The organism is Sporanaerobacter sp. (assembly GCF_047830725.1).
Taxonomy (GTDB): domain Bacteria; phylum Bacillota; class Clostridia; order Tissierellales; family Sporanaerobacteraceae; genus Sporanaerobacter.
Genome location: NZ_CP181252.1, coordinates 115343 through 173013, shown reverse-complemented (window position 1 = coordinate 173013; position 57671 = coordinate 115343). Strand labels below are relative to the sequence as shown.

The 57671-nt window shown below is 30.2% G+C and carries 53 protein-coding genes (1 of these 53 cut by a window edge); 44 read left to right on the top strand and 9 right to left on the bottom strand.

What is annotated here, in order from left to right:
* Nucleotides 1–343, top strand: the 3' portion of a protein-coding gene (locus tag ACFWUA_RS00885) for a DUF6648 family protein (protein WP_072743950.1). 209 nt of this gene lie to the left of the window's left edge; the window shows 343 of its 552 coding nt (coding positions 210–552); the start codon falls outside the window, past its left edge; its stop codon occupies nucleotides 341–343.
* A gap of 31 nt (nucleotides 344–374) precedes the next feature.
* Here ACFWUA_RS00885 and ACFWUA_RS00880 read toward each other — a convergent pair whose 3' ends face one another.
* Nucleotides 375–854, bottom strand: coding sequence for a hypothetical protein (locus tag ACFWUA_RS00880; protein WP_416198296.1), 480 nt, complete (start codon nucleotides 852–854; stop codon nucleotides 375–377).
* Between the two features lie 111 nt (nucleotides 855–965).
* Here ACFWUA_RS00880 and ACFWUA_RS00875 point away from each other — a divergent pair, with 111 nt between their 5' ends.
* The 21 genes from ACFWUA_RS00875 to ACFWUA_RS00775 all read left to right on the top strand — a co-directional run bounded on the left by ACFWUA_RS00875 (nucleotide 966) and on the right by ACFWUA_RS00775 (nucleotide 28733).
* The gene (locus ACFWUA_RS00875) at nucleotides 966–1928 is read left to right on the top strand and encodes an RluA family pseudouridine synthase (protein ID WP_416198295.1); all 963 of its coding nucleotides are present in this window, start codon (nucleotides 966–968) and stop codon (nucleotides 1926–1928) included.
* Nucleotides 1929–2003: 75 nt separating this feature from the next.
* On the top strand, nucleotides 2004–2432 hold the full coding sequence (locus tag ACFWUA_RS00870) for a CBS domain-containing protein (RefSeq protein WP_416198294.1): 429 nt from the start codon (nucleotides 2004–2006) through the stop codon (nucleotides 2430–2432).
* A gap of 105 nt (nucleotides 2433–2537) precedes the next feature.
* Complete coding sequence (locus ACFWUA_RS00865) at nucleotides 2538–4199, top strand: nucleoside kinase (protein WP_416198293.1); 1662 nt, start codon at nucleotides 2538–2540, stop codon at nucleotides 4197–4199.
* A gap of 34 nt (nucleotides 4200–4233) precedes the next feature.
* On the top strand, nucleotides 4234–5151 hold the full coding sequence (gene glsA / locus ACFWUA_RS00860) for a glutaminase A (RefSeq protein ID WP_416198292.1): 918 nt from the start codon (nucleotides 4234–4236) through the stop codon (nucleotides 5149–5151).
* 80 nt (nucleotides 5152–5231) lie between these two features.
* Nucleotides 5232–6320: a dipeptide epimerase gene (locus ACFWUA_RS00855; RefSeq protein ID WP_416198291.1), complete on the top strand. Its 1089-nt coding sequence runs from the start codon at nucleotides 5232–5234 to the stop codon at nucleotides 6318–6320.
* Nucleotides 6321–6331: 11 nt separating this feature from the next.
* Entirely contained in the window at nucleotides 6332–8185 is a 1854-nt protein-coding gene (locus ACFWUA_RS00850) for a sigma-54 interaction domain-containing protein (protein ID WP_416198290.1), read from the top strand.
* A gap of 295 nt (nucleotides 8186–8480) precedes the next feature.
* On the top strand, nucleotides 8481–10334 hold the full coding sequence (locus ACFWUA_RS00845; protein WP_416198289.1) for a peptide ABC transporter substrate-binding protein: 1854 nt from the start codon (nucleotides 8481–8483) through the stop codon (nucleotides 10332–10334).
* A gap of 112 nt (nucleotides 10335–10446) precedes the next feature.
* Entirely contained in the window at nucleotides 10447–11391 is a 945-nt protein-coding gene (locus ACFWUA_RS00840) for an ABC transporter permease (protein ID WP_416198288.1), read from the top strand.
* Complete coding sequence (locus tag ACFWUA_RS00835; RefSeq protein WP_416198287.1) at nucleotides 11391–12359, top strand: ABC transporter permease; 969 nt, start codon at nucleotides 11391–11393, stop codon at nucleotides 12357–12359. The genes ACFWUA_RS00840 and ACFWUA_RS00835 overlap by 1 nt, the downstream gene beginning before the upstream one ends.
* Before the next feature lie 12 nt (nucleotides 12360–12371).
* The gene (locus tag ACFWUA_RS00830) at nucleotides 12372–13421 is read left to right on the top strand and encodes an ABC transporter ATP-binding protein (protein WP_416198286.1); all 1050 of its coding nucleotides are present in this window, start codon (nucleotides 12372–12374) and stop codon (nucleotides 13419–13421) included.
* The gene (locus ACFWUA_RS00825) at nucleotides 13414–14358 is read left to right on the top strand and encodes an ATP-binding cassette domain-containing protein (RefSeq protein ID WP_416198285.1); all 945 of its coding nucleotides are present in this window, start codon (nucleotides 13414–13416) and stop codon (nucleotides 14356–14358) included. Before ACFWUA_RS00830 ends, ACFWUA_RS00825 begins: the two co-directional genes overlap by 8 nt.
* A gap of 12 nt (nucleotides 14359–14370) precedes the next feature.
* Nucleotides 14371–15183, top strand: coding sequence for a C40 family peptidase (locus tag ACFWUA_RS00820; RefSeq protein ID WP_416198284.1), 813 nt, complete (start codon nucleotides 14371–14373; stop codon nucleotides 15181–15183).
* Between the two features lie 136 nt (nucleotides 15184–15319).
* Nucleotides 15320–15739: a DUF523 domain-containing protein gene (locus tag ACFWUA_RS00815; RefSeq protein WP_416199155.1), complete on the top strand. Its 420-nt coding sequence runs from the start codon at nucleotides 15320–15322 to the stop codon at nucleotides 15737–15739.
* A gap of 26 nt (nucleotides 15740–15765) precedes the next feature.
* Nucleotides 15766–16434: a hypothetical protein gene (locus tag ACFWUA_RS00810; protein WP_416198283.1), complete on the top strand. Its 669-nt coding sequence runs from the start codon at nucleotides 15766–15768 to the stop codon at nucleotides 16432–16434.
* Between the two features lie 12 nt (nucleotides 16435–16446).
* A complete protein-coding gene (locus ACFWUA_RS00805; protein WP_416198282.1) occupies nucleotides 16447–17358 on the top strand; it encodes an ROK family protein in 912 nt (303 codons plus the stop codon).
* A 10-nt stretch (nucleotides 17359–17368) separates the two neighbouring features.
* Nucleotides 17369–20506, top strand: coding sequence for a PD-(D/E)XK nuclease family protein (locus tag ACFWUA_RS00800; RefSeq protein ID WP_416198281.1), 3138 nt, complete (start codon nucleotides 17369–17371; stop codon nucleotides 20504–20506).
* Between the two features lie 13 nt (nucleotides 20507–20519).
* Entirely contained in the window at nucleotides 20520–23792 is a 3273-nt protein-coding gene (locus ACFWUA_RS00795) for a UvrD-helicase domain-containing protein (RefSeq protein ID WP_416198280.1), read from the top strand.
* A gap of 29 nt (nucleotides 23793–23821) precedes the next feature.
* Nucleotides 23822–24049, top strand: coding sequence for a hypothetical protein (locus ACFWUA_RS00790; RefSeq protein WP_416198279.1), 228 nt, complete (start codon nucleotides 23822–23824; stop codon nucleotides 24047–24049).
* Between the two features lie 12 nt (nucleotides 24050–24061).
* Complete coding sequence (locus ACFWUA_RS00785) at nucleotides 24062–25996, top strand: hypothetical protein (RefSeq protein WP_416198278.1); 1935 nt, start codon at nucleotides 24062–24064, stop codon at nucleotides 25994–25996.
* Between the two features lie 2 nt (nucleotides 25997–25998).
* Nucleotides 25999–27429: a TldD/PmbA family protein gene (locus ACFWUA_RS00780; protein WP_416198277.1), complete on the top strand. Its 1431-nt coding sequence runs from the start codon at nucleotides 25999–26001 to the stop codon at nucleotides 27427–27429.
* Nucleotides 27429–28733, top strand: coding sequence for a metallopeptidase TldD-related protein (locus ACFWUA_RS00775; protein WP_416198276.1), 1305 nt, complete (start codon nucleotides 27429–27431; stop codon nucleotides 28731–28733). Before ACFWUA_RS00780 ends, ACFWUA_RS00775 begins: the two co-directional genes overlap by 1 nt.
* Nucleotides 28734–28753: 20 nt before the next feature.
* On the opposite strand, the gene ACFWUA_RS00770 is transcribed toward ACFWUA_RS00775, so the two are convergent.
* A complete protein-coding gene (locus ACFWUA_RS00770) occupies nucleotides 28754–29899 on the bottom strand; it encodes an MFS transporter (RefSeq protein ID WP_416198275.1) in 1146 nt (381 codons plus the stop codon).
* 117 nt (nucleotides 29900–30016) lie between these two features.
* On the opposite strand from ACFWUA_RS00770, the gene ACFWUA_RS00765 reads away from it, so the two are divergent.
* From ACFWUA_RS00765 to ACFWUA_RS00740, 6 genes are all read left to right on the top strand, one after another.
* On the top strand, nucleotides 30017–31738 hold the full coding sequence (locus tag ACFWUA_RS00765; protein WP_416198274.1) for an ABC transporter ATP-binding protein: 1722 nt from the start codon (nucleotides 30017–30019) through the stop codon (nucleotides 31736–31738).
* Nucleotides 31739–31808: 70 nt separating this feature from the next.
* Nucleotides 31809–32195 (top strand): hypothetical protein, encoded by a 387-nt coding sequence (locus ACFWUA_RS00760; protein WP_416198273.1) that lies wholly within the window; start codon nucleotides 31809–31811, stop codon nucleotides 32193–32195.
* 166 nt (nucleotides 32196–32361) lie between these two features.
* Nucleotides 32362–34461 (top strand): YcdB/YcdC domain-containing protein, encoded by a 2100-nt coding sequence (locus ACFWUA_RS00755; RefSeq protein WP_416198272.1) that lies wholly within the window; start codon nucleotides 32362–32364, stop codon nucleotides 34459–34461.
* 124 nt (nucleotides 34462–34585) lie between these two features.
* Nucleotides 34586–35299 carry a response regulator transcription factor gene (locus tag ACFWUA_RS00750; RefSeq protein ID WP_416199154.1) on the top strand — a complete coding sequence of 238 codons (714 nt, stop codon included), beginning with the start codon at nucleotides 34586–34588 and terminating at the stop codon, nucleotides 35297–35299.
* 6 nt (nucleotides 35300–35305) lie between these two features.
* The gene (locus ACFWUA_RS00745; protein ID WP_416198271.1) at nucleotides 35306–36703 is read left to right on the top strand and encodes a sensor histidine kinase; all 1398 of its coding nucleotides are present in this window, start codon (nucleotides 35306–35308) and stop codon (nucleotides 36701–36703) included.
* Nucleotides 36700–38199: a hypothetical protein gene (locus ACFWUA_RS00740; RefSeq protein ID WP_416198270.1), complete on the top strand. Its 1500-nt coding sequence runs from the start codon at nucleotides 36700–36702 to the stop codon at nucleotides 38197–38199. The genes ACFWUA_RS00745 and ACFWUA_RS00740 overlap by 4 nt, the downstream gene beginning before the upstream one ends.
* Here ACFWUA_RS00740 and ACFWUA_RS00735 read toward each other — a convergent pair.
* On the bottom strand, nucleotides 38186–39178 hold the full coding sequence (locus ACFWUA_RS00735; protein ID WP_416198269.1) for an alpha/beta hydrolase family protein: 993 nt from the start codon (nucleotides 39176–39178) through the stop codon (nucleotides 38186–38188). The genes ACFWUA_RS00740 and ACFWUA_RS00735 overlap by 14 nt on opposite strands.
* Nucleotides 39179–39202: 24 nt before the next feature.
* The gene (locus ACFWUA_RS00730; RefSeq protein WP_416198268.1) at nucleotides 39203–40222 is read right to left on the bottom strand and encodes an alpha/beta hydrolase; all 1020 of its coding nucleotides are present in this window, start codon (nucleotides 40220–40222) and stop codon (nucleotides 39203–39205) included.
* Nucleotides 40223–40474: 252 nt separating this feature from the next.
* On the opposite strand from ACFWUA_RS00730, the gene ACFWUA_RS00725 reads away from it, so the two are divergent.
* Genes ACFWUA_RS00725 through ACFWUA_RS00715 form a run of 3 tightly spaced genes read left to right on the top strand, consistent with a single transcriptional unit; the run spans nucleotide 40475 to nucleotide 43464 of the window.
* Complete coding sequence (locus ACFWUA_RS00725; protein ID WP_416198267.1) at nucleotides 40475–41338, top strand: TraX family protein; 864 nt, start codon at nucleotides 40475–40477, stop codon at nucleotides 41336–41338.
* A gap of 14 nt (nucleotides 41339–41352) precedes the next feature.
* On the top strand, nucleotides 41353–42033 hold the full coding sequence (locus ACFWUA_RS00720) for a response regulator transcription factor (RefSeq protein WP_416198266.1): 681 nt from the start codon (nucleotides 41353–41355) through the stop codon (nucleotides 42031–42033).
* Between the two features lie 3 nt (nucleotides 42034–42036).
* Nucleotides 42037–43464 (top strand): ATP-binding protein, encoded by a 1428-nt coding sequence (locus ACFWUA_RS00715; RefSeq protein WP_416198265.1) that lies wholly within the window; start codon nucleotides 42037–42039, stop codon nucleotides 43462–43464.
* Nucleotides 43465–43580: 116 nt separating this feature from the next.
* Here the strand turns inward: ACFWUA_RS00715 and ACFWUA_RS00710 are convergent, their stop codons facing one another.
* The 3 genes from ACFWUA_RS00710 to ACFWUA_RS00700 are packed head-to-tail and all read right to left on the bottom strand — an operon-like array spanning nucleotide 43581 to nucleotide 45677.
* Nucleotides 43581–44468 carry a 4Fe-4S binding protein gene (locus tag ACFWUA_RS00710; RefSeq protein ID WP_416198264.1) on the bottom strand — a complete coding sequence of 296 codons (888 nt, stop codon included), beginning with the start codon at nucleotides 44466–44468 and terminating at the stop codon, nucleotides 43581–43583.
* Nucleotides 44461–44598, bottom strand: a complete 138-nt coding sequence (locus tag ACFWUA_RS00705; protein ID WP_416198263.1) for a CD1871A family CXXC motif-containing protein — start codon at nucleotides 44596–44598, stop codon at nucleotides 44461–44463. Before ACFWUA_RS00705 ends, ACFWUA_RS00710 begins: the two co-directional genes overlap by 8 nt.
* A gap of 23 nt (nucleotides 44599–44621) precedes the next feature.
* Nucleotides 44622–45677, bottom strand: a complete 1056-nt coding sequence (locus ACFWUA_RS00700; RefSeq protein ID WP_416198262.1) for a TlpA family protein disulfide reductase — start codon at nucleotides 45675–45677, stop codon at nucleotides 44622–44624.
* 197 nt (nucleotides 45678–45874) lie between these two features.
* Here ACFWUA_RS00700 and ACFWUA_RS00695 point away from each other — a divergent pair, with 197 nt between their 5' ends.
* The 10 genes from ACFWUA_RS00695 to ACFWUA_RS00650 all read left to right on the top strand — a co-directional run bounded on the left by ACFWUA_RS00695 (nucleotide 45875) and on the right by ACFWUA_RS00650 (nucleotide 54638).
* Nucleotides 45875–46657, top strand: a complete 783-nt coding sequence (locus ACFWUA_RS00695; protein WP_416198261.1) for an REP-associated tyrosine transposase — start codon at nucleotides 45875–45877, stop codon at nucleotides 46655–46657.
* A 117-nt stretch (nucleotides 46658–46774) separates the two neighbouring features.
* Nucleotides 46775–47713, top strand: a complete 939-nt coding sequence (locus tag ACFWUA_RS00690; RefSeq protein ID WP_416198260.1) for a ribonuclease Z — start codon at nucleotides 46775–46777, stop codon at nucleotides 47711–47713.
* 87 nt (nucleotides 47714–47800) lie between these two features.
* Entirely contained in the window at nucleotides 47801–48397 is a 597-nt protein-coding gene (locus ACFWUA_RS00685; RefSeq protein ID WP_416198259.1) for a peptidylprolyl isomerase, read from the top strand.
* Between the two features lie 17 nt (nucleotides 48398–48414).
* Entirely contained in the window at nucleotides 48415–48819 is a 405-nt protein-coding gene (locus ACFWUA_RS00680) for a C-GCAxxG-C-C family (seleno)protein (protein ID WP_416198258.1), read from the top strand.
* A 269-nt stretch (nucleotides 48820–49088) separates the two neighbouring features.
* A complete protein-coding gene (locus tag ACFWUA_RS00675; RefSeq protein WP_416198257.1) occupies nucleotides 49089–49289 on the top strand; it encodes a cold-shock protein in 201 nt (66 codons plus the stop codon).
* A 208-nt stretch (nucleotides 49290–49497) separates the two neighbouring features.
* Nucleotides 49498–50421, top strand: a complete 924-nt coding sequence (locus ACFWUA_RS00670) for an ABC transporter ATP-binding protein (RefSeq protein WP_416198256.1) — start codon at nucleotides 49498–49500, stop codon at nucleotides 50419–50421.
* A complete protein-coding gene (locus tag ACFWUA_RS00665) occupies nucleotides 50422–51213 on the top strand; it encodes an ABC transporter permease (RefSeq protein WP_416198255.1) in 792 nt (263 codons plus the stop codon). It begins immediately after the preceding gene.
* 159 nt (nucleotides 51214–51372) lie between these two features.
* A complete protein-coding gene (locus tag ACFWUA_RS00660; protein ID WP_416198254.1) occupies nucleotides 51373–52431 on the top strand; it encodes a DUF2804 family protein in 1059 nt (352 codons plus the stop codon).
* A 13-nt stretch (nucleotides 52432–52444) separates the two neighbouring features.
* The gene (locus ACFWUA_RS00655) at nucleotides 52445–53176 is read left to right on the top strand and encodes an HAD family hydrolase (protein WP_352405109.1); all 732 of its coding nucleotides are present in this window, start codon (nucleotides 52445–52447) and stop codon (nucleotides 53174–53176) included.
* Between the two features lie 115 nt (nucleotides 53177–53291).
* Complete coding sequence (locus ACFWUA_RS00650) at nucleotides 53292–54638, top strand: MATE family efflux transporter (RefSeq protein ID WP_416198253.1); 1347 nt, start codon at nucleotides 53292–53294, stop codon at nucleotides 54636–54638.
* On the opposite strand, the gene ACFWUA_RS00645 is transcribed toward ACFWUA_RS00650, so the two are convergent.
* Nucleotides 54618–54863: a GIY-YIG nuclease family protein gene (locus tag ACFWUA_RS00645; protein WP_072743995.1), complete on the bottom strand. Its 246-nt coding sequence runs from the start codon at nucleotides 54861–54863 to the stop codon at nucleotides 54618–54620. The two genes, ACFWUA_RS00650 and ACFWUA_RS00645, sit on opposite strands and share 21 nt — an antisense overlap.
* A 172-nt stretch (nucleotides 54864–55035) precedes the next feature.
* On the opposite strand from ACFWUA_RS00645, the gene ACFWUA_RS00640 reads away from it, so the two are divergent.
* The 3 genes from ACFWUA_RS00640 (at nucleotide 55036) to ACFWUA_RS00630 (ending at nucleotide 57432) form a co-directional block, all read left to right on the top strand.
* Nucleotides 55036–55584 carry an isochorismatase family protein gene (locus ACFWUA_RS00640; RefSeq protein ID WP_416198252.1) on the top strand — a complete coding sequence of 183 codons (549 nt, stop codon included), beginning with the start codon at nucleotides 55036–55038 and terminating at the stop codon, nucleotides 55582–55584.
* Nucleotides 55585–55694: 110 nt separating this feature from the next.
* Entirely contained in the window at nucleotides 55695–56243 is a 549-nt protein-coding gene (locus tag ACFWUA_RS00635; RefSeq protein WP_416198251.1) for a DUF6512 family protein, read from the top strand.
* A 37-nt stretch (nucleotides 56244–56280) separates the two neighbouring features.
* Nucleotides 56281–57432, top strand: coding sequence for a DUF362 domain-containing protein (locus ACFWUA_RS00630; RefSeq protein ID WP_416198250.1), 1152 nt, complete (start codon nucleotides 56281–56283; stop codon nucleotides 57430–57432).
* On the opposite strand, the gene ACFWUA_RS00625 is transcribed toward ACFWUA_RS00630, so the two are convergent.
* Nucleotides 57419–57616, bottom strand: coding sequence for a superoxide dismutase family protein (locus ACFWUA_RS00625; RefSeq protein ID WP_416198249.1), 198 nt, complete (start codon nucleotides 57614–57616; stop codon nucleotides 57419–57421). The genes ACFWUA_RS00630 and ACFWUA_RS00625 overlap by 14 nt on opposite strands.
* Nucleotides 57617–57671 lie beyond the last annotated feature (55 nt).

The window sequence follows — 57671 nt, the reverse complement described above, 5'->3', positions numbered from 1 at the left end:
TAAGTATTATACAATGCTTGCCAAGGACTTGAAGAGGGAAGGCAAGCCTGAAAAATATTATATTTATTATTTAAATCAAGGGAATTATTATTATCATGAAAAAGATAGGGCTACTCTTCAACTTTTAAGATTTTTAAATTTTGAGAATGTAGAAGCTTATTTTATCAAAGTAGAATCAAAATTTCTAAAAAACAAACTCTATGAAATAGTACTTATGAATTATCAATATGCTATTTTTCATTCAAAGAGTAAGTGGTTGTTGGATATATTGAAAAAAGAGGGAGTGTTTGTAGAAGGAACTAAAGTTTCGCTTATTGATGAGTATATCAATGAAAAGTATTAAAAAATAGTAGCTAAGAGCTACTATTTTTTGTCTATTTAGTTAAGGTTTTAATTATATCTTCTATGGAACTGTTTTTTTTGATTTCAAATTCTCCTGATTTGAATTTTGTATCTAGATGCATTTCTTGAGCTTTGGCTAAAAAATCTCCTTTATCAGCTATAAGACCTTTATTTTGCAAAATTTCTGCTATACTTGAACAAGGAGAACCTTGGGGAACGACAATTTTTATTATTTCATTAGAATTTGTATTGTTATCATTTGTTTTTTTGTCATCTGTTTTATTTGCAGTGTTACTGTCTACTGAGGTATTGTTTTTATCTGATGAATTTTTATCTTTTGAAGTTTCTATTTTATTTTTTTGAACAATATGGGAACTTGATGCATCTTCATCAAATAGTGCATTTAATCTCCAGCCGATTATTCCTGCAACTACTACTATGATTGCAATCATGACTATATAGTCAATGGCATCATAAAAAAAGTCCTTTATGCCTTCGCTAAACTTTTTCATTTTTCACACCTCTTTTTTTTACGAGAATAATAGCTAAATAGAGTAGAGTTTTTATTTGGTCTTCGTGTATAATATATTATAACATATAAAAAAGAAAAAGGTGAGAAAAGTTTGAGGGAAATAATAGTAGATACAAATGAGTCAAATCAAAGAATAGACAGGTTTTTAAAAAAATATTTATCTAAAGCAAGTCAAGGAACTATATATAAAATGATTAGAAAAAAAAGGATTAAGCTCAACAATAAAAGAGCAAATCCAGAGGATATAATTGTAGAAGGAGATAGTATACAGTTTTATATTTCAGATGAAGTTTTAGATAAATTTATAGAGGAAAAAAAAGAAATAAATAGTTTTATTGTGCCTAGAATAATTTATGAAGATAAAAATATAATATTTATCAATAAACCAGTAGGCATGCTTTCTCATTCAGCAAATAAGGAATATGGAGACAATGTTGTAGATAGTATGATAAGCTATTTGATTAAAAGCGGAGAGTATAATCCAAGACTTGAGAGAACATTTACTCCATCTATTTGCAATAGATTAGATAGAAATACCAGTGGAATTGTAATTGGAGCTAAAAATTATGAGGCACTGAAGGATATAAATAATGCAATAAAGTCAAGAAGTATAAAGAAATACTACAAATGTATGGTTAAAGGGACATTGAAAGAAGATATTCTTTTAGAGGATTATTTGTTAAAAAATGAAGATAAAAACAAGGTAAAAGTAGTTAAAAGTGATGTGGATGGGGCAAAAAAAATATCTACATATATAAAAGTTCTCAAAAAAAGCAATGAATTTTCATTGCTAGAAATAGATCTTATAACGGGGAGAACTCATCAGATAAGAGCACATTTATCTCATATAGGTCATCCAATTGTAGGTGATGTGAAATATGGAGATGCAAACATAAACAAAAATTTTAGAGAAAAATATAATCTAAATAGTCAATTTTTGCATGCATACAAAATAGCTATGAATGGACTTATATATTTAGATTATTTAAATGGGAAGGAATTTGTAGCTGAACTTCCACCTATTCTTGAAAAGATTGAAAGAGATTGGTTTTAAATTTATAGTACTAAAAAATATAAAACTGCACATCCTAATAGTGGTTTATTATCAAACAAAAAGGATGGTGGTAATTTGAAAGTTAAAGATATAATGACTACTAATGTTCAGTGTGCAAATCAAAGTGCTACATTGGAAGAAGTATCAAATCAGATGAAAAGTTTAAATGTTGGAAGCATACCAATTTGTGATAGTGGCAATAGGCTTTTGGGTATTGTTACTGATAGAGATATAGTGGTGAGGGGATTGTCCCAAGGATTACAGTCTCAAGCTATGGCAAAGGATGTCATGACCGTAAGTCCAGTGACAGTTTCACCAGATACTGATGTAACTGAAGCTACAAGGCTTATGTCAGAGCATCAAATAAGACGTATTCCAGTAGTAGAAAATGGTATTCTTGTAGGAATTGTTGCCATAGGGGATGTGGCGGTGAGAGATAGATTGACTGATGAAGCAGGAAATGCATTATCAAGTATATCTGAACCCAGTAGACCCAATATGTAAAAAAATAAACTATAGAGAAAATTTACTCTATAGTTTATTTTTTTGGAATAATATATAATATATATACTATATAGATTTTGAGATTTAAATTTGGAGGGATTAGAATTGGGAAAAATAAAAGTTTTTGTAGAAAATATTGGAGAGATTTCCATAGATGAAGGTTCAACATTAGAAGATATTTCAAATTTGGTTTATAAAAATGACTACAAGAAATATTTGGGAGCTAAAATTGAAAATGAAGTTTTTCATTTAAAAACTGTGGCTAAAGATGGAGAAAAGATAAAATTTATTGACATAACAGATATTGATGGACATAGAATATATACAAGAACTTTGGGTCTTATATATGTAACTGCCTGTGAAGAGATATTTCCTGGATATAATGCAAACATTGAGCATTCTCTTGGAGAAGGATTTTATACAGAATTAAGCAATAAAAGAACGATTAGTTTTTCGGAAATCGAGAAAATAAAAGAAAGAATGTGGGAAATCGTTAAAGCAGATATTCCTATAGAAAGAAAAAGAATAAAGAGAATAGATGCATTAAAAATTTTTGAAGAAAAGGGGTATGAAGATAAAGTTAGATTATATACTCATGTGGAGAAAGATGAGATTCATGTATATAAAATATTGGAACATATAGATACTTTTTATGGATATGTGGCTCCTTCTACTGGTTATATAAAAAACTTCGACTTAAAATATTATTATCCAGGAGCCATATTGTTGTCTCCAAATCAAAAAAGTCAAGCAGAAATTCCTGAATTTGTTGAGCAAAGAAAATTGGCAAAGGTATTTAAAGAAGCAGAAGATTGGGCTAATATTTTAGATTTAGGTTATTTGGGATCATTAAATGATAAGATAATAAACGGTTCTATAGATGAAGTAGTAAGAGTTTCAGAAGCACTTCATGAAAAGAAGATAGCTAGTTTTGCTGATGATATTTGTAAAGATGAAAGTATAAATTTAATAATGATAGCTGGTCCTTCTTCTTCGGGAAAGACAACTTTTGCTCAAAGATTGGCTGTTCAACTCAAGGTAAATGGGAAAAGACCAATTTCTATTTCCGTAGATGACTACTTTGTTGATAGAGAGGATACCCCTAAAAATGAATATGGAGAATATGATTTTGAAGCATTGGAAGCTATAGATGTCAAGAGGTTAAATAGAGATCTCATAAGATTATTAGAGGGAAGTGAAGTAGAGCTTCCTGTATATAATTTTATAACTGGAAGAAGTGAACCTTCTGGAGTTAAAGTCAAGGTAGATGAAGACCATCCTATCATAGTTGAGGGATTACATGCTTTAAATCCAAAGCTTACATCTTCTATACCGGAAAAAAATAAATATAAAATTTATGTAAGTGCATTGACTCAGTTAAATATAGATGCACACAATAGAATTCCTACAACTGATACTAGAATTTTAAGAAGGATGGTTAGAGATAGTAAATTTAGAGGGAATGATATAGAAAGAACTTTTAAACTTTGGGAATTAGTTAGAGCGGGGGAAGAAAAGAATATATTCCCATATCAAGAACAAGCTGATGCAATGTTCAACTCTTCTCTTGTATATGAATTAACTGTACTTAAAAAATATGTAGTTCCACTATTAAAGGAAGTAGATAAAACTAGTATATACTATTCTGAAGCTAAAAGACTTCTTAAATTTTTAAGTTATTTTAAAGATATAGAAGATGAATCCATGATACCTCCAACTTCTATTTTGCGAGAATTTATTGGGGGAAGTTCTTTTAAAAAACATTAAATTCTAAATATACAAATTAAAGGGGGCTATATTTATGAATAAAATACTTGAAAGAATAATAATAGATAATAAGGAATTAACTAAAAAAGGTAAGGTGGCGGATTATATCCCTGCTTTAAGCAAAGCAAATCCAGAAGATTTGGGGGTTTGTATTATAGATATGAACAACAATATATATACAGCTGGAGACTACGATAAAAAATTTACAATTCAAAGTATATCAAAAACTGTGGCTCTTATGTTGGCTATAATGGACAATGGAGAAGAAAAAGTTTTCAGCAAAGTTGGGATGGAGCCTACAGGGGATGCATTTAATTCAATTTATAAGCTGGAAACAGGAGATATTTCAAAACCTTTAAATCCTATGATCAATGCAGGAGCTATTGCTGTTAGTTCACTTATCAAGGGTGGTAGTTCGGAGGAAAGGTTTGAAAGACTTTTATCTTTATTTAGGAAAATTTCTTCTAATGACAATTTGAAAGTAAATGAAGAAGTCTATTTGTCTGAAAAAAGAACTGGGAATAAAAATAGAGCTATGGGTTACTTGTTGAAAGATATGGGAGTTTTAGAAGGAGATGTAGAGGAGACTTTAGATGTATATTTTAGACAATGTTCTATTGAAGTAGATTGTATCGATATAGCTAATATTGGACTTTTTTTAGCAAATAGTGGCACTATTTTAAAAACTGGGGAAAACATAGTTAGTGAACATGTAGCTAAAATTGTAAAAACCTTCATGGTTACTTGCGGAATGTATAATTCTAGTGGAGAATTTGCTATAAGAGTAGGGATACCGGCTAAAAGTGGAGTAGGAGGAGGAATTATGGGAGCAGTTCCTCGTAGGATGGGGATAGGTGTCTATGGACCAGCACTAGATGAAAGGGGCAATTCTGTAGCTGGATACGGGGTATTGAGGGATTTATCAAGGGAATTGAATTTGAGTATTTTTTAGATAATTTATCACTTTATCACATTGCACAATTTTTTCATGATGGTATAATTTATTTAACATATGAAAAGGAGTGATTTCTTGTGAAAATATGTGATATACAAGTAGGAAAAATAAATATTCCTCTTAGAAAGCCTTTTAAGACTGCACTAAGGGAGGTCTATGAATTAGAAAATGTAGTGGTTAAAATTGTCACAGATACTGGGAATGTTGGTTATGGCGAAGCGGCCATTACTCCTGTAATTACGGGAGATACTTTAGGTTCTATTAAATGTGCTATTATGAAACATATCAAACCTAAATTAATGGGTATGGATATTGAAAATTTAGAAGAGATAATGAATAGAATAGACAATTCATTAGTGCATAATGAAAGTTCTAAAGCTGCTGTGGATATGGCCATATATGATTTGTTTGGACAACTCTACAATGCTCCTGTTTTTAAGCTTTTGGGAGGATTTCGAAATAAAGTGGTTACTGACATAACTGTAAGTGTCAATGAACCAGAAGAAATGGCAAGAGATGCTGTAGAAGCTGTAGAAAAAGGATATGAAACCATTAAAGTAAAAGTAGGGAAGGATTCTAAAAAAGATCTAGAAAGGCTAAAAGCTATAAGAAATGCAATAGGGTATAGTGTGGATATCAGAATAGATGCTAATCAAGGCTGGACACCAAAGGAAGCAGTAAAGGTTTTGAGAATGATGGAGGATGCTGGACTTTATATTGAACTAGTAGAACAACCTGTCAAGGCTTGTGATATTGCTGGACTTAAATATGTTACAGACAATGTAGAAATTCCAGTATTAGCTGATGAAAGTGTGTTTTCTCCACTAGATGCAGCAAATATCATTCAAAATAGAGCTGCTGATTTAGTGAATATAAAGTTGATGAAAACGGGTGGAATTCACAATGCGTTGAAAATATGCAATTTTGCTGAAACCTATGGTGTTCAGTGTATGCTTGGATGTATGATGGAAAGCAAGATAGGGCTTACTGCAGCATGTCATCTAGCTGGAGCTAAAAGTATCATAACTAAATTTGATTTAGATGGTCCAAATTTGTGTGCTGAAGATCCAATAATAGGTGGAGCAAATTATGATGAATATACTATAACCTTGGAAGATAAACCGGGATTTGGATTTGAAGAAATAAGAAATACCATATATTATTAAGGGTGAGTCTTATGTTTAATAGTGAAGGCTATTTAGAAATGTTTACTGACATGATGTCTGAAGGGTTTATAGTTATTGACAACAATGGTACTATACAAATCTATAACAATAAAGCCAAAGAAATATTTGGAATTTTAAACAGCCAACAGATAAGCCATTCTAGAGGCAATATTGAAGCTGGTGATATAGTGATCATTGCCGACAATGCGGTAGGAAAAGATGACGGAAATCTTGATGCTGAAACTTTAGAATATTTAGGAATTTATGATAGAAAAATTAAAGAGGGGAATGTGTTAATTGCTGTAGGTGTTTACAAGGATAAAACTATAAAACCTGTATATATCTGCAAAGAAGATAGTGAAGTAAAAGATGTGTTAAAGATGGAAACCAAATTTCTTGATATAGACATTAAAGTTACAATAGATTTTATAAATAAAATTATGACTATTGAAGCAGATAACAAAAAGTATACCATGAATTATATAAATTATATTGGACATCTTGTTATTTTAGATGGAGATACAAAAAAGATGAAGTTTTATCAGGCCCAAGGCTATACAGCTAGAGGAGAGGGTTTAAGAGATATTTTAGATGGTAAGGAATATATGGCTAAAGGAGAAAATTCCGAATATCTTAATGTAATAGGGAAAAATATTTTTGAAATTCATGGAGGAAGTTCAACAATTAAAGAGTTTTGTGAAGTAGCAAAGGGAAAAAATGTAAGCTATGTAGATGAATTCAAAGAAATAAATGGGTTTCCTACTATGTGTACATTGATACCAGTTGATAAAGACAATGAAAGAATTGGTGCAGCATTGAAAGTAGAAGATATTTCTGAAATAAAAAAGGCCATTAGAGAAAGAGATGAGGCACTTTTAAATCTTGAAAAAGCTGAAAAACAATTAGATGAAGAAAAAAAGTTGAAAGAGCTATTTCCTAATATTGTTGGAGAAAGTAGGGAGATGAATTATGTAAAGAAGTTAGCACTTAGGGCTTCTAATACAAATTCTACAGTTCTCATACTTGGAGAAAGCGGTACGGGTAAAACCCTTCTGGCAAAAGCTATTCATGAGAACAGCAATAGAGACAAACCCTTTATTCATGTGAACTGTGGTGCTATACCAGAAACTCTTTTGGAGAGTGAATTGTTTGGATATACAAGGGGAGCATTTACAGGTGCTAGAGTTGATGGAAAGAAAGGCTTTTTTGAAATGGCAAATGGAGGGACTATATTTCTAGATGAAATTGGAGAAATATCTACCAATTTGCAAGTAAAACTATTGCAAGTTCTCCAAGATAAGACTTTTTATAAAGTAGGAGGTCAGGAAAAAATAAAAGTTGATGTAAGGGTTATAGCGGCTTCAAATAGGAATTTAGAGGAAGAAATGCTTAAAGGTAATTTTAGAGAAGATTTATATTATAGAATAAATGTATTTCCAATTTGGATACCACCTTTAAGAGAGAGAAAAGAAGACATTTATTCCTTGGTAGAAATGTTGTTGCCATCAATATGTCAAAAGATTGGCTGTGAGAACAAGACCATATCAGTTGAAGCTTTAAATATGCTTTTAGAGTACGATTGGCCAGGAAATGTAAGGGAATTAGAGAATATATTAGAAAGGGCTATAAATTTATGTGATGGAGGTACAATTTTTTCCAGACATTTAACTTTAAAAATGAACAAAAGTGAAGAATTAGAAAGGGAAGACATAGCACCTCTTAAAGAGTCTGTTGAAAATTTTGAGAAAAAAACTATTGAAAAAGCTATGAAGTTATATAAAGGAGATAAAAAGAAAGCTATGAGTGGATTGGAGATTAGCAAGACTACTTTTTATGAAAAATTGAAAAAATATGGAATAAAATAGTTCGGATAAACGGAAATGGTTCTAATTGTGGGAAAAGTGATAAAGATGTTGTATAATACTTGTATAAATGTTTTCATCAATATCAATAAAAAATTATTACGAAAATGCGGAAAGAGTGTATAATATGGTATATGAACTAGAGATAATTGAATATGATTTTACTTGGCATGTTTTTTGCTAATTAATATGTTTAAAATATTGCAAAATTGTGAAAATTAGAATTTTTCTATTTATTGAAACGTTTTTGTATGCTGAATTATTTCTAATTAATAAAAAATGGAAGGGGGATGTAATTATGTTTAAAAAGAAAAGGCTAACAGCTTTAATGGCTATTTTACTAGTTCTGTCTTTGACTATGACCGCTTGTTCTTCAGGAAATAAAAAAGGTTCAAAAGATGAAAGCGAAGAATATTCAACAGTATATTCGGGAGAAATTACAACATTGAATTATTTGGTTACTTCAACTACATTAGAATTTGCATTGGCAGCTAATTTAGTAGATACTTTGATAGATTATGATGAGTACGGTGTGGTACAGCCTTGTTTGGCAACGGAATGGAATGTATCAGATGACAATTTAGTTTGGACATTTAAATTACGTGAAGGAGTAAAATGGGTAACTCATGATGGAAAAGAGTATGGAGAAGTTACAGCACAGGATTTCGTAGATGCTATGAAATATATACTAAATCCAAGCAATGAGTCACAAACTGCAAATATAGCTTATAGTGTTCTGAAGAATGCTGAGAAATACTATAATGGTGAAATTACTGATTTTGAAGAAGTTGGAGTAAAAGCTGTAGATAAATATACCCTTGAATATACTCTTGAAAAACCTACGCCATATTTCTTATCAATGCTCACATATGTGTGTTTCTTTCCAGTTAATGGACAGTTTTTGGAAGAAGTAGGAGATAAATTTGGTACAGACAATACAAATTTTTTGTACAATGGTGCATATATAATGGAAACATTTGAGCCTCAAACAAGAAGAGTATTAGTTGCAAATGAAAGCTATTGGGATAAAGAAAATGTTCATATTAAAAGATTGAATTATACTTATAACAAGGAAGCTGCAACTTTGTCGCCAGAATTGTTTTTACGTGGTGATATAGATTATACTGATATTCCTTCATCAGTTCTTGATGAGTGGATGAAGGATCCACAAAAGAAGGATATGATTCGCCCAAATAGAACTTCTTTTTATACCTATTTTTATGCATTTAACTTTAATCCGCATTTTGCACCAGAATATGAACCGGAAAATTGGAAAATAGCAGTTAACAATGTGAATTTCCGTAAATCTATATTCCATGCATTAGATAGAAAAGCTGCTATGCTTACTGAAGAACCTTACAATCCAGAAGATAGATTGACAAATACTATAACTCCTAAGAACTTTGTGAATTTAGATGGAGTAGACTATACTCAACTTGGTGGATTAGATAAATTTTCAGACAATGATTCTTTTAATGAAAAATTAGCCCTTGAATATAAGGAAAAGGCCATGGATGAATTGAAGGGAAAGGCTACATTCCCAGTTAAAATTTTGATGCCTTACAATACAAGTTCTTCTGAATGGGCAAATCGTGCTCAAGTCATAGAGCAACAACTTGAAAATTTATTAGGTACAGACTATATTGATGTAATTATAGAACCACATCCACCTACAGGATTTTTAGATGAAACAAGACGTGCTGGCAATTATGCACTAGAAGAGTGCAACTGGGGGCCAGACTATGCAGACCCAGAAACATATACAGATCCATTTACTCCAGATAGTAATTACAATTGGCCGCATTTGGCAGAAGGGTATAAAGAATCTAATGGCAAGAATATCTATGAAAATATGGTCGATAAGGCAAAAGCAGAAGTACTTGATATTGAGAAACGTTACAATTTATTTGCTGAGGCTGAAGCCTTTTTTATAGATCAAGCTTTTGTCATCCCTTATGCAGTAGGTGGAGGCGGCTATTCAGCTTCTAAATTGAATCCATTTGAATCTCCATATTCTCCATTTGGTGTTGCTGGAGAAAGATTTAAAGGGCAGAGAATCATGTCTAAACCTATGAATACAGATGAATATCATAAGGCATTGGAGAAATGGGAAAAAGAACGTGCCGAAGCACTAAAGAAAGCAGCGCAATAAAATATATATTTAAAAATATATTAAAGTCAGTTGAAGGACTATTTTTAAATAGTCCTTCAATTTTAAGCGAAAATAAGGGAATTATTTATGGCTAAAAGGGGAGGTTTAAAATATGTTAAAGTATTCATTGAAAAGATTATTGCAATCATTACTTACACTAATAATCGTAATAACTTTAGTTTTTCTTCTCATGCGCCTAATGCCTGAAGAAGGATATTTTGGAGATAACTATGAAAAACTTGATGAGTCACAAAGAGAAGCTATATTGACTAGCATGGGACTTAGGGATCCAATGCATGTACAGCTTAAAAACTTTTACAAATCTATAATATCTGGAGATTTAGGAACTTCTATAACCTATAGACCTAAAGTGCCTGTAGCTGATATTATAAAAACTAAAATTCCTTATTCATTGTGTTTTGGATTGGTTGCTATGGCATTGTCACTGGTATTTGGAATTACATTAGGTATAGCTATGGCACGAAGTAAAAGTAAATTTTGGGATAAATTTGGAACTGCATATATTGTCATTATAAATGCTGTTCCAGCAGCGGTATATTATTTATTTATTCAATTGTACTGTTCAAATGTTCTTAAACTTCCAATATTGTTTAGCCCAAGTCAACCTAGTAGTTGGATTTTGCCGGCTATTTCTATGTCTCTTGGTAGTTCAGCATCTTATGCAATGTGGATGAGACGATATATGGTGGATGAGTTGAATAAAGATTATGTGAAACTTGCAAGAGCTAAAGGACTTAAAGATAAAAAAACTATGAGAAAACATGTTTTGAGAAATGCTTTCGTTCCTATGTCTCAATATTTGCCAGCGTCTTTGCTGTATACTATAGCAGGTTCTATATATATAGAATCTTTATATTCAATACCAGGTATGGGAGGATTGCTTGTAGATGCTATTCAGAGACAGGACAATCCTTTGGTTCAGGCACTAGTTCTTATTTATTCATCAATTGGCATAATAGGACTTTTTTTAGGAGATATTCTTATGGCTTCACTGGATCCACGTATAAAACTAGATAGAAAGGGAGGCGCTAGATAATGACTAATGCAAAGATCAATAAATTAGGCGATGAAATAAATGAATCATTGTTTACTTTTGCAGAATATGATGAATCTCAAGCAGAACGTACAGGATATTCAAATTATTCATATTGGCGCTCCACGTTTCAAATGTTTAGAAGAAATAAAGTTGCAATGTTTTTTCTTGTGCTCATGATAGTTCTTGTTGTATTCACTATTATTCAACCATATTTGCCAAATCAAAAATCTCCTACTAAAATATATATTGATGAAAAGACAAATATGCAGCTTATAAATAACCCACCAGATTCAGAGTTTTGGTTTGGAACCAATTCTATTGGTCAGGATTTATGGTCTCGTATATGGAGTGGTACACGTACTTCTCTTTTAATTGGTTTCTTAGTTGGACTGTGTGAAGCTGTAATTGGTATCACTGTAGGGGCATTGTGGGGATATGTAAAAAAACTTGATGCAGTGATTACTGAAATATACAATGTTTTGGACAATATACCAACTACTATCATACAAGTTCTTTTAACTTATATCATGCGTCCTAGTATAGGTACTTTGATTTTTGCCATGTGTATAACTGGATGGTTAAGTATGGCACGTTTTGTACGTAATCAAATAGTCATTATAAGAGATAGAGAGTACAATTTGGCTTCTAGATGTCTTGGGACTCCAACTAGAAGAATTATAACCAAGAATTTACTTCCTTATTTAGTTTCTGTCATTATGCTTAGAATGGCATTAGCTATTCCTGCGGCAATAGGCTCTGAAGTTTTTCTAACTTATATTGGTCTTGGATTGCCTGTAAGTATCCCATCTTTGGGAAATTTAGTTAATGAAGGCAGAGTAGTCATGATGGCTCCATCATTGCGTTATCAGTTGATATTTCCAGCAATAGTTCTTTCTTTGGTCACAATATCTTTTTATGTAATAGGAAATGCTTTTGCAGATGCTGCTGATCCAAGGACTCATATTTAGGGGGTGGAAAGCATGGCGGATAAGAAAAAAATACTGTCAGTTAAGGATTTAGTAGTGAAATTTGAATTAAGAGGAAGAGTTTTAACTGCTATAAGGGAGGCTTCCTTGGATCTATATGAAGGGGAGAGCCTTGCAATAGTTGGAGAATCTGGTTCAGGAAAATCTGTTTTCACCAAAACCTTTATGGGGCTTCTTGATGGAAATGGATGGATTGATTCTGGAAGTATAATATATAATGGTGAAGATTTGGCCCAATATAAAACAGAAAATGATTGGATAAAAATTAGAGGCAGGGAAATTGCCATGGTTTTTCAAGAACCTATGACTTCATTGAATCCACTGATGACTATTGGAAGTCAAATTGAAGAAGCGGTAATACTCCATAGAGGACTTAAGGGAGAGGAAGCTAAAAAACTTGTAATTGATATTTTAAATGATGTGGGGATAGCTGAACCTGAAAAGAGATATCATCAGTATCCTCATGAGTTTTCTGGAGGTATGAGACAAAGAGTTGTCATAGCTATTGCAATAGCATGTAATCCTAGAATACTTATTTGTGATGAACCAACTACGGCATTGGATGTGACTATACAGGCTCAAATTCTTCAACTTTTAAGGAGTTTAAAGGAAAAATACAATTTAACTATAATATATATCACTCATGATTTAGGAGTAGTAGCTAATGTAGCTGATAGAATAGCTGTTATGTATGCAGGTGATATCATTGAGATAGGAACTTGTGAAGAAATTTTTTATGATCCAAGACATCCATATACATGGGCTTTGCTTTCTTCTCTTCCACAGCTTGGAGTTAAAGGAGAAAAACTACATTCTATAAAAGGCACTCCGCCAAATTTATTCAATGAAATACGAGGCGATGCTTTTGCCCCTAGAAATCCAAGGGCACTTAAAATAGATTTTGTAGAAAGACCACCATATTTTTCTGTAAGTCCTACTCACAAGGCGAAAACTTGGTTGTTAGATCCACGTGCACCAAAGGTAGAACCACCTGAATCCATAAAAAAATTGCGTTCACAATGGAGGATGAGTGAAAATGAATGACAAACAAAGGGAAGTTTTATTGGAGACAAAAAATCTGCGTGTGGAATTTGGAAATAGGAAAAAGAAAAAATTTGTAGCAGTGGATGATGTAAGTTTTCATATTTATAAGGGAGAAACTTTTGGACTTGTTGGCGAGTCTGGTTCAGGGAAAACTACTATTGGTAGGGCTATCATGCGAATAAATGAAGTGGCTGGTGGAGAAATATTTTTTAAAGGGCAAAGGATAAGTGGAAAGATTAGCAAGGATTTAGATAGAGAATTGACAAGAAAAATTCAGATGATATTTCAGGACCCTATGGCTTCTTTGAACGAAAGGGCTAAAGTTGATTATATAGTATCCGAGGGCTTATATAATATAAAGAATTATAGTAGTGAGGAAGAAAGAGAAGAAAAAGTTTGTAAAGCCCTTTTAGATGTAGGACTGCTTCCAGAATTTGCAGATCGTTTTCCTCATGAGTTTTCAGGAGGGCAAAGGCAGAGAATAGGCATTGCAAGAACTTTAGTCATGGAGCCAGAATTTATCATTGCTGATGAGCCAATATCTGCATTAGATGTATCTATTCGTGCTCAAGTTTTGAATTTATTATCTGAACTTCAAAAGAAAAAAGGATTAACTTATTTGTTTATCACTCATGATTTATCTGTTGCAAGATTTATAACTGATAGGATAGCTGTCATTCGAAAGGGGAAAATAGTAGAACTTGCAGATACAGAAAAATTATTTGAGCATCCTTATCATCCATATACTAGAGCATTGTTGTCAGCTATCCCATTGCCTGATCCAATACGTGAAAAAAAGAAAGTATTGGAGGTATATGATCCTAGATGCCATGACTATACAAATGATCCTCCTAAATGGGTAGAAATAGAACCGGAACATTTTGTATTGGCAAATGAGAAGGAAGTGGAAGAATATAGATCTAGAAGTAGAGCATAGGGAGGAAACGATATGGAAAATTATGCTATTATAAAAGCGACTATAGGATATTTAAAACAAGAACCAAAGTTTACAGGGGAGGCGGCAGATGAAGCACTTTTTGGAATGATAGTTAAATTGCTCGAAAGGTCTTCTGATGAATGGTACTATATTGAAACGAACTATAATTATAGAGGATATATTCATGAAAGCCAAATTGAGATTTGTGGTGAGGATACTCTCAAATGGGATAGAGAAGCAAATCATACTATAAATTTTGGTATAGTAGATGTTTTAAAGGAACCTAAATTTCAAAGTTATCCTATATTTCAGCTCACAAGAGCAGCGGTAGTCAAATTGTCTGGAAGAGTAAGTGAAAACTGGGCTGAAATACTTTTCCCAGCTGGGAATAGCGGATGGATAAGAAAAGATTTTATAATGAATAGGATTAGACCGGAAGATAGACTATCTGAAGAAGTTTTGAGAGAAAATGTAGTTAAAACTGCTTTGTCTTATTTGGGAACTCAATATAGATGGGGAGGAAAATCACCATTAGGCATAGATTGTTCTGGATTATGTTCAATTTCTTATTTGATGAATGGTGTCATCATATATAGAGATGCAAAACTTAAGGAAGAATTCAATATGAGAAGTATAAGTAGAGAAGAAATGAAACCTGGAGACTTAATGTATTGGCCTGGACATGTGGCTATGTATATAGGAAATGATAAATATATTCACTCTACAGGAGCATCAAGTGGAGTTGTGATAAATAGTTTGAATCCTAAGGATATAGATTATAGAGAGGATTTAGCGAATATAAGTGAAATAGGAACAGTTTTTTAGATTTGCCCTGGCCTTGCTAGGGTAAAATTTTTTATGTAGAAACTAAAGCATAATAGAAGCTATTGCTATAATGTAATGTATAAAACATTTTCCAGGAACAATATTTAAATAGAGGTGATAATATTGTATATTGTTAGTGCTTGTCTTGCTGGAATATAAATGTAGATATGATGGAAAAGACAACAGAAATGAAAAAATAATTCAACTTGTCAAAGAAGGAAAAGCAATACCAGTGTGCCCAGAAGTATTTGGAGGCCTTCCTATTCCTAGAGTGCCTTGTGAAATAGTGTTAGATGATGAGAAAAATATAAAAGTTATAAATAAAGAGGGAGTAGATTGTACTGAAAATTTCAAAGAAGGAGCTAAAAAGACTTTAGCTATAGCTGAAATATTAGGAGCTGATGTTGCGATACTTAAGTCCAAAAGTCCTTCTTGCGGTTGTGGTAAAATATATGATGGTACTTTTAGTGGGAAATTGGTAGAAGGAGATGGAGTGGCTGCAAAATTATTAACTGAAAATGGGATAAAAGTGTATAATGAAGATAATTATAAATAATAAATATTGTAAAGGAGTTGTATACATTGAGCAATAAAAGATTAGAAAAGATGTGTACAGATGAAATATTGTCTTTGGCAGAATTAAAGGAAGACTTATATTTTAAGAAGATACCAGAAGATAAAATAAAATATTATGTATATGAGTCTATGAAAATTGGGGAAGAAGTTGCAAAAAAAATAATTTGCTTAGAATCCAATAAAGATATAAGGGATATATGTGAAGACAAAAAGATAAAGATAGAATTAAAAACTGATGAGTATGATTTTGAAATAATACAAATGAGAGGTAAATATGATGCAGTTGAAAAAAAGATATTGTTATATGACAAATCAATAAAATGGTTGGAAGATGAATTTAAAAAATTGAAAGTGGACAAGATGTTTGACTATGAGAAAATAACACAAATCCATATTGCTCATGAATTGTTTCATTATTTAGAGATTGAAGAAATGGATTATGTATATGATAAATTGGATAAAGCAATAGTATTCAAAATGGGTCCTATAAAAAAGAGTTATCCTATTGTGAAAACTAGTGATATTGCTGCCCATATTTTTTGTAAGAATGTACTTAATTTATCTTTCAATCCTAAAATAATGGATTATTATTATTTAATAGGTAAAGGTTATATTGATTTTGACTATTTAGAAAATTATTTTAGAGAACTAGATGAAACACTAAAATGTAATTAGGGGGCATTTTGTATGAGAAAAGTCATAGGAATTGATTTAGGAGGAACTAAAATCAATGGTGGAATTGTTGATGAAAGCGGAGAAATCATAAAAAAAATTACTATAGAGACAAATATACAAGATGGAAGAAAAGGAGTACTTGATGGAATAAAATATATTGTAAGAGAACTTAAAAATAAGGAGAATATTGAAGCTATAGGCCTTGGAACTCCAGGTTTTATAGATGTTGAAAAGGGAGAAGTTGTATTTCACGGTGGAAATATTCCAGATTGGGCAGGAGTCAATATAAGGGAAGAATTAGCCAGTGAGTTTAAAGATATTCCTACTGTTATTGAAAATGATGCCAATGTAGCTACTATATGTGAGCAGTGGGTAGGTGCAGGGAGAGGTTTGAATAGTTTTGTAATGATTACCTTAGGAACTGGAGTAGGAGGAGGAATTTGGACTAAGGATGAGGGAATTTGGCATGGGAACAATTATCAAGGGGCTGAATTTGGACATTCTATACTTTATCCAAATGGAAGACATTGCAATTGTGGCCAAAGAGGTTGTGCAGAGCAGTATATTTCAGGAAATGGGATAGAGAATTCTTTTTATGAAAAGGCCAATAAAAGGATGAGAGGAATAGATATATTCAAGAATAGTGAATATGATCCTATTTGCAAAATGGTTGTGGAAGAGTTTGCAGATGATTTAGCTATATTTTTGACTACTTTAAAAAACATCTTTGATCCAGAGGGAATTGTAATAGGCGGAGGAGTAATAAATTCTAAAGAATATTGGTGGGATAAAATGACTAGCTCCTATGAAAAAATATGCAACAATTCAAAAGGAACTAAAATATTTCCTGCAAAGTATTTAAATGATTCTGGAATGATTGGAGCCGGAAAATTAGCTTTTGATTATATAAATATGGATTTCTAGGGGGATTTTTATGCCAAATAGAGTTATCTACTATGGACCATTTAACAATGGCAAAAGAGAAGAATTGCTGGAAATATCTAAGACATACTTAAGTGAAAACAAAGGCCATAAATTTTGCTATATATTGCCAAATGGAAAATTGCTTATAAAATATAGAGAGATATTGTTTAAAGACAATCAAGGTGCTTTTGATGTGAATTTATTTACCTTTGATGATATAATAAGCAATTTATTAAAAGATAAACTATATAAAACTATAGATTCAGAATTGAAAGAAGAAATCATTAAAAATATTTTAAGAAAGCTATGTGAAAATGGAGATATTGCATATTATAAAGATGTATCTTTTATGGATGGATTTGTATCAAGTATATCAAATATCATTGGAGAGATGAAAAGGTCTTTGATATCTCCTGAAAAATATTATGAAAATACTCCTTCTGTGCCTTTTTATAGTGAAATAGGTTTGGTTTATGAGAAATATCAAAAATTTTTAGAGGAAAATGAATTAATTGATGTGGAAGAAGGATTTATAAAGGGAATAGAATTACTTAAGAGCAATGGGGATTTTTTTGAGAGTATTGATTTTGTTGTAATAGATGAGTTTTTTGATTTCAGACCTCAAGAGCTGGAAGTTTTTAAAGAAATGTGTAAATATTCAATGGATATCTATGTAAATATACCATATGAGAGGGATAGAGAATTTTCGACTGTGAAGGATACATTGAATATTTTAAAAGAAATGGATTTTGAAATAGTTCATGTAGATAAGAGTGAAAAGAATACTTTTGAAATACTTGGAGATAGGTTATTTACTGAAAATAGCGAATTGTTATCAAAAAATGAGAATATAAAATTGATAAAAACTCCAAATAAGTATTTGGAGTTGAAAAGAATTTCTCAAGAGATAAAATGTTTAAATAAAAAAGGTATTCCATTAAATCGTATGGCAATTGTACTTACTTCTCCCAATGAGTATTTAGATACATTGTATAGGGTTTTTAGAGAAGAAAAGATACCTAGTTCATCAAATGAGGAAATAAGACTTATTGATATTCCATTGGTCAAAGAATTACTCAGTATAATAGATATAAAAATAAACAATTTTGACAAGAAATCCACTATAAATAGAGTCAAAAATAGCTATTTCAATATTTATTTTGATGAGGATAAGGACAAAGTAGAGTTTATTTTGTATAAATTAAATTATAGCCAAATTGAAGAATTGAAGCTTTTCCTTGAAGAAGAAAAGAAAAAGTTTTCAAAGAGAATAGAAAGTGGAGAAGAAGATTTCATAGAAAAATATGAAGAAGTAGTTCATCTTGAAAATTCCATTGAAAAAATTTATATAGAAGGAAGTTCTATTCCTGAATTTACTTCTCCAGAAAAAATAAGTTTATCTATATTAGATATCATTGAAAGCTATAATTTGAGACAGAAAATACTTGACAATTACAAAAAAACGGAAGATTATGATATTTTTTATAGAGACATTTCTGCACTTGCAAGGATTAAAGAAGTTTTCGTGAATATGAGTAGAGATATTTCTATAATATACAAGAAAATTCATTTGAAAGATTTTTATGAAATATTACTTAAATATTTAGAAAAAGAAACTGTAGTTATAAGTTTTGGGAATAGTGAAGGTGTGAATATACTCACTTCTGCAACAACCCAAGGTACAAGCTATGATGTGGTATTTATGACTGGATTGGTTGAAGGAAAGTATCCAAATTTAAAAGGAACTAACTTTTTCTTTAAAGAAGACAATCTCTCTATATTTAAAAATATGGGATTGGACAGGAATAGTTACTATGAAAAATTAGACAAAGAATGTCTACTGTTTGCCATAGGAGTGACTAGATGTAAAAAGATATTGTATTTGAGTTTTCCAGAGAGTTCAATAGGTGATGAGGTAAATATTCCTTCTATGTTTTTAGATGAAGTTTTAAATATTTTTGAGGGAGAGAGGGAAGAAGAAAAAGTTGATGTGATAAAACTAGATATGAACTATATAGTAAAAGAAGATTTTGACGAGATAACTACCGACAGAGAACTTGTAGCTCATCTATTATATAGATACTATAATGGAGAAGATTTAAAGGATTATTTTAGTATGTTAAATAGCCGAAAAGATGGTTTACTGGAAGAAATAAATGAAAAAATAGAGTGTGAAATTTTGAGAAATTCTAAAGAATACAATGAGTATTCGGGATTTATAAATGATGAGAATATAAAAAAAGATTTGATACAAAGGGAGAAAAATAGAATTTGTTCTATAACTTATTTTGAAAACTATGGGAAGTGCCCTTACAAATTTCTTATGGAATATATATTAGAACTAGAAGGAATGGAAAGATTTATGGAAGACTTTTCACCACTTGATAGAGGCAATATCTATCATAGTGTACTCAAAAGTTATTATGAATTTCATAAAAATGATTTTATGGAAGCTACGAAAGGGCTAGGTGAATTTCAAGTGGAAGATACACTAGGTGAAATAGTTGATAGAATAGAAAATATATTAGATAAAAGTGGAATAGATATTGCAGATAAATTGTGGAGACTTCGAATAGATAATATGGCAGATACAATTTTAAAATTAGTTAGAGTGGATTTAGATAGAATGTCTAATTCAAAATACAAAATGTTGCCTTATGAATTTGAAGTAGAATTTGGATTTAAAGAGGATTTTTCAATAGATATTGATGGTGAAAAAATAAGTTTGTTGGGGAAAATAGACAGAATAGATAAATTGATAGATGAGGATAAATATGTACTCTATGACTATAAGACTTCTTCCTATGGAATAAGAAAAATTTCAGATATGATGAATGGGGTTTCATTTCAATTGCCTGTATATATAATGGCTGAAGGAGATAAAAATATCATTGCTGGAGGATATATAAATATATCCAAGGCAGAAGTAAGTATAGAACTATTGAAAGAGGATGAAAAAGCTGTATTTAAGAAGAAAACTGGGAAATACATTTTAAATGATGAAGAGTGGAATGGCTTGATGGAACATATAAAAGGAGAAATGAAAGAATATATTCAGAAGATATATGATGGGGACTTTTCTATAAATCCTAAAGAATGTGATTTGTATTGCCCTTATGGTGAAATTTGTAGATATAGAGGTAGATAGGGGGAAGAGGAAAATGGAATTAAATAAAAATCAAAAAAAAGCTGTTGAAACTATAAACAAAAATGTGGCAGTAAATGCAGGAGCTGGTTCAGGGAAAACCAGAGTATTGGTTGAAAGGTATTTATATATACTTGAAAATGGAGATTTAGATGAGGGAAGTGAAATTGAATCAATTTTAGCTATTACTTTTACTAAAAAAGCTAGTCAGGAAATGAAAGAGAGAATAAGGAAAAATATAAAAGAAAAGTTTTTTCTAGATCCAAAATGGAGGAGAATGTATAGAGATTTAGAGAAGGGAAATATATCTACTATACACAGCTTTTGTTCAAAGATACTTAAGGAAAATCCCATAGAAGCCAATATAGATCCACAATTTAAGGTATTAGAAGATCATGAATCAGATGAAATATTATACGAAGTAGTCAAAGAAATCATATTGAAAGGAATAAATTCTTGCGAAAAAGTCTATGAACTTATGAAAAATTTCAATGTGTACAATTTGGACAATCCTATCTATACTATGATGAATTTGTATAAAAAAATAAGAAGTACTGGAATGAGTTTTGAAAAGGTAAGAGAAATCACATTGAACAATATACAAGGGGTTGAGTTCAATGAAAAAGATATTTTTTACATATTAGATGAATTTAAATATCTGATGTCAAAGAGTAGAAAGAACTCAAAGTTGTATAAATTAAAAGAGGACCCAATATGGATAGATTTTAGTCAAAGAGATAGTTATGATGAAAGTGTTTTAGATGTACTTTTATATTTAAAAGACAATATAGGAACTATGAGTTCAGAAGAAGATAGAATTTCTACACTGATAGAGACTATTGATAAGGTTTTGAAAGTAGCTGAAAAAGATAAAATAGAATTGTATGAAACTCTTATAGAATTGCTTGTTCAAATAGATTTGGAGTTTTCTAAAGCTAAGAGCAGTTTAGGATATTTAGATTATGAAGATCTTCAGATAAAAGTGCTTCATCTATTGGATATAGATGAAGTAAGAAAAGAATATCAAAGAAAGTATAAATATATAATGATAGATGAATTTCAAGATACGAATGAATTGCAAAGGCAAATAGTGTATAAATTGGCAAGTGAGAATTCAAAATTAGATAGACAAAATTTATTTATTGTAGGAGATCCCAAACAATCTATTTATGCTTTTAGGGGAGCAGATGTAGAGGTTTTCAATGATGTTATTGAGGATATAGTAGAAGTATCTAAAATAGAAGCCATAAGTCTTAAAGACAATTATAGAAGTATGAATACAGTTCTTGAATTTGTAAACTGTATATTTGAAAAAGTAATGAAGGAAAGGTATGAACCATTAGATGCAAAGATTAAATCTCCCAATGATGTAGATGTAGAAATACTTGAAAATGAGAATTTAGAAGTTCCTGATGGAGAAAGTACTGGTGAATTCAACAAATACTATGAAAGTAGATTGATAGCTAAGCGAATAAAATCTTTAGTAGATAGTGGAGATTATAAATATGGAGATTTTGCTTTGCTTTTTAGATCTAGTACAGAAGATTATATTTATGAGGAAGCCTTAAGGGAATATGGCATTCCATATTACAATTTTGGAGGGAAGGGATTTTTTAGCCAAGAAGAGATAGTGGATTTACTTAATGGACTAAAGGGGATAAGTAATATCTATGACAATATTTCATTGGTAGGAGTACTTAGAAGCCCCATGTTTGGCCTTTCAGATAAGTCAATTTATTGGCTTTTGAGAGAAAAAGAAGAGTCTATGCTATATGCTTTGAATTCCAATATTCCATATATTGAAGATAGAGAAATTAAGAAGATTCAAAGAACCAAAAAAATATTGGATTTAATGATTATAAAAAGAGATTTATTAAATGTTTATGATTTGTTGAATGAATTGTTGGAGAAAACTTATTACAATGAAGTACTCATGCTAATGTATGGAGGAAAACAAAGAGTAGCCAATGTCTATAAATTTCTAGAGATGGCTAGAACTTATACTGAAGAGAACAATGGAACTATTTCTGATTTTATAAATTATATTGAAGAATTGAAACTAAAGGAAATAGATGAATCTCAGGCTAAAATAGAATTAGAAGATGGAGATAGTGTGAAGTTGATGACTATACATAAATCAAAAGGGCTAGAATTCAAAGTTGTCATAGTTCCCCAGATGGCTAAAAGTTTCAATACGGATAAATCTCAAATATTGTTTGATAAAAATATAGGATTAGGTATAAAGTACAATGGGATTTCACCATTGTATGATGAAATAAAAGCCATAGTAAAAGAAAAAGAGGAAGAAGAAAACAAGAGAATATTATATGTGGCAATGACTAGGGCAGAAGAAAGATTGATTTTGGGAAATCAGGGGAAGAAAAGTGGATTTAAAAAATTCATAAGTGATTTCTTAGATTTTGCCAAATATGAATTGATTGAGGATTTAGATGTAAAGAAAGAGGAAGTAGAAGAGATAAGGACATTGGAAGGATTTACAAGAGAGTCTAAACCCTTCAAAGAAAATATATTTCCTATATTGGGAGAAATAAAAGGTTTCAATCAAAGGCAATTTAATATTTATTCTATATCGCAATTTTTAACATTTAAAGAATGTAAAAGAAAGTTTTTCATGACTTATTATAGGAGACTTCCCATAGATGAATACGAAGATTTTCAGTCTACTAGTACCAAAGCTATAAATCCGGCAGTTCGTGGTGAAATAGTGCATAAATTTTGTGAATTATATAGAACTGGAGTAAATAGTGAGAAACTTTTAAAAAACATAGTACAATCTTTTGGGATAATGCCTACAGAAGAATTAGCTCAAGAATTATCACCATATATCCACAATTATATTGAAAATTATAGTGAAAATTATGATAAAATTTATAGTGAGAAAAAATTTTATTACAATTTGCATAGTGGTATTGTATATGGAATTGTCGATAGAATATATATAAGTGGGAACAATATTGAAATAATGGATTTTAAAACAAATAAAGTCAAAGATAAAAATTTGTTGATAAAAAAATATTCTCCTCAAATTCAATTATATACGAAAGTATGTGAGAATTTATATGGCTTAAAGGTAAATAGGGCTTCACTTTTTCTTTTAGAGACTGGCGAAATAGTAGATATAGATATATCTGATGAAGTTTTAAATGAAAATCTTAAAGATATAGAAAATTTTATGAAGTTTGTTTGTCTTAACAGTGATATTAAACAATATGAAAGAGGGAAAATATGCAATTCATATTGCAATTTTAATGTGATTTGCAATGAATGATTGTTAAAAACAAAAAGAAGAAATTTAATATGGAAAATGAGGTGCTTAATTTGCTTATCTTTGGTATATTATTTATCTTGATAGGTATATATGTTATAATTAGTGATAAATACAGAATTGTTTACAACAACAACTACAGAGAAATAGTTAAAAAACAAGATTTTCAAAAAGATAGACTTTATAAATATAAAATAGCAATAGGAATATTGTCTATTGTTTTAGGTTCCTTTAGCATTCTTAACTATATTATATATTAAAAGGGTGTTTCTATGAAAAAAAATACTTGTCTAATGATTCTTTTAGTTACATTGATGGTTTTCATAAACAGTTTTGCCTATGGGAGTTTAGAGAAGAAAACTATAATAATAGTATTAGATGAGCTTGATTTCCAATTGGCCGAAGAAATAGGAAAAGATTCCTTTTCGATGGGACTTATGAATACAAAGGTGAGAGGAATTAATAATACTGAAAGTTATTTTATGACAATTGCTACGGGTAGAAAGGTAAAAATAAAAGAGGGAGAATTTGAAGGACTTATAAAACGGAATGATGGAAGTATACAGGTAAAAGGCTATGACAATATAATAAGAGATTTAAATAGAAAGTATCCTGAATTTACAAATAAAATCGATTTTTTTGGTGAGAAACTCAAAAGTGAAGGAATAGCTTTTATAGGAGAAGATTCTTCGTCATTGATAGCTTGTGATAAAAATGGGCTCATAGAAAACGGAGAAACGAAAGTTGTTTATGATGAAAGATGGCTAAAAGAAAAGACAAATGAGTATTTGAGAGATTCAAATATTTTGGTTTTATCTTATGAGTTGGAAGAAAATGAAGATAGATTAGAAGTGCTAAAAGGCTATTTAAAAAATTTGGACAAATATAATATTCTTATTTTTCCTAGAAAAGTTCCGACTAATATGAAAAAGGTAGTTAACAATTCACTAGTTCCAATTATGTACAATAAAATTGAAGCAAAGAGTGGAATTTTGACTAGTGATTCTACGAAAAGAAAAGGTATCATAACGAATTTAGATATATTGCCAGAAGTTCTTAATTCTTATGGAATAAAAAGCAATGTTGTAATTGGAAAGAAATTCAAAGTATTACCTAGCAAAAATACTATTGAAGAAATAAAAGTTATTTATAATGAAGTAATAAATATGACGTGGATAACATATATTTTCCACGGTATTGTTTATTTCATACAAATTTATTTTACTTATTTTTTTGTACGAAATAGAAGGGATAAATACTGGGATATAGCTTTTTATTACAATTTCATAATAATAACAATATTTATTTCTATTTTGATGGGATTTTTAGATATTCATAGAAATGTTTTTGCATATCTAATTATTTGTATAATGTTAAGCTATAGTATTTCATATATTGTAACTAATAGGAAGTTAAATGGAGCTGGAATTTTTTCTACTCTAACCTATATATTTTTGACATTGGGAATGTTATTTTATCCAGAATTTATTTATAATTCTTATATTGGATATGACAATTTAATTGCAGGTAGTAGATATTATGGGTTCAACAACGGTGCTATGGGAGTACTTTTAGCTACTTCCATTATCAGCTATTTTACAATTAAAAAATATTTGCCAAATGATACAATGGAGAAAATTTTAGCAATATTATATTTTGTGTTAAATGTGATAGTATTGTCAGCTAGATATGGAGCAAATACAGGAGGGTTTTTTACTTCTATTGTGTTATTTTTGATGGTGATATATGTAGTTTTTCTTGACAAGAATTTTACATTTAAGAATTTAATTTTTCTCATATGTTTAGGCGTATTGATTTTATTTGTCAATTTGTATATGGATTTAAATAGTTTAGATAAAAGCCATGCTGGAAGTTTAATTTATAGGGCAAAAATATTGGGCAAGAAAGAGGTATATGATATTGTAAAAGTTAAGGTTAAAGAACTTTTAATTTATACAATATCTCCACCATGGTGCATAGTGCTTTTTAGTCAAATTCTTTTTATTAAAAGTTTTTGGGATAAATTTAAGACCAAATTGCCTTATATATTGGAAGAAAGGCCAGAAATTCATAGAGAGTATATGGTCTTACTAATAACTAGTATTGTTGCGTTTATTGTAAATGACACAGGGGTTATTGCATTTATATATATGATACAATATCTTTTAGTGTTGTTTGTAAATATTTCTATTACCAGGGAGGTGTAAATATGGCAAAAACGGAGATGTCTAATTATCTATCAAAAAATAAAGACAAGCTAGTGCAAATTGTAAACGTTCTCTCTAAAGACTATAAGTATGTGTCTATATTAGGGGCAGATGTAGTGGGAAAAAGATACTCAGTACAAAAAAGTGGAATAAGTATAAGTGATAGTGATTGGACAGAAAGAGGATTTGTACTTAGAGTATATAATGGTATATGCTACTCGGAGTTTTCTTTCAATGAATTGCCAGAAGATGTAGAGGTATTGAAAAGTAAGATAAATAGCATTGCAATAGAAGATATAAAAAAATTAAGAGAATCTTCTGTTGGTATAACTAAATTTCCAATCATAAAAGAAGATGTAATAGAAAAAAGTTTTATTGGTGAAGTAGAGATACTACCTGAAAACATTACATCAAAGGAAAAAGTGGAGAGACTACTCAATATACAAAAAAAAGCTTTTAAATACTCTCAAGTATTGATAGATTTTAGGACATTTTATGAAGAAGTTCATGTATCTAAAATTTTCATATCTTTAAACAAAAAATTAGAGCAATCATATATTTGGAGTCAAGGATATCTTGTACCTATAGTGAGAAAAGGTGAAAATGTAAAGGTGAATTTCAATAGTTTTTCAGGATTGAAGGGTGTTGAATTATTAGATGAAATGGATGCTGGATACAAAAAAGCTATTGATGAAGTTATCTCTCTATTAGATGCTGAAAGAATAGTTCCAGGAGAATATGATGTTATATGTACTCCAGAAATTGCAGGACTTATTGCTCATGAGGCTTTTGGTCATGGAGTAGAGATGGATATGTTTGTAAAGAATAGAGCTAAAGCAGTAGAATATATAGGTAAAGAAGTAGCTTCAGATTTGGTTGTTATGCATGATGGAGCAGCTAGTGCTGTAGATGTTTCTTCTTATCTATTTGATGATGAAGGAGTTCTTGGGACTGATACTAAAATTATAGATAAGGGTGTTTTAAAGACTGGAATATGTGATACTATTTCAGCTTTGAGATTAGATATAGAGCCAACTGGAAATGGAAAAAGAGAATCTTTTGAGAGAAAGGCTTATACTAGAATGACAAATACTTTCTTTGAAGAAGGAAATTCAAAACTTGAAGATATGATAGCTTCTATTGAATATGGATATTTACTAGATGGCTCAATGAGTGGTATGGAAGATCCAAAGAATTGGGGTATTCAATGTATGCTCCTGATGGGAAAGGAAATAAAAAATGGAAAGCTTACTGGAAAGATAGTGTCTCCTGTTGTCATGACTGGCTATGTTCCAGATTTGCTTAAATCTATAAGCATGGTTTCAGATAGGGTGGTACTTTTTGGTTCTGGTGCTTGTGGAAAGGGATATAAAGAGTGGGTCAAGGTTTCTGATGGTGGTCCATATATCAAAGCAAAAGCGAGGTTAGGATAATGATAGAGAATATAAAAAACATTTTATCAAATATTAAAGAATTAGATGAGTGGAAGATTGTTGAAAACAAAACATCTTCTAGAGAACTGTTTTTTATAAGGCAAGAACTTGATATGAACAGGGGAAAAGAAGTGGCAAAATATACAGTTACTGTATACAAAGATTTTGAAGAAGATGGGAAGAAATACAGAGGTTCTTCCACTGTTCAAATTCATCCAACTATGACTAAAGAAGAAATAAAAAACAGTATAGAAGGAGCTGTTTTTGCTGCAAGTTTTGTTAAGAATGAATACTATCCTATAAATGAAGGAGAGTATTTAGAAGAAGTAAAAATGGAAAGCAATTTTGACAATGATACTGTGTCTAATTATTTGCCCAAAATATCTAAATGTCTCTTTGAAGAAGATGTATATGAAAATGGTTATATAAATTCATCTGAATTGTTCTTAAATAAAGTGTATATTAGAATTGTTAATTCTAAAGGATTAGATGTTTCTTATAGTGGCTATTCTGGTATGCTTGATCTCGTTACAAACTGGAAAGAAGAAAGTGAAGAAATAGAGATTTCTAGGAATATTGAATTTACAGAATATGATGATGAAATGATAAAGAATGAAATAAGAGATATGCTTAAATTGAGCAAGGAAAAAGCAATTGCTAAGCCTACTCCAGATTTGAAAACTTCTACTATTATTTTAAGTGGAGAGCCTGTAAAGGAGTTTTTAAAATATTATTATATAAATGCTAATGGCAAACAGATATATGATGGGATTTCTACCTATAAGGTGGGTGAGTGCGTACAAGGGCAAGAGGTCATAGGAGATAAAGTAAATCTTTTATTGGATCCAAAGCTAGAAAATTCTACTTATAGTGCTCCTTATGATGAGGATGGAGTATTCCTTGAGAAAACTCAAATCATTGAGGATGGAGTACTTAAAAGATATTGGGGAGATATGAGGCATTCTTATTATCTAGGTATTGAACCAACTGGAAATATTAGAAATTTCATAGTTAAAAGTGGAAGCAAAAGTATAGAAGAAATGAAAGCATCTCCATATATTGAACTTATAAGTTTTTCGGATTTTCAAATGGATCCAATGACTGGTGATTTTGGAGGAGAAATAAGACTTGGTTGGTATTTTGACGGAGAAAATACGCTACCTATAACTGGCGGTTCTATTTCTGGGAATATAAATGAAGTAGAAAAAGAAATGTATTTTTCTAGAGAATCACAAAAGCTAAACAACTTTTTAGGACCTAAAACTATAAAATTATCCAATGTATCCTTGGCAGGAATTGAATAAAAGTAAAAAAGCCTTGATATTTAATCAAGGCTTTTGCTTACATTAAAAAACAAAAATAGAGCTACAATACTTGATACAGAAGCAATAGAAGCAATCAATTTATATCCTCCAAGATTATACAAAAGTGGTCCAATGAGGGTGAATAGGGTTATCATCATTGCATTGGTGAAAAATAAAAGAGTCATAAAGGTAGTCCTCTTTTCTGGATATATTTCTGTACATATGGCTTGATAGGCAGTCCACCCGCCATCTAATCCAAAAGCAAAGGTGAATATAAGAGCAATTGTTAAATATAAAGATTTTGAATAGGGCATAAGTGATAGAGCTAAAATCATTATAGTATAAAATATTTTTGTAAACTTTTGTTTTCCAATTTTGTCAGCTGCAAAAGTAGACATAGTGATTCCTAAAACAGTGCCACAGGCTGCAGCCGTATAGACATATCCAATTTGAAGCTGGTTTAAACTAAAATCTTTGCTGAGCCAAATACCTAAATAGCTGTAGATAGTAAAAGGAGCAGTTACAGTTAAAAACTGAATGATTAAAAGTTTAAGTCCAACGGGATCTTTCAATATATTTAATACATCATTAGAATCTATTTTTTCATTATTAACTTTCTCAGATTCTGGAAGTTTTATAAGCAAAAACAAACATATTATTCCCACTATTGCAAAAGGAATATATATTCCTTTTAAATTGTCAAAGGACTTAATCATAAAGGTGGCATATAGAGGACTGGTAAGTAGAGCTAGTCCAAAAGCTATTCGAAGTATTCCAGAAGCTTTTCCTCGCTTTTCATAGGGAACAAAATCACTTATATAAGATATGACTGAGGCATTTAAGGAAAAGTATCCAATTCCTATAAAAGTTCTACCTATGGCAAATAAGGATGGGGAATGTGAAATTCCACTGATAAAAGCACCCAATACAAAGAAAATTAATGAGGTAAATATGTATTTCTTTTTTCCATATTTATCGGCCCATGTTCCCAAGAGGGGTATCAAAAGCCCTACTATAGAAAAACCTAAGTTCAATGTGATTACAGAACTGGCTTTTATATTAAAGAAACTTGCTAGATATGGAGCTATGGCACTGATCAAATTGAATTCCATAGAAATTATTATGTGAATTAGAAAACCAGTTAAGAATATTAAAAATAAATCCATAAATTGACCTCCCTTTAACTGTACTAAATACAATTATACAATATTGTCAGTTGAATTTGTATCAAAAAAAGAATATAATATTCGTGAGTCGAAATATATTTTAAGGGGGAATAGATATTGCTTAAAAAATTTACATCTTATTATAAACCACATATGAAGTTGTTTATATTAGATATGGTATGTGCTTTTTTCATATCTGTTTTAGATTTGGTATTCCCTGTAGTGACGAAAAATTTCATAAATGACTATATTCCAAATGGGAATATAGATCTACTATACAAATGGACCATTTATTTGGCTATACTGTTTGTATTGAGATACATAAGTCAATACATTGTAAACTATTATGGTCATGTTGTGGGAGTTAGAATAGAACATGATATGAGAAAAGATGTATTTGCTCATTTACAGACTTTATCTTTTACTTATTTTGACAACAACAAAACTGGACATATAATGTCAAGAATAGTTAATGATTTGAGGGAAATAACAGAACTTGCTCATCATGGTCCTGAAGACTTATTTATATCACTAGTCATGCTAATAGGATCTTTTATTATACTTTTGAGAATTGAGTGGAGACTTACTTTAATTATATTTGCCTTTGTTCCACTGATGATATGGTTTGCTATTTCTAAGAGAAATAAAATGTCTGAGTCTTTTAGACAAGTTAGAAAACGAATAGCCAATGTAAATTCTCAACTTGAAAATAGTATTTCTGGTATTCGTGTTGCTAAATCTTTTACAAATGAAGATTATGAGATAGAAAAGTTTGCTGAGAACAATATGGAATTTAGAGAGGCTAGAGAAGCTTCCTATAAGGTAATGGCTGAGTTTATGTCAGGAATAAACTTTATGTCTAATATGCTAAATTTAATTGTACTAAGCCTTGGAGGAATATTTGTATATAAGAAATATATTGACTATGGAGAATTGGTTGCATATTTGTTGTTTGTAAATTACTTTTTACAGCCTATTAGAAGGCTAACGGAATTTGCTCAACAATATCAAGATGGTATGACAGGTTTTGAAAGATTTATAGAAATAATGAATATTGAACCAGATATTAAAGATAAAGAAGATGCTATAGAGCTTAAAGATGTAAAGGGAGAAATTGAATTTAAAGATGTATCTTTTAGTTATAGCAATGGAAAAAAGACAGTTTTTTCAGGTATAAATTTAGATATAAAACAAGGCAAAACTGTTGCCATAGTTGGCCCATCAGGTGCAGGGAAAACTACTCTATGTCATTTGATACCAAGATTTTATGAAATAGATGAAGGACAAATACTTATTGATGGAGTAGACATTAGGGATATAAAATTAAGATCATTAAGACAAAATATAGGATTGGTACAGCAAGATGTATTTTTGTTTACAGGAACTATAAAAGACAATATATTATATGGAAATCCAGAAGCCAGTGATGAAGAAATAGTTGAAGCAGCTAAAAAGGCCAGTATTCATGATTTCATAATGACTCTTCCAAATGGGTATGACACATATATTGGAGAAAAGGGTGTTATGCTTTCAGGAGGACAAAAACAGAGGATATCTATTGCCAGATTATTTCTTAAAAATCCTCCTATATTAATTCTTGATGAAGCAACTTCTGCTTTAGACAATGAAACTGAAATAGCTATTCAAAAATCTTTAGAAGAACTTTCTCATGGTAGGACTGTTTTAGTTATAGCTCATAGGTTATCTACTATAAAAAATGCTGATGAAATAGTTGTATTGACCAATAAAGGGATAGAAGAAAAAGGAAAACATGAGGAACTTCTTGAAAAGAAAGGAGTATATGCAAATCTTTATAAGTCACAATTTAAAGAATTATAGCATAGACAAGTTCCCAAAAAACCTCTCTACTCATAGGATGATATTGTAATATATTTGGGGAGGTTTTTTTATGGATTATAGCTTTGATATTTCATATCCAGAACTATATTATCGTATATATCCAAAAGTAATGAGTACAATCAGCAAAAATGTAGATAATCTATCAGTTGCCGGAAATGTTTCGGAAGATGAGGTAGACAAGATGGTAGATGAAGTCTATGAACAAATGTTAGCTGAGTGTCCAGAAATAGGTGAAGATCCCATGGAAAGACGACAACGCTATTCTAGGTACAAAGCTATGCAACGACCTTATTATGGCAGGGGAAGAATTGTAAGAGACATAATAAGCATCATACTTATATCAGAACTACTTAGAAGGAGGTATCCCTACAACTACTATGGATATGGTTCAGGGTACGGATATGGTCCAGGGTATGGATATGAACCTTGGGACTAATATGAAATAAGCCTTAGGGCTTATTTTTTTGCTTTCAATGTAACTAATTTGTAACTAATATTTCCTCTACATGAAGTATAATATAAACATAGAGAAATATTCTAAAAGTGGTATACTTGATTATTTTTTTAAAAAATTCAAAATTTTAAAACGAGGGGGCTTTGTTATGAAGAAGAGAGTTTCAGCAGTGTTAGCAATTGTTATGATTTTGACATTGATTCCAATAGGTTCCTTTGCACAACAAAATTTCGATAAACAGTTGAAAGAAGCTATTACAAAGAGTAAAGAATTGTTCAATATTGGAAAAGAGTATGACAAGTTTAGTTCTGATGTAAGCTCTTATGACGGGAAAACAGCTTTTCATTTAAATTGGTCAGACAGCAAGGAAAAGCTTGGCAGTATAAATGTTTCCGTAACAGTAGATGGAGAAATTTTAAGTTATTCAAAATATAAACCATATTATGGAGAAAATAGACCTAAATTGCCAAAGGTATCAAAAGATCAGGGATTAAAGATTGCAAAAGATTTTATTGGGAAAGTAAGCCCAGATATTGCAAAGAATATGGAATATGTTGATAGAGATGAACAATTGGATATTTATTCAGATTCATACAATTATTTCTTTACAAGAACTGTAAATGGAATACCTTATAGTGAGAACAATATCAATATAACTGTGGACAATATAACTGGTGAGGTAAGAGATTATTATACAAATTGGGATAAAGATATAGTATTTTCTGAAGCAAAAGATGTAATTTCAAACGAGAAAGCTCAAGAACTATACAAAGAAAAGATTGGATTGAAATTAATTTATAAGACTTCTTACATGGAAACAGAACCTAGATTATATTTAACTTATGCATCTCTTAGAAATGATGTAGGTATAGATGCAAAGAATGGAGAAGTTGTTCAAATTGACTATTATGGTCCATACTATGAGGGCATGGATATGCATATGGGAGCTAAAGGAGAAGAAAATGCTGAAGATTTGAGTCCAGATGAACAAAAGGCTGTGGAAAGCGTGTCTGGACTTATATCAGAGGAAGAAGCAGAAAAACTTGGTAGAAAGTATTTAGAGATAGATAAAGATTATAAATTGGAGTCGGCAAATTTATACAAAAACTGGAAGAACAAGGGAGAATATAAATGGTATTTAGGTTTTGTGAAAAATGTAAATGGTGTAGAAAAGTATTCAAATGTAGCTATAAATGCAAAAAGTAAAGAGCTTATTTCTTTTTATAGATGGGCTGATGTAAATTCAAATAAAGAAATTAAATATAGTGAAAAACAGGCTTTAGATATTGCAAAGAATTTTATAGCTAAAACAAATCCTGAAAAGGTAAATAATATTGAATTTATAGAGTCAATTTCTGATTCTAGTAGAGTTGAGGGAGACCCTCAAAAGATAGTATATTTAAATTTCATGAGAATAGAAGATGGTGCTTATGTATTAGATGATGCCATAAGGGTTTCTGTAGATTTGACAGAAGGAAAGATTATTGAATATGAGATAGATTGGTACAATGGGAAACTCCCATCAAAAGACAAAGTTATATCTATAGATGAAGCTTATGATATATTGTTTGATAAAATAGGAATGGAAGTTAGATATACAGTGCCAAGTAGATATGACAAAATAGATAACAAGAAATTAGAAGCTATATTGGTTTATGCTTTAAAGAAAGATAGACCAAATGATATAGATGCAAATACAGGGGAAATTTTAGATTATCAAGGAATGCCATATGTGAAAAGAGAAAAGATTAGCTATAAAGATATAGATAAAAGTTATGCAAAGGATAAAATAAATATTTTAACTCAATATGGGATTGGATTTCCTGGAGATGAATTTAAACCTAGTGAAAAATTGACTCAAAGAGATTTCTTATTTTTACTTGCAAAAGCCAACAATTCCTATTTAGGTTCAGATATTTTAAATAATGATGAAAAGTTGTATTCCTACTTGATGAATACAGGTATTGTAAAGGATGATGAAAAGGCACCAAAAAAGATAATTACTAAAGAAGAGGCTATAAAGTATATAATTAGAGCATTGAAATATGACAAGGTTGCAGATTTGAATAGCATATATAAAGATTTATTTAAAGATACAAAGGATATAAATCCAGAACTAAAAGGATATGTATCAATTGCCTATGGACTAAAAATTGTAGAAGGAAATAATGGATATCTAAGGCCAAAGGCAGAACTCAAAAGAGAAGATGGAGCAAATTTAATTTACAATTTCTTGTTCAGCAATTAATATATATAGGAGAAGGGAAGGTGAAATTAGCCTTCTTTTTTCTTTTGTAATAAATTTGTAACTAATGAAGAGATATAAATGGTATAATTTAATATATGAAAAAGTAACAAGAGGTGAATTTTTGATGGAAGAAAAAAAGCACACTATATTAGTTGTTGAAGACGAAGATTCTATAAGAAAATTTATAAAAATAAATTTAGAGAGGCAAGGATATTATGTCATAGAGGCTCCTACTGGAGAAGAAGGGATAGCAAATGCCAGAAATGAAGAAATAGATGTAGTAGTTCTAGATATAATGTTGCCAGGGATAGATGGATATGAAGTATGCAAAGTACTTAGAAAAGAATTTCCCACTATAGGTATAATAATGCTAACTGCTAAAAGTCAAGACATAGATAAAATCACAGGGCTAGAATATGGAACAGATGACTATATGGTGAAGCCTTTTAATCCCACTGAGTTGGTATTGAGAGTCAAATCTTTAATTAGAAGAATAGATTTGGCAAGTGCAACTAATGATGAAGAATTCATAGTAGATGGACCGTTTAAAATAGACACATATTCAAGAATATTTTATAAAAATGAGAAAGAAATTGAATTGACACCTACAGAATACTCTATTATAAAAATTTTCATGGAAAATCCCGGGAAGGCATTTAAACGTGATGAAATACTCAATTGGGTATGGGGATATGATTTTTTTGGAGATTCCAAAATAGTTGATGTGAATATTAGAAGATTGAGGGCCAAAATAGAAGACAACCCTAGTGATCCTCAATATGTTGAGACTGTTTGGGGAATTGGATATAGATGGAGAAATAGGGAGGATGAGGAATAGAGGATTATGAAAAAGAGTATTAGAACCAGACTTGTAGGAAATTTTATGCTCGTAATTTTTATTACTGTTGTTATATTGGAGATATTTTTGATAAATGCGGTTAAGCATTATTATTATGAAAGTGTAGAAGCACTTTTGTCTAATCAAATCATGTTTTCTTCTGATTTTTATTCCAGATATTTTTCTTCGACTTCAATAGAGGATTTAATCATTGATGATGTAGATGTTTTTTGGCAACAAACGGATGCAGAAGTACAGATATTAGATCTTAAAGGGAATATTCTTATGGATTCCATTGGAGTGTCTTTTCCAAATGTTGTAATGTCAGATGACGTTGCAAAGTCTTTAAAAGGAGAAAAGGGAACTTGGATTGGGAATGTAGATTATGACACTTCTCCCGTAATGGCTGTATCATATCCACTTATGTCGGAAGGAAAGATAATAGGTATCATACGGTTCATAACTTCTCTTAGAGAAACTAACAGAACTATTAAAAGCATAGCTATAATTTTTATTTGGATTGGGGTTATAGTTATATTTATTTCTGGACTTGTGAGTGTTTTTTTGGCAAATACTATTGTTAGGCCTCTAAAAGAAGTGACATATGTAGCTCAAAAGATGGCTAGTGGACAATTAAAGGTAAGAAGCGAGAAAAAATTTGACGATGAAATAGGAAAACTTTCAGATACTTTGAATTTCATGGCAGAAGAGCTCATAAAAAAAGAAGAATTAAAAAATGATTTTATATCTTCTATATCTCACGAACTTAGAACACCTTTGACTTCAATTAAAGGTTGGGCCATAACTTTGAAATCAGAAGAGTTAGATAATCCATTGATAAAAGATGGATTAGATATTATTGAAAAGGAAAGCGACAGACTTACTTCTATGGTTGAAGAATTGTTGGATTTTTCAAGATTTGTTTCTGGCAGAATAAAGCTAAACAAAGAAGAAATAGATATAGGGAAAATAATGAGTCAAATAACTAAACAGCTTACTCCTAGAGCAAGTTTAAAAGATATAAATATTGAATTGCATATAAATGAAGAATTACCTCATATTATTGGAGATGAAAATAGGATAAAGCAAGTATTTATAAATTTAATAGACAATTCACTTAAATTTACTCCTGAAGGAGGGAAAATAATTTTCTCTGGGAAAAGTAAAGATAATATGATATTGATTTGTGTAGAGGACAATGGCTGTGGTATTCCCAAAGAAGATTTACCTTATGTAATGGAGAAATTTTACAAGGGTAAAAATGCCAAATCCCATAGTGGATTGGGTTTATCAATAAGTGATGAAATAGTTAAATTGCATGGAGGATATATAAAAATAGAAAGTGAAGTAGATGTAGGAACAAAGGTATCTGTATTTTTACCTGTTGGGGAGGAAGTAATATGAGAAAATTAAATTTAATTGCTGTACTAATTGTTTTAATTCTAATTCTCACATCTTGTGGTTTTAAAGATATTGACACTAATGAAAAAATTATATCTCCAAACAACAATATTCCTCCTATATCTGGACAATGGAAAATAGATAAATATAAAAGGGCTAGTTCAAAAGGTCTTTCTGACGAAGAGGTAAATAAAATAATAGATAAAAAAGCGCTTTTTCATAAGAAAGTTGTAGTCATAGGAGATGATATATATTTAAGTCCTTCATATAAATTGAAAAATGTAAATTCTTTAGATTATTTATTGTATCAGTATAAAGTAAATCCAGATTTTTTAGGCATTAGAAATAAGAAAATGCAAGTAATATCTATGTCTAGTGAAGAACAATTTTACTATGAATTTATAAGGGAAACTGATGATGAAATGATAGTAAATATTGATGGTGTATTTTTCCATTTAACTAAAATATCAGACGAATTAGATGATAAAGAGATAAATAGCTATATAGAAAAAATAGCAGGAAAAACTAAAGCCTTAAGTACTAAAGAAGATGAAATATTGAGATCAGGTATTATATTAGGACTAAGATATTATGAAGAAGGAGAATCTCAAAATGAAGAAGGTGAATATAAATATAGGACTATTTGGATTTGTAGTAAAAACAAGACTGTAGATAAAATATATGAAACAGAAAACTTATTTGTTCCTAGAAAATCAGGGTTTTGGAAAATTGGAGTGGATAGAATATCTATAGAAGAAAATATAAAAGATATTATATATGCATATCCAGCAAATAAGAAGTCAGATGAAATGGGATTTGAAGAAATACCTTATGAAGATAATTACAATACAAAAAAGCAAATCAATTATGTTGGTAATAATTATATGGTTGTAGAAATAACTGAAGGACAAAACAGAGCAAAATCAACTTTACAGGTACTTCCTATAGACAATATAAAAAATGCAAATCCAATAAAAATATCAGATATCGCAGGAGAAAGTGGTAAAAATGCTTTCTATGAAGGGGCAACAAGGTATTTTTCTACAGATTCTAAATTTCAAAACAAATATATAGATTTGAAACCAACAGAAGAAAATTTTGGAATTGTCAGGAGAAATGGACATTGGGTTATGAAAGGAAGAATTAATTTAAATGAAGAAAATGAAAAATCCTATGTGGATTTTAATATAAAGACTATAACTCCAAAAGAATTGGTTAATTATGATGAATTGGCTATATCGTGGAATGCGGTCAAGATGAGAGTTCCACAAGCAACAGATGTTTATACATCACCCAATGGAGATATAGCAGTAGTATTGACTCATAATAGTTTGATGGTATATGCTATTGAGAATGGTGAATTGTCCCAAGAGCCAATAAAGAAGATAAAACTCAATAGCGGTGAAAAAGTAGTTATGAATGAATGGGCAACAGGAAAATATATTTATATTTGGGAAGAAGAATTCTTAAAGAATATGGTTTCTATCATAGATGAATAGCAAAAGCTTTTTTTATAAATCTAGCGGTTTTTTCTAGTATATTTACAGTTGCCAAATCATTTAATCTAGTGTCAAAAGAATGTCCACCATTTCTATGAACTAAAAATTCACATTTTACATTGTGAGTTTTTAGTTCTTTTATTAATTTTACTGATGAATAAAAAGGTACAGTAGTATCTTGTTTTCCATGTACAACTAGACATGGAACCATGTTTTCGCTTATCCAGTTTATTGGAGAATAATAATCATAGATTTCTTTTTTCTCCAAGGGATTAGCTTTTAGAGTTTTTTTAGCGGAGAATCTAGCAAATAAAGACTTATTTTCCGTAATAAATATATCATTTAAATCAGATGGAGCATAGTAAGCAACTACTCCTTTTATACCTTCCATTTTTTTGTCATCCTTAATAAAAGAATTATAAGTTGAATACAATAGGGAAAGATGTCCACCTGCAGATAATCCCATAAGCACAATATTATTTTTATCTATATTCAGTTTTTCACTATTTTTCTTTATATAATTTAATGCATCAGTATAATCAGATAATATATCATCCATACTATTTTTTATTCCATATCTATAATCTATACTACACGCGCAAAAACCCTTTGAAGCTAAATACTTGCACCATGAAACATTATTTTTTTGATTTCTAAAACCTGATATCCAGCCACCACCATGACAAAAGAAAACTAATGGATATGATTTTTGGGGAGGGCTATTTGGATACCATATATCCATTTTTAAATCTTTTTCATTTGATTTTTTGTAAGAATAGGTTTCATAATTAAAATTCTTTTTTGGTTCTAGAGGAAGTTTAGATGTCAGCAATTTCCCAAGAAATATTATTATAGAAATAATGAAATAATAAAATGCTAAAGTAAAATCTACAAAGGAAAGTAAAATAAATATTATATATAAATATATTTTGTTCACGATAAAAAAAGATTTTTTAAAATTTTCCTTTAATTTGCTCATAAATTTTCTCCTAATGTAGATAAATTATTTTAAAGGCATGATTTTTAAAGGTTCCTCAAATTTTTCACGAGTAAGCAAAGCTTTTTTAGCTTTTTTGTCATTGATATTGGTTTTATGTAATATATATTTTGCCAAGATATATTCAAAAGGTAACCAATTTACATGACTTATAGGCAATACTCGTCTTTTTGCTCCTTCCATTTCATTGTAAAGAGTTTTTCTTGAGTCTATTGGAAGTGTAAAATCAAATAGTGCATCTACAAAAGTTACATCAGACATATTTAGCAAATGCGCATAAGATATAGGATCTATTTTAAATAGTGGATGAATATCTTCGCTATTTATGATTTCGGTTAAAGACATATTCTTAACTTGGGGAAATTGTTCATCATAAATATTGTACAATTGTGCTTTGTTATCTAGAAAAAAATTAGCTTTATACCCATTTTTAAATAGTTTTCTAACAAAATTTGCTGCTGGAGATTCATGAAGTATTTGAGGAAGATGTCCGCCTGTAGTCATAAATAGCTTATGATTTATTCTATTATCTAGACAAGCTACTATAGATGTAATCATGCCTCCTAGACAATAGCCCATTAAGACATTATTTTCCTTCCAGCGTCCTTCTTGTTCTAGCAAATCTATTGTACTTAAAGTATCTACAACGGCATGTTCCCAAAACTGGTACATCAAATTTATATCTGGATACAAAAAACTTCTTCCACTGACAGAATTGTTTTCAACTCTCGTATAATTTCCAGGAAGAATAAGTATTGTTGTATTTACACCAGCAGATGCCAGATGAGGTCCAATCCAAAGTAAAAATTTCACATTTCTACTTCCCAATCCATGAAGTACCATAGTAGAAGCACGAACTTCTTCCTTGGGTTGAAAATTGTAAAACTCAACACTTTCAGTTCCAGGAGCTGGATTTCTATACAGAGTTTTATATCTTTCATAGCTACACCTGTAGTTTCTTCCCTTAAAAATATATCCAGATACATATTCAATTTTTTTCTTTTCATAAGTAAAATCAATATTCATAGAAATTCCCTTCATTCAAGTGTTTTCTCTATTATACCACAAAAATCACTCTATTAATTATCAAAATCTGTGCATTCGATGCACTGGGGATGCACTGGGGACGGTTCTTTTTGCATCAAATTTATCTACCCGGTGCATCATTCGAGGCATCTCCCCATATTTAAATAAACTTTAATCTTTTATATAAACTTTATAAATTCTTTATAATTGAATGTTAGATTATATAGAGAATTTATAAAGGGAGGAATCAATATGGCTTTAGAAGATAGTAAAAAAGGATTTAAAGGACTCACAGGATTTCAAATTAAAATTTTAGCTCTAATATTTATGCTATTTGATCACATCCATTACTTTTTTGAATTTACAGGTAAAGTACCCGTCGCATTTTCGTGGATTGGTAGATTGGCAGGAGATATGTTTTTATTCACAATGATAGAAGGGTATACTCATACTTCTAATAGAAAAAAATATTTTACAAGGATTTACTTAATGTCTGTATTTATGACACTTATAAAATATATAATTCAATTTTCCAAGCCACTTCAAAGAGGAGATGGATTTTGTCCTGAAAATGGCATATTTTCGACCTTTGTTATTTTAATTATTATATTTAAAGGAATAGATTATATAAAAGAGAAAAAGTTTTTTAAAGGTATTGGATTGACACTGTCTCCATTTTTAATAAGCTATGCTATAGCTTTTATTTTTCAACTTTTAATTATTCCAAACATGTCAATGGATACTGCAAATCATATTTATGTGATAGTATCTAGTTTTATTCCATCGCCATTTTTAGTTGAAGGCGGATTGTATGTGATTTTAACTGGTATTATATTGTATTTATTTCGTGAAAACAGAAAGTTACAATGTATATTTTTCGCAATATTTGTATTAACTTGGATGATAGGCATGCCTTTAATGTATATTAGACCTATTAGTCTAAAACTTATGTTTACAGATTATTATGAGTGGATGAGCGTCTTTGCAGTAATCTTTATGTTTTTGTATAATGGAGAAAAGGGCAAATCTATGAAAAAATTATTTTATATATTTTATCCAGCCCATATCTATATATTGTATGGATTATCAGTTTTAATTTATTATTTAAAATACTAATTAGGAGGACTACTATGGAGACTATCCTTGTTGTAGATGATGAAAAAGATTTAGTTATGATAATTAAAGACTCACTTGAGGCTAATGGATACAATGTTTTAACCGCCTATAATGGCTTTGATGGGATTGAACTGTCTAGAAAAAAACCAGATCTAATTATTTTAGATATTATGATGCCAGATATAGACGGTTTCAATGTCTGCAATCTTATAAGAGATAATATAGATTGTCCTATACTGTTTCTATCAGCAAAGGATAGTGAAGTTGATAAAATCAAAGGACTTGCTATTGGCGGTGATGACTATATAACTAAACCTTTCAGCTTAAAGGAATTAGTTTCTAGAGTTAAGGCCCATTTGAGACGTGAAAGAAGAAAAGCAAAAAAAGAAGACAATAGCTATTTAAATTTTAAAAATTTATCTATTGATTTAAAAGGTTTAAATGTAAAGGTAAATAATGAAGATATAAACCTCACGAAGAGAGAATTTCAAATAGTAGAACTTCTAGCTTTAAATCCAGGTCAAGTATTTTCAAAAGATCAAATATATGAAAAAATTTGGGGCTATGATGGGCTAGGAGACACCTCTACTGTTACAGAGCATATTAAAAAAATTAGATTTAAGATAAGCTCTATTGACAAAGAAAATAAATATATTGAAACTGTTTGGGGATTAGGTTATAAATGGGAGGCCTAAATTGTGAAAAATAAAGGCTTTAAAAGACAATTTGTAGTGACTTTCATTAAAATATTGGTTTTAAGTTTAATTTTTTCTGCACTTTCTTTTTTCATATGGCTTAAAACTTTTAACCATATTTATTATCCTGCTAATTATTATGAAAAGCAAGTTGGGGATATTGTAAAAAAAATTTATGAAAGTCATGACAATGTATTAAACAAAAGTTTTGAAGGAGAAATGAACGAGATAATACCTCATAAGGGAATGGGCTATCAAGTATTAGATAGCGATGGAAATATAATATATGGAACACTAGATAAAAAGATTATAGAAAATAGAAATGATCTAGTTACTAATATAAACTCTACAAAACCCTTGAATGGTAAATATTTTGCCAAAATCATTCCTATTTTAGATAAAGATAGCAATGTTAAAGGAGCTGTTGTATTAAATTATAGTTTAGTAAGTACACAAAAAACTGATAGTACTGTATTATTCTTATTGTCTAAATCAATGCTATTTTTACCGTTTATATATATAATTATATTTACATTTATATATGCTAAGAAGTTAAGTAAAGAAATAAATAAACCAGTAAATATACTATTAGATGCATCTGAAAAAATTAAAGATCAAGATTTAGATTTTACCATTGAATATGATGAAAATAATGAGTTTACAAAGCTTTGCAATGCCTTTGAAGACATGAGGGTAAATCTCAAGGACTCTCTTATAAAACAATGGGATTTAGAAGAAAAAAGACGAGAAAATGTAGAGAGTATTGCTCATGATTTAAAAACACCTCTCACTATTGTAAGTACTTACTCTGAAGCTTTAATAGATGGTGCAGTTAAGGAGGAAAAAATTAAAGACTATATAGGAGTAATTAAAAGAAATAATGAAAGGGCTTTAATATTATTAGATGATATGAACAAGATATCTAATATTGAAAATCCTAATTTTATTTTAGAACCTATAGAAATTAATATTATAGAATTTTTAAAGCTAAAAGAAAAAGATTACAAACTTTTATGTGATGAAAAAGGAATAGACTTTAAAATTGAAATCATAGATTCAAGGGAAAAAAATTTCATAGATAAATTTGATATTAAGTCTCTAGAACAAGTATTAGACAATTGTATATCCAATAGTATTAGATATACTGAAAAAGGCGAATCAATAAAATTAAATGTACTATGCAATGACGAAGAAACAATCTTTTCTATAGTAGATACTGGAAAGGGATTTAGCAATGAGGATCTAAAAAATATTTTTGACAAATTTTATAAAGGGGATAAATCTCGTTCATTTACAACAGGACATTCTGGTTTGGGCATGTATATAGCTAAAATTATGGTTGAAAAACATGGAGGAAATATCAAAGCCGAAAACAATAATCCAAAGGGAGCTATTGTTAAATTTAATATAAAACCAAAACGTGGTATCTGATGCACTGGGGACGGTTCTTTTTGCATCAAATTTCAAAATAATATAAAAAACAAACAGCCTCAGCCCGACGAAATACCGAGCTTTGGCTGTATAAGTTGAGAAATCCTAATTTAATTTTAATTATTTTGATTCACATTAGTTGTAGCTTTGATGCGTTTATGTTTTTCTACGAGTAGACCACTTTTTATAGCATTGTTTGGACAAGAACTGATACAGTCACCACATCTGATACATTCTGGACTGTTGGGAGTTTCATAGGGTTTGATATTCATTTTACAGTTGTTGGTGCATGCATTACATTTTGTACACATATTTTCATCAATTTTAAAACTGTATAGACTGATAGGATTGAACAATGAATAGAAAGCACCTAATGGACATATATATCTGCAAAATATCCTATATATGAATATCGAAAATATTATGATAAATATTAATATGAAAAATTTCCATCTAAAAAGAAATCCTGTTGCATTTCTTAAATTTTCATTTGCCAGTAGAAGGGGTATACCTCCTTCAAGGGTACCAGCAGGACAGATATATTTGCAAAAATATGGGTCACTCATTCCTAGATCATCTTGAAGGATTAGTGGCAAAGTAAATACAAATAATGCAAGTATAGCATATTTTAGATATTTAAGTACATTATTTAATTTTCGTGGTACTGATAATTTTGGTGAAGGTATTTTATGCAACAAATCTTGAATGAATCCAAAAGGGCAGAGCCAACCACAAACAAATCGTCCCAATACAATTCCTATTAATGTTATAGTTCCAAATACATAGTAGGAAAAGTTATATTTCATGCTTCCAATCACGGCTTGGATAGAACCTATAGGACAAGCTCCTAATGCTCCTGGACAGGAATAGCAATTAAGTATTGGAACACAGAATTTTTTTGCATTTCCTGTATATATACGACCTTCAACAAAACCTTTTATATTTCCGTTGGCAGCAATAGAAGATATAGTTTGAGTTAAATGTCTTTTTTTATTACTATCCAATTCCTATACACTCCAAGCATATATTGATAGCTTTGTTAAGAACTGTTGCTACCTCACCTCTACAGATACCTAAAAATATCGATAATATACTACCAATAAAAATTATATTTCGTATAAAAAATTTTTTCATTTAGTTACCTCCATACATGAGTTCTATTTTAATAATTTAAGTGTTTCTGATATTTTTTCCTTGTATTCATCTTTACTCATTGAACCTGTTATTACTTCACCAACAATATTTCCTTGACTATCTACAAAGAAAGAAGTCGGAACTCCTGCTATACAGCTTATTACATTCTTTTTTATATTTTCATCAGAAATTAGATTTGTGTATTTTACGCCACTTTCTTTGATTATTTCCCTTGCTGCGTTTTCATTATCTTCATTTGGTGTATCAGATATAATACCTATAATATTTACATTTTCATCTTTCATTTCCTCATATAATTCTGCAAGGTCTGGCATTTCTCTTTTACATGGTCCACAAAATGTTCCCCAGATATTTATCATTGTTAGCTTATAGTCTTTGAATATTTCATTGTTTACTTCATTTCCATCAAGGTCTTTTAAATTAAATTCTAATTTTTTAAGTGATGTCAATGCTTCTTGGGGAGTTTCAGGTTTGTAGGTTTTTAGAGATGATTTTATATTTTGTATATCATCATACAGATTTTTATATGCATTTTTTTCTTCTTCATCTAATCCAGAATCATCAAAGTCATTGTAGCAGAAATAGAATATATATCCTGATTTTTTGTTTATTTTTTCGTTGTGGGTCATATTTGTCAATTCTGGAATTTTGTCTTCAGCTGGAATTTTATTTTCTCTAAATACAACTATGGAGAATATGTTTTTTACCTGAGAAAAAATTTCATCATATCTTTTAAACCTTTCCTGTTCATCTGCTACATTTTCAGCTACATCCAAGTACTGTTCAATTAAGTCATTAGATATATATCCATAGCTTATTCCGTTGTATATTGGTTCATTTTCATCTTCAGAATCTCCTAGACTATCTAGAAATATATTGTCATCATACTTTTTCCAATCTTCTCCCATTTTAAATTTTATTCCCATGTCTTTGTAACCCTTGTATCCTTGACTTTTTTCTTCATCTGTTAATTCTAATTTCTTTCCACAACCCCCAAGAGGCAATACCATAAATACTATAAGTAGTAGAGATGTGATTTTAAACAACTTCTTTTTCAATTTGAATCCCCCTTTTAAATATTTTCATGTTTACGATTTGCTATTTTTAATTTGCCTTTCGCCTCCTTTAAATTGAACTATAGTATGTACTAATACTATTTTATTTTTAGATTGAAACAATATGCATTGTATTCACTGGGGACGGTTCTTTTTGCATCAAATTTCAAAAAGTGGTAAAATTTCATTGAGGTGATTATATGACAAGGGGAGCTAGGGAAGAGAGTGAAACTGGATATTATCACATAATGATGAGGGGCAACAATAGGGAGATGATATTTAATCAGTCTGAAGAAAAACAATACTTTATGGAACAATTACAACATGAAGCAGATAAGAAAAAAATTTCAATAGTTGCTTATTGCTTGATGGATAATCATGTACATATTTTGATTCATGCAGATTTACAAACGATGACTGAAGTGATTAAATCGATAAATATTAAATTTGCAAGAAAATACAATCAAAAATATAATCGAGTAGGGCATGTATTTCAAGATAGGTATAAAAGTGAAGTTATAAACACAGAAGAATATCTGTTGGAAGCAATTAGGTATATACACAACAATCCTGTAAAAGCTAAAATGGTATCTAAACCATCTGATTATCATTGGAGTAGCTATAGAAGTTACACAGGAAAAGAATGTAAGATTATAAGTCCCGAGGAAAAATATATGATGATGGATTTATTTTCAGGCTCAATAGAAGAATTTAAAAAGTTCCACTTACAAGATGATACAAAAGAATTTTTAGAAATCCAAGAAGATTTAGAAATACAACGTGAAGAAAAAGCGCAAAAAATTATAGCGGAATACTGCAAACAATATAATATTGTTGAAGCAAAAGAATTGAACAATAGAAAAGATGCTTTAGAAGAAGTTGTCATTGAACTTATAAATACAAGCAATTTGTCCCATAGAAGAATATCTGAACTTACAGGCACAACAAGAGGCACAGTCCATAGAATAGCGAAAAAATTATAGCTAGATTTAGATGTGATGCAAAAAGAACCGTCCCCAGCGCATCACATCATATTTGTTTAAATTTTGTGAAGTATAGGATATAATAAGGATAATATTAGAACATAGAGGGATGGTTCAATGATTAATATAGCTTTGTTGGGAAGTGGCGGAAGTATGCCTATGCCTGGAAGATTTTTGTCTTCTTTACTTATGAGCTATAAAGGGAGAAAGATTCTTATAGACTGTGGAGAAGGTACTCAGGTGTCTATGAAAAATATGAATAGTGGATTTAAGTCTATTGATATGATATGTATAACTCATATTCATGGGGATCATATTTTTGGCTTGCCAGGACTTCTTTCAACTATTGGGAATAGTGCTAGAACTGAACCCATTACGATAATAGGCCCTGAAGGTATAAAGGATATAATGAATAGTATTTTGACTTTGATTCCATATCTTCCCTATACTATAAATGTAATAGAAAATCCTCCCCCAATATTAGGTATTAGCTTTTCTACTAATGGATTAAAAGTAGAAGAACATTCAAATGAAGACATTCAGATGAGTATATTAGAACTTGATCATTCATGTTCATGTTTGGGTTACAGTTTTTATATAGTCAGAAGACCTAAATTTTGTGTACAAAAGGCAATTTCAAATCAAGTGCCTAAAGAAATTTGGTCAAGACTTCAAAATGGTGAGTTTATAGTTTATGGAAATCGTATATATGAACCTGATATGGTATTGGGAGAGAAAAGGAAAGGTATAAAATTAAGTTATATAACAGATACACGACCAATAAATACAATACCAGATTTTATAAATGGAAGTGATTTGCTTATATGCGAAGGAACTTATGGGGATAATGAAGATATAGAGAAAGCTATAAAAAATAAGCATATGACTTTTGCTGAAGCAGCAGGATTGGCGTATAAAGGCAATGTGAAGGAACTTTTGCTTACTCATTTTAGTCCTTCAATTAATGAACCAATTTTATATAAGATGAATGCAATAGAAATATTTCAAAATACAACAATAGGATATGATGGATTTACTAAAGAATTATGTTTTTAATTGTATACATATAATTAATAGAGTTTTTTTATAAAATTATATGATATTATATAATGTATGAACTATAAATAAGAGGGAGGAAATGGTATGATACCTGTACAATCACCAAAGAGTGGAGAAGAAATAGCGGTTATAAAAACTAATTATGGAGATATAAAGATTAAATTTTTCCCTGAAGTGGCTCCAAAAGCAGTGGAAAACTTTAAAACTCATGCCAAAAATGGATATTATGATGGAGTTACTTTTCATAGGGTGATTCAAGATTTTATGATTCAAGGTGGAGATCCTGAAGGAACAGGAAGAGGCGGAGAAAGTATTTGGGGAGAACCTTTCGAAGATGAATTTGATATAAACCATCGCAATTTTAGAGGAGCAGTATCTATGGCTAATAGTGGACCAAATACTAATGGAAGTCAATTTTTTATTGTACAAAACAATAAAGTAGATAAAAAGATTATTGCTCAGATGAAGGATTTGGGAGAAGAGGAAGGATTTCCAGAACAAGTAATCAAGGGATATGAGGAACTAGGGGGAGCATACTGGCTTGATGGAAGGCATACGGTATTTGGGCAGGTGTTTGAAGGAATGGATGTAGTAGATAAAATTGCAGGAGCAAAGACTGACACATTTGATAAACCTTTGGAACCTATAGTTATGGAAAGGGTAGAAATTTTGTCTTACTAAAATAGGGGGCTTAAAATATGATATCAGATCTAATAAGGAATGGATATGGAGAAGAAGAAAAATTGAACTGTGCTGAAAAAATACTTTATGCTTCAAATGAAGTATATAATTTGGGATTAGATAAAAATGCTTTAAAGTTAGCTGCTGGATTTGGCGGTGGAATGTGTACTGGAGATTTATGTGGTGCTATTACTGGTTCTATAATGGTTCTTGGAACTATGTTTGTTAAGAACAATGGGCATGAAAGTGACAAAATAAAAAATTTAACTCAAGAGTTGATATATAGATATAAAGAAGAAATGGGGGATATAGACTGTATACCATTGAAGAAAAATCATCTAGATGAAGAAGTGAGATGTAGAAATATCATTGTAAAAGCTGCAGAAATATTGGATGATATAATTGAAAGAGAATCAAAATAAAATTATGAATAATTTGTCTATAATAAAGTTATAATATAGTTCACAAAGATTTAAGAAAGTAGAAATTTTTGGTTGCAAAATATAATGAATGGTGATATAATTAAGAAAGCTTTGATTCGTAATAAATATTTTGTTTCTTAAAAATTTATGAAATTATTTTGGATATGTTTGCTGAATACTTAAGCTACATAAATGACGACAATTTCGAAAATTTTTATAGATAAATGTTTTAAAGAGAATTAAAGAAATAAATTTTTGGAGGTATTTACATGACTAATGGTACAGTAAAATGGTTCAATGCAGAAAAAGGATTTGGATTTATCACAGCTGAAGATGGGAATGATGTTTTCGTTCACTTTTCACAAATTAACAAAGAAGGCTTTAAGACATTAGAAGAAGGCCAAAATGTTACTTTTGAAATAGTTGAAGGACAAAAAGGACCACAAGCAGCAAATGTAACTCTTGCTTAGTGAAAAATACAAAGAAAATAAAAGCTTAAAGGGCTGTGCTCTTTAAGCTTTTTTTGAAAATTTATGGAGATAGAAATAATTAAGGTAATTATAGTATATGATAAATCTCTCATAAGAGAGGGATTAAAATGATGTTAAGTTTATATAAAAACATATCTTACAACATATAATAATAGAATTGAGAAAATGAAAGATAGGGGGTATTTCATTGGAGGCTATAGAAGTCAACGAATTGTCTAAATATTATGGAAATTTAAAAGCAGTAGACGATATTTCTTTTTCAATTAAGAAAGGTGAAATATGTGGAATACTTGGTCCCAATGGTTCTGGGAAAACTACTACTATAAAATGTATTTGCAATTTGATTATTCCTGATAGTGGTGAGATTAAGATATTTGGGGAAGATAACAAAAAATCTATGGAATATATATCTGCACTTTTTGAAGGTACAAGAAATCTTTATTGGAAACTTACACCAAGGGAGAATTTACGTTATTTTGCAGGAATAAGGGGACTTGGAGGGAAAAAGGTTGAAAGGCATATAGATGAACTGTTGGATAGATTCAATTTGTCAGATAAAAAAGATACAATGGTCAACAACTTATCTAGGGGGATGCAGCAAAAAGTTGCTATAGCTATGACTCTTGTATGTGATACAGAAATTATATTGCTAGATGAGCCAACCCTTGGATTGGATGTGCAAAGTCATATAGATATAAAAGAGGTACTTATGGATATTGTCTCTAGCATGAACAAGACTATTTTGTTAAGTACTCATGATATGAATTTAGTTCAAGATATTTGTAAAGATGTAGTCATTTTAAATAAAGGCAAGATAGTTGCTCAAGATAGCGTAGGAGCACTTATGGATATGTTTAGAAGTATGACTTATGAAATAGTGCTTACAGAAAGCTTATCTAAAGATGATGAAAAATATTTATCAAATTTGGGGTATGATTTTTATTTTGTAAACAATGGAACCAAGATAGAAGTTGATATATCTGAAGTAAATGAAATATATGCAATTATAGATAGCTTGAGGGAAAAAAGTATTTTTATAAAGGAGATAAAACAAAAAGATAACAATTTTGAAAGGATATTCTTGAACATTACCAATGGGGAGGTGGAGTAGTTGAAAAAAATTTACTATTTATTCAAGGTTTCATTGGAGAAAAATGTAAAGGAGTTATATAGATACAAATTTAATACAATTTCTAATCTTTTGATTTTTTATATACTATTTATGGTAATGTTCTCGGGACTAAAAAGTTTTGGAATGTCATTGGGAGTATCACCTTTGGACATGGGAGAAAATTTAGAGGGATTTATAGTTGGTTATTTTTTATGGACTATTATCATGGTAGCTTATTCAGATATTGCTTTTAGTATAATTGATGATGCAAGTAAAGGAACCTTGGAACAACTAAATATGTCCAATATAAATTTATCTCAAATATTAGTTGTGAGAAGTATTTCAAATTTATTGATAGAGACAATATTTTCTATTTTTCTACTTTTAATCATAATGGAAACAACTGGTCATTGGCTGGAAATAAATGTACTTTCTATTTTAATTCCCATATTTATTGGTGTTTTCAGTATATTAGGCATAGGACTGATGTGCGGAGGGCTAGCTCTTATTTTTAAAAGAGTTCAATCCCTATTAAATATTATTCAATATTTTTTAATAGTATTAGTTGCTACATTTCCGAGAAGTAGAATTATATCTGGTTTGCTCCCCTTTAATTATGCTGCAGGCTCCATATTTTCAACTATGATGGGGGGATGTTCTTTTAGAGATTTTTCAGCATTGGATTATGGAATAATGGCTGGGAATTCTTTGTTGTATTTCATCATAGGTTTATTTGTTTTCAATAAATGTGTAAAAGTGGCAAAGTGTAGAGGTTTGCTAGGTCAATATTAGTTAAGCGAGAGATGTTTTTAAAATTTAGATGAGGATTCCATATTAAAAAGGGCTTCTGATACTTTAAGGAAGCTTTTTTATTTATGCAAGAAGGATATTCACAAGTATTATGGAATATATAATATAATTGTCTTATTTTTAAGTTTAAGGGGGATTTTCATGAAAATTTGCGAAGAAAAATGTTATTATAGGGAAGTAAGAGAAGATATTGAATCTTTAGTGAATTTGGATGGAAGATTTAATTTTGGAACATATAATAGGGCTGTTTCTAAAGTGAATATGTTGGATGCAAAGAAACCTTTAGGATATGCTTTACCTAAATGGTTTTTAAATTTTAGATTAAAAGAATGGGAAGCTTTTCAAGCAGGAAATAGGGATATATTTATTTTTGGTGCTGTATATACTGCAAAAATATCTACACTTATCTGTTTAGTAATATATGACAAGAGGAATAAAAAATTATATGATTATGAAAAAATAATTAATACTAAAAAAGCTTCAATAGGAAAAGGGCTGTTTAATAGTGAGACAAAGGGTCAAACTAAAGCTTACTATATGTGCTATGAAAACAATTTAAGAAAAAATGAGATAGTAGTTAAAGCTAAAATGGAGCCTCATGATTTGCCTATGGCAATACTTGATATAAAAGCATATCATATTACTGAACCTATAGTTATATGTCAGCCTTTTGGAGAAAACAGAGGACTTTATTCACACAAAAATTTTATGCCTATGGAAGGGTATTTAATTTTAGGGGATGAAAAGATTGTATTTGACAAGGGAATTTCTCACATGATAATAGATGATCATAAAGGGTATTATCCTTACAATATGAAATATGATTGGGTGACAGGATGGGGAAAAGATAATAGTGGAAATACTTTTGCTTTTAATTTGACAGACAATCAAGTGTTAAATCATGAAAAATATAATGAAAATTGTATTTGGATTGATGGAAAGATGAATGTACTTCCTCCTATAAAAGTAGAAAGAAAATATGAAAATAGAGAAGTGTGGAATATTAAAGATGAATATGATATGGTGAATATTTCTTTTTATCCAGAAACAAAGACAGAAATAAAATTTAATTACTTAATAGTAAAATCGGACTATGAAGCTCCCATAGGAAGTTATGAAGGTTATTTTAAATTAGGCGATAGAAAAATAGATATAGCTGAATGTTTTGGAATGGGAGAAAAAAAGAGAATTAGAATATAGTGGAGGTGATGAGGTGGAAAATGTTGGAGCATTTTTCGATATAGATGGTACCCTTTATAGAAACTCTCTTATGATACAACATTTTAAGAAATTAATTAAATATGAGGTCATAGATCCAGCTATATGGCACAATCATGTGAAACATACTTATTATGAATGGGAAAAGAGATATGGAGATTTTGAGGATTATTTAGAGGAATTGGCTGAATTTTATGTAAGGGAACTTAAAGGTGTAAATAAAGATTATATAGATTTTATAGCTAATCAGGTAATAAAAATAAATGGAGATCTAGTTTATAAATATACTAGATCTAGAATAGAATGGCATAAAAACAATGGTCATAAGGTATTTTTCATATCAGGGAGTCCTGATTTTTTGGTAGAGAAAATGGCTAAAAAGTATGGCGTAACTGAATATAGAGGTAGTGAGTATATAGTAGATGAAAACAACAATTTTACTGGAGAAATTATAAGAATGTGGGATTCTGAAAATAAACAGAGGACCATTGACGAATTTGTATCTAGATTTGATGTGGATTTAAATAAAAGTTATTCTTATGGAGATACTGCAGGAGATTTGTCAATGCTTAGGATGGTAGCAAACCCTATAGCCATAAACCCCAATAAAAATTTATTGAAAGCAATTAAGGAAGATGAAGAGCTTTATAAAAAAATTGATATAATAGTTGAGAGAAAAGATTTAATATATAAATTGAGTCCTGATGTAGAGATAATAGATATATAGCAACACAAAAAATATCCTTTAAACATCTTGAAGGATATTTTTTTATATAGTAGAATTGTTAGAGATACGAAATACTAAAAATTTTTATAGTATGTATAGACAAGGAGAGAAGAGTATGGCGGAAAATAGTAGATTGACAGGAGGAAATATAACAGAAGCACTTGTAAAACTTGCCCTTCCAATTATGGGAACATCATTTGTTGAAATGGCATATAGTATGACGGATATGGCATGGCTTGGCAGAGCAGGGACCAAAGAAGTGGCAGCAGCAGGTACTGCTGGATTTTTTACGTGGATTGGAGCATCTATATTTTTGATACCTAAAATAGGTGCTGAAGTAGGAGTTGCACAATCTTATGGAAAAGAAGATATGAAATCTGCTAGAAAATATGTACTACATTCAATTCAATTGGATATAATCATTGGACTATTGTACTCCATATTTTTGATAGTTTTTAGACGTCAGCTTATAGGTTTTTTTAATCTTGAAGATGTTGAAGTAGCGGAAATGGCTGTAGATTATTTAACTATAGTATCTATTGGAATGGTGTTTTTCTTTTTGAATCCAGTGTTTGCAGGGATTTTTAATGGTGCAGGGAATAGTTCTACTCCATTTAGAATAACTGCAGTTGGACTTATAACTAATATGATATTAGATCCACTGATGATTTTAGGTCTTGGACCATTTCCTGAAATGGGAGTGAAAGGAGCTGCATTAGCTACAATTATTTCCCAATTTGTTGTCACTCTTATTTTTATAAAGGTAAATACAGATAAATTGGATTTGTTCTCTGGTTTGAATTTGTTTGAAATTCCTGAATCAAAATATATAAAAACTATATTTAAATTAGGGTTTCCAGCAGCATTGCAAAATGGAATTTTTGCTTTTATGTCTATGGTTATAGCAAAAATATTGGCTCAATGGGGCTCTACTCCTATAGCAGTACAGAATGTTGGTTCACAAATAGAATCTATATCATGGATGACAGCAGGAGGATTTTCTACTGCTCTTTCTGCGTTTGTGGGACAAAACTATGGGGCTGATAGATGGGATAGAATTCATGAAGGATATAGAAAAGCTATAGGACTTGTAAGTATTATTGGTATATTTGCAACGTGTTTGCTTATATTTGGTGCTACACCTGTATTTAGAATTTTTATTCCAGATGATAGTGAAGCCATAAAATTGGGGACAACCTATTTAAGAATATTAGGACTTTCTCAATTTTTTATGTGCATAGAGATAACGACAGGAGGAGCTTTCAATGGTTTAGGTAGAACAATTCCACCATCTGTTGTTGGAATTGTATTTAATGCTCTTCGTATACCTTCTGCCTTGTTACTTTCAAAGACATCTCTAGGGTTAAATGGAGTATGGTGGAGTATAAGCATAAGCAGTATATTTAAAGGCATTGTACTTACAGGATGGTTTATAATATATTTAAGGGAAAAGCCCTATTAATTCAAGCTTTTCTTTTCTTGTCATTTGTTTTATTTCATATTCTCTTTTTTGGGCAGATATCTTATCTTCATATTTTTCAAAATATACAAGTTTTACAGGAAGTCTACCTCTTGTATATTTTGCACCTTTTCCACTGGAATGAGTTTTTAATCTCTTATGAAGATCAACTGTCCAACCTGTATATAAGGTATTGTCAGAACACTTTAATATATATACATAGCACATTTTTATCACCAATTAGAACAAAGCCCCTTAGTAGGAGCTTCTCTATCGTCAATTGAATTTAATATAGATATATTATACTAGAAATATAGAATTATTGAAACGAGATATTTTCAAATTTAGTATAAATATATTATAATGATTACAAAAGAAAGATAAAAGGAGAGATATATAAATGAATAAATACATTCTTGACAGAGAAGACACAGTTTTACTTATTATTGATATTCAGGATAGATTAGTTAAGCCAATGAAATATGCGGAAAAAGTGATAGAAAAGACAAAGATATTGATTTCGGCAGCAGAAGAACTAAATATGCCTATTATATATACAGAACAATATCCAAAGGGCTTAGGAAACACCGTTCCTGAATTGGAAGAAGTCCTTAAAAATGGGGAGAGATTTGAGAAAGTTGAGTTTTCAGCATATACAGAAGATGTAAAGAAGTATATTCAATCTACTGGTAGAAAGAAAGTTATAATATCAGGGATGGAGACTCATATATGTGTTTTCCAGACAGCAAGGGATTTGCTTTCTGATGGATATGATGTATTTATAGTGGGAGATGGAGTCTGTTCAAGAGAAAAGGAGAATTATCTAAATGGTTTATCTTTAATGACAGATATGGGAGCTGTAATAACCAATACAGAAACAGTTATTTTTGATTTGTTGAAAAAAGCAGGTACACCGGAATTTAAGATATTGTCAAAATTGATAAAGTAAAAGGGCCTAGGCCCTTTTACTTTTTACTAAATAAATTTAAATATTGAAAGGATTTTTATATAAATATGTGGAATTATATAATATGTAAAATTAAAAAAGGAGAAAAAAAGATGTACTATTATGGAGATAAGAAAATAAACAAATGGGAAATTGTGGGTGTATTTTGGATGATAATTGTAGGTTCATTGTTACATTTTACATACGAATGGTCAAACAATTTAACTTTTGTAGGAGTCATAAGTTCGATAAATGAAAGTGTTTGGGAACATTTAAAATTAGGATATTGGTCGCTGATATTTTTTTCGTTAATTGAATATCCAGCTATCAATAGATATGTGAATAGTTTTTTATTAGGAAAGGCACTGGGAATTGTCGTTTTAGAAGCTACAATTATAGGGGTTTTTTATAGCTATACTGCTATAATTAAAAGAAGTATTTTGTGGGTAGATATTTCTTCTTATGTACTAGGAGCTATTTTTTGCCAATGGATAAGTAGTAGCATGATTAAGAAAAAGTTTTCTAGAACCAGTGAAACAATTGGATTGATTATTTTTATTGTTTTAGGTTTTGCATTTATAGTTTTCACTTTTTATCCACCTAAATTGCCAATATTTATGGATCCTATTACAAAGACGTATGGTATATATAAACTAAAGTAAGAACTATAACTAATATTTCAGGCTAGGGGGAGTTTTTTTGGAAAAGGTATGTATTTTAAGTTGTGAAAGCTATGATTATGAATTGGTAGAGAAAAAGATATTTGAATGTTTAGATAGTATGGAAAATATAAAGCCCAAAGTGAGGACAGGCAGTAAGGTGTTAGTTAAGGCGAATCTACTTAAGAAAAATTCACCTGATGATGCAGTAACTACTCATCCGACTGTTGTTGAATCTATAGTCAGATATTTTCAACAACTAGGTTGTAAAGTAATTGTTGGTGACAGTCCTGGAGGACCTTTTAATGAAAAATCTTTAATGGCCGTATATAAGTCTACTGGAATGTTTGATGTTCAAAAAAGAACGGGTTGTGAACTCAATTTTGATACATCTTTTGTAGAAGTGAAAAATGATGAGGCAAAAATGCTTAAAAACATGAAAATCGTCAAAGCTTTTGATGAAGTTGATTTTGTTGTTTCTGCTGCTAAACTTAAAACTCATGCTATGATGACTTATACAGGAGCAATAAAAAATCTCTATGGTACAATACCAGGAGTGACAAAAGCAGAATATCATTTCAAAATGAACAATATAGAGAATTTTGCCAATGCAATAGTTGATATTTGTGAGTATGTGAGACCAGATTTGTCAATTATAGATGGTATAGAAGGAATGGAAGGAGATGGGCCTTCTTCTGGGGATAAAAGATTTGTAGGTCTTATATTTGCTTCAGAAAATCCTTATGCATTAGATACTGCAGCATCAAAGATAATAGGTATAGATCCATTGTCTATACCTATTCTTAGAGTAGTTAAAGAGAGGAATATTTTTAGTGTTGATATAAATGATATAGAATTTGTAGGCTTAAAGCCACAAGATATAGATATAAAACAGTTTAAACTACCAGTTTCAGCTAATGTAAATTTTGTTGGGGGAAGAGTCCCTAAATTTATGGAAAATTGGATTTTAAATAATTTTAGACCGCGTCCTGTATTCAACCACAATATATGTGTTTCTTGCGGTATATGTGCCCAGAATTGTCCACCAAAGGCTATTGATATGTCAAAAGGGAAACCAGAAGTGGATTTGAAACGCTGCATCAGATGCTTTTGTTGTCATGAACTATGCCCTAAAAAAGCAATAGACATAAAGAAGCATGTAATACATGAAACTATATTTAATAGGAAGTAAATTTGATCACTCCACAAGCCATCCTCTTCCCAGCATTTCCAGTAGGCTGTGTTCTATAATCATCAGGGTTTTGATGTATTATTACTGATTTTCCTATAATATCCTTAGGCTTAAATTTATCCGTAAAAAAGCTCATTCTAGCATATCCATTATTTGAAAATATAACAGGAAAGTCTCCTTTCACATTTATAATATGAATTTTAACTTTTAAAGGTGAAAAAACAATATTTGCGGGTAAA

What these genes read in the sequence shown, in the direction of transcription:
- ACFWUA_RS00735 (WP_416198269.1), bottom strand. Translation starts at nt 39,178, where the DNA reads ATGAGCAAATTAAAGGAAAATTTTAAAAAATCTTTTTTTATCGTGAAC.
- ACFWUA_RS00830 (WP_416198286.1), top strand. Translation starts at nt 12,372, where the DNA reads ATGGCGGATAAGAAAAAAATACTGTCAGTTAAGGATTTAGTAGTGAAA.
- ACFWUA_RS00695 (WP_416198261.1), top strand. Translation starts at nt 45,875, where the DNA reads ATGACAAGGGGAGCTAGGGAAGAGAGTGAAACTGGATATTATCACATA.
- ACFWUA_RS00685 (WP_416198259.1), top strand. Translation starts at nt 47,801, where the DNA reads ATGATACCTGTACAATCACCAAAGAGTGGAGAAGAAATAGCGGTTATA.
- ACFWUA_RS00645 (WP_072743995.1), bottom strand. Translation starts at nt 54,863, where the DNA reads ATGTGCTATGTATATATATTAAAGTGTTCTGACAATACCTTATATACA.
- ACFWUA_RS00675 (WP_416198257.1), top strand. Translation starts at nt 49,089, where the DNA reads ATGACTAATGGTACAGTAAAATGGTTCAATGCAGAAAAAGGATTTGGA.
- ACFWUA_RS00835 (WP_416198287.1), top strand. Translation starts at nt 11,391, where the DNA reads ATGACTAATGCAAAGATCAATAAATTAGGCGATGAAATAAATGAATCA.
- ACFWUA_RS00820 (WP_416198284.1), top strand. Translation starts at nt 14,371, where the DNA reads ATGGAAAATTATGCTATTATAAAAGCGACTATAGGATATTTAAAACAA.
- ACFWUA_RS00800 (WP_416198281.1), top strand. Translation starts at nt 17,369, where the DNA reads ATGCCAAATAGAGTTATCTACTATGGACCATTTAACAATGGCAAAAGA.
- ACFWUA_RS00745 (WP_416198271.1), top strand. Translation starts at nt 35,306, where the DNA reads ATGAAAAAGAGTATTAGAACCAGACTTGTAGGAAATTTTATGCTCGTA.
- ACFWUA_RS00760 (WP_416198273.1), top strand. Translation starts at nt 31,809, where the DNA reads ATGGATTATAGCTTTGATATTTCATATCCAGAACTATATTATCGTATA.
- ACFWUA_RS00650 (WP_416198253.1), top strand. Translation starts at nt 53,292, where the DNA reads ATGGCGGAAAATAGTAGATTGACAGGAGGAAATATAACAGAAGCACTT.
- ACFWUA_RS00640 (WP_416198252.1), top strand. Translation starts at nt 55,036, where the DNA reads ATGAATAAATACATTCTTGACAGAGAAGACACAGTTTTACTTATTATT.
- ACFWUA_RS00850 (WP_416198290.1), top strand. Translation starts at nt 6,332, where the DNA reads ATGTTTAATAGTGAAGGCTATTTAGAAATGTTTACTGACATGATGTCT.
- ACFWUA_RS00635 (WP_416198251.1), top strand. Translation starts at nt 55,695, where the DNA reads ATGTACTATTATGGAGATAAGAAAATAAACAAATGGGAAATTGTGGGT.
- ACFWUA_RS00845 (WP_416198289.1), top strand. Translation starts at nt 8,481, where the DNA reads ATGTTTAAAAAGAAAAGGCTAACAGCTTTAATGGCTATTTTACTAGTT.
- ACFWUA_RS00740 (WP_416198270.1), top strand. Translation starts at nt 36,700, where the DNA reads ATGAGAAAATTAAATTTAATTGCTGTACTAATTGTTTTAATTCTAATT.
- ACFWUA_RS00750 (WP_416199154.1), top strand. Translation starts at nt 34,586, where the DNA reads ATGGAAGAAAAAAAGCACACTATATTAGTTGTTGAAGACGAAGATTCT.
- ACFWUA_RS00680 (WP_416198258.1), top strand. Translation starts at nt 48,415, where the DNA reads ATGATATCAGATCTAATAAGGAATGGATATGGAGAAGAAGAAAAATTG.
- ACFWUA_RS00720 (WP_416198266.1), top strand. Translation starts at nt 41,353, where the DNA reads ATGGAGACTATCCTTGTTGTAGATGATGAAAAAGATTTAGTTATGATA.
- ACFWUA_RS00725 (WP_416198267.1), top strand. Translation starts at nt 40,475, where the DNA reads ATGGCTTTAGAAGATAGTAAAAAAGGATTTAAAGGACTCACAGGATTT.
- ACFWUA_RS00795 (WP_416198280.1), top strand. Translation starts at nt 20,520, where the DNA reads ATGGAATTAAATAAAAATCAAAAAAAAGCTGTTGAAACTATAAACAAA.
- ACFWUA_RS00780 (WP_416198277.1), top strand. Translation starts at nt 25,999, where the DNA reads ATGGCAAAAACGGAGATGTCTAATTATCTATCAAAAAATAAAGACAAG.
- glsA (WP_416198292.1), top strand. Translation starts at nt 4,234, where the DNA reads ATGAATAAAATACTTGAAAGAATAATAATAGATAATAAGGAATTAACT.
- ACFWUA_RS00730 (WP_416198268.1), bottom strand. Translation starts at nt 40,222, where the DNA reads ATGAATATTGATTTTACTTATGAAAAGAAAAAAATTGAATATGTATCT.
- ACFWUA_RS00805 (WP_416198282.1), top strand. Translation starts at nt 16,447, where the DNA reads ATGAGAAAAGTCATAGGAATTGATTTAGGAGGAACTAAAATCAATGGT.
- ACFWUA_RS00785 (WP_416198278.1), top strand. Translation starts at nt 24,062, where the DNA reads ATGAAAAAAAATACTTGTCTAATGATTCTTTTAGTTACATTGATGGTT.
- ACFWUA_RS00840 (WP_416198288.1), top strand. Translation starts at nt 10,447, where the DNA reads ATGTTAAAGTATTCATTGAAAAGATTATTGCAATCATTACTTACACTA.
- ACFWUA_RS00790 (WP_416198279.1), top strand. Translation starts at nt 23,822, where the DNA reads ATGGAAAATGAGGTGCTTAATTTGCTTATCTTTGGTATATTATTTATC.
- ACFWUA_RS00825 (WP_416198285.1), top strand. Translation starts at nt 13,414, where the DNA reads ATGAATGACAAACAAAGGGAAGTTTTATTGGAGACAAAAAATCTGCGT.
- ACFWUA_RS00775 (WP_416198276.1), top strand. Translation starts at nt 27,429, where the DNA reads ATGATAGAGAATATAAAAAACATTTTATCAAATATTAAAGAATTAGAT.
- ACFWUA_RS00755 (WP_416198272.1), top strand. Translation starts at nt 32,362, where the DNA reads ATGAAGAAGAGAGTTTCAGCAGTGTTAGCAATTGTTATGATTTTGACA.
- ACFWUA_RS00705 (WP_416198263.1), bottom strand. Translation starts at nt 44,598, where the DNA reads ATGAAAAAATTTTTTATACGAAATATAATTTTTATTGGTAGTATATTA.
- ACFWUA_RS00690 (WP_416198260.1), top strand. Translation starts at nt 46,775, where the DNA reads ATGATTAATATAGCTTTGTTGGGAAGTGGCGGAAGTATGCCTATGCCT.
- ACFWUA_RS00770 (WP_416198275.1), bottom strand. Translation starts at nt 29,899, where the DNA reads ATGGATTTATTTTTAATATTCTTAACTGGTTTTCTAATTCACATAATA.
- ACFWUA_RS00660 (WP_416198254.1), top strand. Translation starts at nt 51,373, where the DNA reads ATGAAAATTTGCGAAGAAAAATGTTATTATAGGGAAGTAAGAGAAGAT.
- ACFWUA_RS00880 (WP_416198296.1), bottom strand. Translation starts at nt 854, where the DNA reads ATGAAAAAGTTTAGCGAAGGCATAAAGGACTTTTTTTATGATGCCATT.